The 57,671-nt window shown below is 55.4% G+C and carries 55 protein-coding genes and 1 pseudogene (2 of these 56 only partly in view); 44 read left to right on the top strand and 12 right to left on the bottom strand.

Going from position 1 to position 57,671, the window contains the following annotated elements; all coding sequences use genetic code 11:
- Nucleotides 1-98 carry the 5' end (the start) of a lipoprotein gene (locus tag ACR8BN_RS11945; protein WP_434747587.1) on the bottom strand. Its footprint begins 469 nt before the window's first position, so the window shows 98 of its 567 coding nt (coding positions 1-98); its start codon is at nt 96-98; its stop codon lies off the left edge, out of view.
- Nucleotides 99-207: 109 nt separating this feature from the next.
- Entirely contained in the window at nt 208-855 is a 648-nt protein-coding gene (gene grxB / locus ACR8BN_RS11940; protein ID WP_137230601.1) for a glutaredoxin 2, read from the bottom strand.
- Nucleotides 856-1,154: 299 nt separating this feature from the next.
- Here grxB and rimJ point away from each other — a divergent pair, with 299 nt between their 5' ends.
- The 4 genes from rimJ (at nt 1,155) to murJ (ending at nt 4,983) form a co-directional block, all read left to right on the top strand.
- Entirely contained in the window at nt 1,155-1,745 is a 591-nt protein-coding gene (gene rimJ, locus ACR8BN_RS11935) for a ribosomal protein S5-alanine N-acetyltransferase (protein WP_031593649.1), read from the top strand.
- A gap of 16 nt (nt 1,746-1,761) precedes the next feature.
- Nucleotides 1,762-2,400, top strand: coding sequence for a YceH family protein (locus tag ACR8BN_RS11930; RefSeq protein ID WP_031593648.1), 639 nt, complete (start codon nt 1,762-1,764; stop codon nt 2,398-2,400).
- A gap of 1 nt (nt 2,401) precedes the next feature.
- On the top strand, nt 2,402-3,322 hold the full coding sequence (locus ACR8BN_RS11925; protein WP_434746967.1) for a Gfo/Idh/MocA family protein: 921 nt from the start codon (nt 2,402-2,404) through the stop codon (nt 3,320-3,322).
- Between the two features lie 122 nt (nt 3,323-3,444).
- Entirely contained in the window at nt 3,445-4,983 is a 1,539-nt protein-coding gene (murJ, locus tag ACR8BN_RS11920) for a murein biosynthesis integral membrane protein MurJ (protein ID WP_010246379.1), read from the top strand.
- A 228-nt stretch (nt 4,984-5,211) separates the two neighbouring features.
- Here the strand turns inward: murJ and flgN are convergent, their stop codons facing one another.
- The 3 genes from flgN to flgA all read right to left on the bottom strand — a co-directional run bounded on the left by flgN (nt 5,212) and on the right by flgA (nt 6,721).
- Complete coding sequence (gene flgN, locus ACR8BN_RS11915) at nt 5,212-5,643, bottom strand: flagellar export chaperone FlgN (RefSeq protein ID WP_010246377.1); 432 nt, start codon at nt 5,641-5,643, stop codon at nt 5,212-5,214.
- A gap of 5 nt (nt 5,644-5,648) precedes the next feature.
- On the bottom strand, nt 5,649-5,957 hold the full coding sequence (gene flgM / locus ACR8BN_RS11910; RefSeq protein ID WP_434746966.1) for a flagellar biosynthesis anti-sigma factor FlgM: 309 nt from the start codon (nt 5,955-5,957) through the stop codon (nt 5,649-5,651).
- 104 nt (nt 5,958-6,061) lie between these two features.
- Nucleotides 6,062-6,721, bottom strand: coding sequence for a flagellar basal body P-ring formation chaperone FlgA (gene flgA, locus ACR8BN_RS11905; RefSeq protein WP_010246373.1), 660 nt, complete (start codon nt 6,719-6,721; stop codon nt 6,062-6,064).
- A gap of 155 nt (nt 6,722-6,876) precedes the next feature.
- Between flgA and flgB the strand changes: the two genes are divergently transcribed.
- From flgB to flgL, 11 genes are all read left to right on the top strand, one after another.
- Nucleotides 6,877-7,290 carry a flagellar basal body rod protein FlgB gene (gene flgB / locus ACR8BN_RS11900; RefSeq protein WP_009090882.1) on the top strand — a complete coding sequence of 138 codons (414 nt, stop codon included), beginning with the start codon at nt 6,877-6,879 and terminating at the stop codon, nt 7,288-7,290.
- A 2-nt stretch (nt 7,291-7,292) separates the two neighbouring features.
- Nucleotides 7,293-7,697, top strand: a complete 405-nt coding sequence (flgC, locus tag ACR8BN_RS11895; RefSeq protein ID WP_013357440.1) for a flagellar basal body rod protein FlgC — start codon at nt 7,293-7,295, stop codon at nt 7,695-7,697.
- A 12-nt stretch (nt 7,698-7,709) separates the two neighbouring features.
- Nucleotides 7,710-8,384 carry a flagellar hook assembly protein FlgD gene (gene flgD, locus ACR8BN_RS11890; protein ID WP_031592458.1) on the top strand — a complete coding sequence of 225 codons (675 nt, stop codon included), beginning with the start codon at nt 7,710-7,712 and terminating at the stop codon, nt 8,382-8,384.
- Nucleotides 8,385-8,410: 26 nt separating this feature from the next.
- Entirely contained in the window at nt 8,411-9,667 is a 1,257-nt protein-coding gene (gene flgE / locus ACR8BN_RS11885; RefSeq protein ID WP_031592459.1) for a flagellar hook protein FlgE, read from the top strand.
- 20 nt (nt 9,668-9,687) lie between these two features.
- Nucleotides 9,688-10,443: a flagellar basal body rod protein FlgF gene (locus ACR8BN_RS11880; protein ID WP_010669843.1), complete on the top strand. Its 756-nt coding sequence runs from the start codon at nt 9,688-9,690 to the stop codon at nt 10,441-10,443.
- Between the two features lie 17 nt (nt 10,444-10,460).
- Complete coding sequence (gene flgG, locus ACR8BN_RS11875) at nt 10,461-11,243, top strand: flagellar basal-body rod protein FlgG (protein ID WP_003849881.1); 783 nt, start codon at nt 10,461-10,463, stop codon at nt 11,241-11,243.
- Nucleotides 11,244-11,303: 60 nt separating this feature from the next.
- On the top strand, nt 11,304-12,014 hold the full coding sequence (locus ACR8BN_RS11870; protein WP_029518984.1) for a flagellar basal body L-ring protein FlgH: 711 nt from the start codon (nt 11,304-11,306) through the stop codon (nt 12,012-12,014).
- Nucleotides 12,015-12,023: 9 nt separating this feature from the next.
- Nucleotides 12,024-13,133, top strand: coding sequence for a flagellar basal body P-ring protein FlgI (locus tag ACR8BN_RS11865; protein WP_031592460.1), 1,110 nt, complete (start codon nt 12,024-12,026; stop codon nt 13,131-13,133).
- Entirely contained in the window at nt 13,133-14,095 is a 963-nt protein-coding gene (gene flgJ / locus ACR8BN_RS11860) for a flagellar assembly peptidoglycan hydrolase FlgJ (RefSeq protein WP_010246357.1), read from the top strand. The genes ACR8BN_RS11865 and flgJ overlap by 1 nt, the downstream gene beginning before the upstream one ends.
- A gap of 123 nt (nt 14,096-14,218) precedes the next feature.
- Entirely contained in the window at nt 14,219-15,868 is a 1,650-nt protein-coding gene (gene flgK, locus ACR8BN_RS11855; RefSeq protein WP_010669846.1) for a flagellar hook-associated protein FlgK, read from the top strand.
- A gap of 14 nt (nt 15,869-15,882) precedes the next feature.
- Entirely contained in the window at nt 15,883-16,848 is a 966-nt protein-coding gene (gene flgL, locus ACR8BN_RS11850; protein ID WP_031592461.1) for a flagellar hook-associated protein FlgL, read from the top strand.
- 325 nt (nt 16,849-17,173) lie between these two features.
- On the opposite strand, the gene rne is transcribed toward flgL, so the two are convergent.
- Nucleotides 17,174-20,614: a ribonuclease E gene (rne, locus tag ACR8BN_RS11845; protein ID WP_434746965.1), complete on the bottom strand. Its 3,441-nt coding sequence runs from the start codon at nt 20,612-20,614 to the stop codon at nt 17,174-17,176.
- A gap of 573 nt (nt 20,615-21,187) precedes the next feature.
- Between rne and rluC the strand changes: the two genes are divergently transcribed.
- Nucleotides 21,188-22,144 (top strand): 23S rRNA pseudouridine(955/2504/2580) synthase RluC, encoded by a 957-nt coding sequence (rluC, locus tag ACR8BN_RS11840; protein WP_010246350.1) that lies wholly within the window; start codon nt 21,188-21,190, stop codon nt 22,142-22,144.
- 11 nt (nt 22,145-22,155) lie between these two features.
- On the opposite strand, the gene ACR8BN_RS11835 is transcribed toward rluC, so the two are convergent.
- Nucleotides 22,156-22,743, bottom strand: coding sequence for a Maf family protein (locus tag ACR8BN_RS11835; protein ID WP_434746964.1), 588 nt, complete (start codon nt 22,741-22,743; stop codon nt 22,156-22,158).
- 140 nt (nt 22,744-22,883) lie between these two features.
- Here ACR8BN_RS11835 and yceD point away from each other — a divergent pair, with 140 nt between their 5' ends.
- The 14 genes from yceD to ptsG all read left to right on the top strand — a co-directional run bounded on the left by yceD (nt 22,884) and on the right by ptsG (nt 35,092).
- Nucleotides 22,884-23,405 carry a 23S rRNA accumulation protein YceD gene (gene yceD, locus ACR8BN_RS11830; protein WP_010246346.1) on the top strand — a complete coding sequence of 174 codons (522 nt, stop codon included), beginning with the start codon at nt 22,884-22,886 and terminating at the stop codon, nt 23,403-23,405.
- A 14-nt stretch (nt 23,406-23,419) separates the two neighbouring features.
- Nucleotides 23,420-23,590: a 50S ribosomal protein L32 gene (rpmF, locus tag ACR8BN_RS11825; protein WP_003849870.1), complete on the top strand. Its 171-nt coding sequence runs from the start codon at nt 23,420-23,422 to the stop codon at nt 23,588-23,590.
- Between the two features lie 25 nt (nt 23,591-23,615).
- A complete protein-coding gene (plsX, locus tag ACR8BN_RS11820) occupies nt 23,616-24,656 on the top strand; it encodes a phosphate acyltransferase PlsX (protein ID WP_434746963.1) in 1,041 nt (346 codons plus the stop codon).
- On the top strand, nt 24,657-25,610 hold the full coding sequence (locus ACR8BN_RS11815; protein ID WP_031592468.1) for a beta-ketoacyl-ACP synthase III: 954 nt from the start codon (nt 24,657-24,659) through the stop codon (nt 25,608-25,610).
- A 16-nt stretch (nt 25,611-25,626) separates the two neighbouring features.
- Nucleotides 25,627-26,559 carry an ACP S-malonyltransferase gene (gene fabD, locus ACR8BN_RS11810; RefSeq protein WP_010669852.1) on the top strand — a complete coding sequence of 311 codons (933 nt, stop codon included), beginning with the start codon at nt 25,627-25,629 and terminating at the stop codon, nt 26,557-26,559.
- 10 nt (nt 26,560-26,569) lie between these two features.
- The gene (fabG, locus tag ACR8BN_RS11805) at nt 26,570-27,304 is read left to right on the top strand and encodes a 3-oxoacyl-ACP reductase FabG (protein ID WP_010246337.1); all 735 of its coding nucleotides are present in this window, start codon (nt 26,570-26,572) and stop codon (nt 27,302-27,304) included.
- A 154-nt stretch (nt 27,305-27,458) separates the two neighbouring features.
- A complete protein-coding gene (gene acpP / locus ACR8BN_RS11800; protein WP_003849865.1) occupies nt 27,459-27,695 on the top strand; it encodes an acyl carrier protein in 237 nt (78 codons plus the stop codon).
- Between the two features lie 85 nt (nt 27,696-27,780).
- Nucleotides 27,781-29,022 (top strand): beta-ketoacyl-ACP synthase II, encoded by a 1,242-nt coding sequence (fabF, locus tag ACR8BN_RS11795; protein WP_022625869.1) that lies wholly within the window; start codon nt 27,781-27,783, stop codon nt 29,020-29,022.
- A 91-nt stretch (nt 29,023-29,113) separates the two neighbouring features.
- Nucleotides 29,114-29,929 carry an aminodeoxychorismate lyase gene (gene pabC, locus ACR8BN_RS11790; protein WP_434746962.1) on the top strand — a complete coding sequence of 272 codons (816 nt, stop codon included), beginning with the start codon at nt 29,114-29,116 and terminating at the stop codon, nt 29,927-29,929.
- Nucleotides 29,926-30,945, top strand: a complete 1,020-nt coding sequence (gene yceG / locus ACR8BN_RS11785; RefSeq protein ID WP_031592470.1) for a cell division protein YceG — start codon at nt 29,926-29,928, stop codon at nt 30,943-30,945. The genes pabC and yceG overlap by 4 nt, the downstream gene beginning before the upstream one ends.
- Nucleotides 30,935-31,567 (top strand): dTMP kinase, encoded by a 633-nt coding sequence (gene tmk, locus ACR8BN_RS11780; protein ID WP_434746961.1) that lies wholly within the window; start codon nt 30,935-30,937, stop codon nt 31,565-31,567. Before yceG ends, tmk begins: the two co-directional genes overlap by 11 nt.
- Nucleotides 31,567-32,556: a DNA polymerase III subunit delta' gene (gene holB, locus ACR8BN_RS11775; protein ID WP_064704525.1), complete on the top strand. Its 990-nt coding sequence runs from the start codon at nt 31,567-31,569 to the stop codon at nt 32,554-32,556. The genes tmk and holB overlap by 1 nt, the downstream gene beginning before the upstream one ends.
- Nucleotides 32,557-32,574: 18 nt before the next feature.
- Nucleotides 32,575-33,366 carry a metal-dependent hydrolase gene (locus ACR8BN_RS11770; RefSeq protein ID WP_033757273.1) on the top strand — a complete coding sequence of 264 codons (792 nt, stop codon included), beginning with the start codon at nt 32,575-32,577 and terminating at the stop codon, nt 33,364-33,366.
- 289 nt (nt 33,367-33,655) lie between these two features.
- Complete coding sequence (ptsG, locus tag ACR8BN_RS11765) at nt 33,656-35,092, top strand: PTS glucose transporter subunit IIBC (RefSeq protein WP_010669858.1); 1,437 nt, start codon at nt 33,656-33,658, stop codon at nt 35,090-35,092.
- A gap of 54 nt (nt 35,093-35,146) precedes the next feature.
- Here the strand turns inward: ptsG and ACR8BN_RS11760 are convergent, their stop codons facing one another.
- Nucleotides 35,147-36,286: a glycoside hydrolase family 88/105 protein gene (locus ACR8BN_RS11760; RefSeq protein ID WP_434746960.1), complete on the bottom strand. Its 1,140-nt coding sequence runs from the start codon at nt 36,284-36,286 to the stop codon at nt 35,147-35,149.
- Nucleotides 36,287-36,289: 3 nt separating this feature from the next.
- Nucleotides 36,290-37,888: an MFS transporter gene (locus ACR8BN_RS11755; RefSeq protein ID WP_031592476.1), complete on the bottom strand. Its 1,599-nt coding sequence runs from the start codon at nt 37,886-37,888 to the stop codon at nt 36,290-36,292.
- A 365-nt stretch (nt 37,889-38,253) separates the two neighbouring features.
- On the opposite strand from ACR8BN_RS11755, the gene hinT reads away from it, so the two are divergent.
- From hinT to ACR8BN_RS11710, 9 genes and pseudogenes are all read left to right on the top strand, one after another.
- A complete protein-coding gene (gene hinT, locus ACR8BN_RS11750) occupies nt 38,254-38,604 on the top strand; it encodes a purine nucleoside phosphoramidase (RefSeq protein ID WP_009090851.1) in 351 nt (116 codons plus the stop codon).
- Nucleotides 38,605-38,624: 20 nt separating this feature from the next.
- A complete protein-coding gene (locus ACR8BN_RS11745) occupies nt 38,625-38,993 on the top strand; it encodes a YcfL family protein (RefSeq protein WP_010669861.1) in 369 nt (122 codons plus the stop codon).
- An 11-nt stretch (nt 38,994-39,004) separates the two neighbouring features.
- Nucleotides 39,005-39,598: a penicillin-binding protein activator LpoB gene (lpoB, locus tag ACR8BN_RS11740; protein WP_022625861.1), complete on the top strand. Its 594-nt coding sequence runs from the start codon at nt 39,005-39,007 to the stop codon at nt 39,596-39,598.
- 16 nt (nt 39,599-39,614) lie between these two features.
- The gene (gene thiK, locus ACR8BN_RS11735) at nt 39,615-40,397 is read left to right on the top strand and encodes a thiamine kinase (protein ID WP_434747586.1); all 783 of its coding nucleotides are present in this window, start codon (nt 39,615-39,617) and stop codon (nt 40,395-40,397) included.
- 39 nt (nt 40,398-40,436) lie between these two features.
- Complete coding sequence (nagZ, locus tag ACR8BN_RS11730) at nt 40,437-41,477, top strand: beta-N-acetylhexosaminidase (RefSeq protein ID WP_434746959.1); 1,041 nt, start codon at nt 40,437-40,439, stop codon at nt 41,475-41,477.
- A gap of 40 nt (nt 41,478-41,517) precedes the next feature.
- Entirely contained in the window at nt 41,518-42,060 is a 543-nt protein-coding gene (ycfP, locus tag ACR8BN_RS11725; RefSeq protein WP_010246299.1) for an alpha/beta hydrolase YcfP, read from the top strand.
- Between the two features lie 212 nt (nt 42,061-42,272).
- Nucleotides 42,273-43,577 carry an NAD(P)/FAD-dependent oxidoreductase gene (locus ACR8BN_RS11720; RefSeq protein ID WP_031592482.1) on the top strand — a complete coding sequence of 435 codons (1,305 nt, stop codon included), beginning with the start codon at nt 42,273-42,275 and terminating at the stop codon, nt 43,575-43,577.
- Nucleotides 43,578-45,568: 1,991 nt separating this feature from the next.
- Nucleotides 45,569-46,250: pseudogene (locus ACR8BN_RS11715) on the top strand (ATP-dependent Clp protease proteolytic subunit).
- Between the two features lie 474 nt (nt 46,251-46,724).
- Nucleotides 46,725-47,267 (top strand): glycine zipper 2TM domain-containing protein, encoded by a 543-nt coding sequence (locus ACR8BN_RS11710; protein WP_003849847.1) that lies wholly within the window; start codon nt 46,725-46,727, stop codon nt 47,265-47,267.
- A gap of 144 nt (nt 47,268-47,411) precedes the next feature.
- On the opposite strand, the gene mfd is transcribed toward ACR8BN_RS11710, so the two are convergent.
- Together mfd and ACR8BN_RS11700 are read right to left on the bottom strand one after the other, a co-directional pair.
- Complete coding sequence (gene mfd, locus ACR8BN_RS11705) at nt 47,412-50,855, bottom strand: transcription-repair coupling factor (protein WP_010669864.1); 3,444 nt, start codon at nt 50,853-50,855, stop codon at nt 47,412-47,414.
- Between the two features lie 228 nt (nt 50,856-51,083).
- On the bottom strand, nt 51,084-51,293 hold the full coding sequence (locus ACR8BN_RS11700) for a hypothetical protein (protein ID WP_003849845.1): 210 nt from the start codon (nt 51,291-51,293) through the stop codon (nt 51,084-51,086).
- A gap of 248 nt (nt 51,294-51,541) precedes the next feature.
- Between ACR8BN_RS11700 and lolC the strand changes: the two genes are divergently transcribed.
- The 5 genes from lolC to pepT all read left to right on the top strand — a co-directional run bounded on the left by lolC (nt 51,542) and on the right by pepT (nt 57,128).
- Complete coding sequence (lolC, locus tag ACR8BN_RS11695; protein WP_039392496.1) at nt 51,542-52,741, top strand: lipoprotein-releasing ABC transporter permease subunit LolC; 1,200 nt, start codon at nt 51,542-51,544, stop codon at nt 52,739-52,741.
- Nucleotides 52,734-53,438, top strand: coding sequence for a lipoprotein-releasing ABC transporter ATP-binding protein LolD (gene lolD, locus ACR8BN_RS11690; protein WP_064704508.1), 705 nt, complete (start codon nt 52,734-52,736; stop codon nt 53,436-53,438). The genes lolC and lolD overlap by 8 nt, the downstream gene beginning before the upstream one ends.
- Nucleotides 53,438-54,682 (top strand): lipoprotein-releasing ABC transporter permease subunit LolE, encoded by a 1,245-nt coding sequence (gene lolE, locus ACR8BN_RS11685; protein ID WP_010669866.1) that lies wholly within the window; start codon nt 53,438-53,440, stop codon nt 54,680-54,682. Before lolD ends, lolE begins: the two co-directional genes overlap by 1 nt.
- A gap of 145 nt (nt 54,683-54,827) precedes the next feature.
- The gene (gene cobB, locus ACR8BN_RS11680) at nt 54,828-55,661 is read left to right on the top strand and encodes a Sir2 family NAD+-dependent deacetylase (RefSeq protein ID WP_039392500.1); all 834 of its coding nucleotides are present in this window, start codon (nt 54,828-54,830) and stop codon (nt 55,659-55,661) included.
- A gap of 237 nt (nt 55,662-55,898) precedes the next feature.
- Nucleotides 55,899-57,128, top strand: coding sequence for a peptidase T (gene pepT, locus ACR8BN_RS11675; RefSeq protein WP_083068363.1), 1,230 nt, complete (start codon nt 55,899-55,901; stop codon nt 57,126-57,128).
- Between the two features lie 66 nt (nt 57,129-57,194).
- On the opposite strand, the gene ACR8BN_RS11670 is transcribed toward pepT, so the two are convergent.
- Nucleotides 57,195-57,671, bottom strand: partial view of a cupin domain-containing protein gene (locus ACR8BN_RS11670; protein WP_039392501.1) — the end only. Its footprint extends 648 nt past the window's final position; 477 of the gene's 1,125 nt are visible here — the last part of the coding sequence; its start codon lies off the right edge, out of view; the stop codon is at nt 57,195-57,197.

The following is a 57,671-nucleotide window of genomic DNA, read 5'->3' as shown; positions in this document are numbered from 1 at the left end:
TCCTGTTCGCTGATGGTGTATTGCGTCAGTTGATTACAGCCGCTCACCAGCAGCGCGATCAACAGGGCAGTCAGCCCGAAAAAGCCTTTTTCATCGATCTTATCCTGAATATCAGAGCCAATAAACAGGCCATAGCCTGCCTGAATGCGTAGCGGGTGTCATCAGGAAAGAGATGAGAAACGCCGCAGCGTCTCTCATCGGGAGGGGTTAGTGAGCTATCGAGGAGAGCAGATTCACCTGGGTCTGTTTAGCCATGTTATCGCGGTAGTCAGCGACCCGGCTCGGCCAGTCGATACCGGCCACCAGCGTCAGAGAGCGCAGCAGCGGGAAGAGATTAAAATCATCTTCGGACAGCTCGCCATTCACCGCATTGGGCTGGGCGATTAATTTGTCCAGCTTGCGCAGATCGTCGCTGACGTTTTTGATCAGGCCAGCAGAGTGACTTTTCAGCGTGTCGAAATCACCGATGCTCGCCTGCTTTTTGTTGCGGAAATAGTCACGCGCCTCAGGCGTCGCAAATTCGGCAAACGCCGCTTCTGCAATGCGCGGCAGCAGCAGTTTATTAACATAGCTGTTCATGTGACGCAGCCAGTCGCCGATCGCCGGATTGAGCGCGCCGACGATCATCGGTTCGCCATCCTGCTGATCGACATAGTGTACGATCTCCATACTTTCAGGCATCGCGCTGCCATCCTGCTTCTGCAGAATGGGCGCCATTTTCTGTCCGATCAGTCGTTTCGGCGTCTCTTCATCGTCGTTGAGCATTACCACCAGCTCAACCGGTTTGTTTTTCAGGCCAAAAATCATTCGCGCTTTAACGCAGAAAGGGCAGTGGTCGTAGATATAGAGCTTCATCCTGATCTCCCGGGTTTTACAGGTTTAATGTTTAACAGAGTGAATCAATTCATCCTGCTTTCGGGCTCGTAAAAAGTATGGAAGAGATTACTCCACAGGGCAAACCTGCCTGTCAGGCGCGCTGCAGGATCCGCTGGTGATGCTGCCTGCAGTAGTGGTTATCCGCGGTGCAACCCGAGCAAAATCAGCCTCTTTATCACTAAACCGCTGTAACGTTTTACCGCAGCCCATGCGGCGGTTATAGTGAAAGCCGGGTAATGACGGCTCATCTCTATCAGCCATTGATTTCAGGAGTCAGGATGTTTGGCTATCGTTCTGCCGCGCCCAGGGTGCGATTAACCACCGATCGGCTGGTGGTCCGTCTGGTTCACGAGCGTGATGCCTGGCGAATGGCAGATTACTACGCGGAAAACCGCCTGTTTTTAAAGCCGTGGGAGCCGGTGCGCGATGACAGCCACTGCTATCCCTCGGGCTGGCAGGCGCGGCTCGGGCTGATTTCCGACATGCATAAGCAGGGTTCGGCCTTCTATTTCATTTTAATGGACAGCAATGAAACCGAAGTGAGAGGGGTGGCGAACTTCAGCAACGTGTTACGCGGATCCTTTCATGCCTGTTACCTCGGCTATTCACTGGGTGAAAAGTGGCAGGGGCAGGGGTTCATGTTCGAAGCGTTGCAGGTGGCTATCCGCTATATGCAGCGCCAGCAGCATATTCACCGCATCATGGCTAACTACATGCCGCACAACCAGCGCAGCGGCGATCTGCTGGCGCGACTCGGTTTTGAGAAAGAGGGTTACGCGAAAGATTATCTGCTGATCGACGGACGCTGGCAGGATCACGTGCTGACAGCCTTAACCCTGCGGGAATGGACGCCTGACCGGCGTGGATAATAATGAGGATGCGAGCATGAAGATGATTTTATCGGCGCAGGCGATGCGCGTGCTGGGCTGCCTGCTTGAGAAGCAGGTCACCACGCCGGAACAGTATCCGCTGTCACTGAATGGCGTGGTGGTTGCCTGTAACCAGAAATCGAACCGCGAGCCGGTGATGGAGCTGAGCGAAAGTGAGGTACAGGATCAGCTCGATCAGCTGGAAAAACGGCATCTGATTACAGCCAGCAGCGCCGCCGGGCAGCGGGTCGTGAAATATGAGCAGCGTTTCTGCAACTCCGCATTTGGCACGCTAAAGCTTAACAGTGCAGAAGTCGCTCTCCTGACGCTGCTGTTACTGCGCGGGCCCCAGACGCCAGGCGAACTGCGTACCCGCAGCGGTCGTCTGCACGAGTTCAGTGATGTCAGCGAAGTTGAGCAAACGCTGGAAGGATTGATGCAGCGCGACGACAGTGCTCAGGTGATCCGTCTGTCGCGTGAACCTGGCAAGCGCGAAAGCCGCTTTATGCATCTGCTGGGCGATGAGCCTGACCAGCCGCAGGCAGCAGACGCGTCGGAAGAGCAGGGCGATCTGGCGGCGCGGGTCGCAACGCTGGAACAGCAGGTTGCAGCGCTTCAGACACAACTCACCCAACTGCTGCAACCGGAGAGCTGAGATGACCTTACGTATTGGCGTAGTGGGATTAGGCGGTATCGCGCAGAAAGCCTGGCTGCCGGTGCTGTCGGCGGCGACGGACTGGACCCTGGCAGGGGCGTTTTCCCCGAACCAGGCCAAAGCCCGGCCGGTCTGTGACAGCTATCGCATGCCATGTTTTGGTTCGCTGAATGAATTAGCCGCTGCCTGCGACGCGGTCTTTGTCCACAGCAGCACCGCCACGCACTATGAAGTGGTCAGGGCGCTGCTGCTGGCAGGAAAGGATGTCTGCGTCGATAAGCCGCTGGCTGAAACCCTGGAGCAGGCTGAGGCGCTGGTGGCGCTGGCGGAAAAACGGCAGCGTAAGCTGATGGTGGCGTTTAACCGGCGGTTCGCCCCGCGCTATCAGCAGTTGCGGGCAGAGATGGCGGACGCCGCTTCTCTGCGGATTGAAAAGCACCGTAGCGACAGCGTCGGGCCACAGGATCTCCGCTTTACCCTGCTCGATGACTATCTGCATGTGGTGGATACCGCCCTCTGGCTGGGCGGGAAACCCTTTCGCCAGGTTCAGGGACGCATCGACACCAACGAACAGGGGCAGATGCTCTATGCCGAGCACCATTTCGCTGTTGAGGGCTTGTCGATTACCACCAGCATGCACCGGCGCGCAGGCAGTCAGCGCGAGCGGGTCAGCGCAGTGTGTGACGGTAAGTGCATCGACATCAGTGAGATGCGCGACTGGCAGGAAGAACGGCGTGACGGGCTGCTGATTACGCCACCGCCCGCCTGGCAGAGTCATCTGACCCAGCGCGGTTTCAGCGGTGCGGCTCGCCATTTCATCGACTGCGTACAAAATCAGACGAAGCCTGAAACCAGCGGTGAGCAGGCACTGATGGCGCAGCGTGTGGTGGAAAAATTGTGGCGTGAGGCGACGCGGGAATAACGCCTTGTAACACTCCGTGCTGGTCATTTCCCTCCGTGGCAGTAGACTGTCGCCGGGCATCTTCTGGGTGCCCGCGCTAATTCTCCTTTTTTGCCGATTCTTTTCAGGATGCGCCGTCAATTATGAATTTGTTGAAATCGCTGGCAGCGGTCAGTTCTATGACCCTGTTTTCCCGCGTACTGGGCTTTGCCCGTGATGCCATCGTGGCGCGGGTGTTTGGCGCCGGAATGGCGACCGATGCGTTCTTTGTTGCGTTTAAACTTCCCAATCTGCTGCGGCGTATTTTTGCTGAAGGCGCCTTTTCTCAGGCCTTCGTGCCCATTCTGGCTGAATATAAAAGCAAGCAGGGCGAAGAGGCGACGAAACTGTTCCTGGCTTACGTCTCGGGCCTGCTGACGCTGGCGCTGGCGCTGGTCACGGTGGCGGGCATGATTGCTGCGCCCTGGGTCATCATGGTGACGGCACCCGGCTTTGCCGACAGTCCCGATAAGTTTGCGCTCACCAGCTCGCTGCTGCGGGTGACCTTTCCCTATATTATGCTGATTTCGCTGGCGTCACTGGCGGGTGCGGTGCTGAATACCTGGAACCGCTTCTCGGTACCGGCCTTTGCACCGACCCTGCTGAACGTCAGCATGATTGGCTTTGCGCTGTTTGCCGCGCCGCACTTCCACCCACCGGTAATGGCGCTGGCCTGGGCCGTGGTGGCTGGCGGCGTGCTGCAACTCGGCTATCAGCTGCCACACCTGAAGAAACTCGGGATGCTGGTGCTGCCACGCCTGAATCTGCGTGATGCGGGCGTCTGGCGGGTCATGCGTCAGATGGGACCTGCCATTCTGGGCGTTTCTGTCAGTCAGATCTCACTGATCATCAACACCATCTTCGCCTCGTTTCTGGTCTCAGGTTCGGTCTCCTGGATGTACTACGCGGACCGCCTGATGGAGTTCCCCTCGGGTGTGCTGGGCGTGGCGCTGGGCACTATTCTGCTGCCGTCGCTGGCCAAAAGTTTTGCCAGCGGCAACCATGATGAATATTCCCGGCTGATGGACTGGGGTCTGCGCCTCTGTTTCCTGCTGGCGCTTCCCAGCGCGGTGGCGCTGGGCATGCTCTCCGGCCCGCTGACCGTGGCGCTGTTCCAGTACGGCAAATTCACTGCCTTTGATGCACTGATGACGCAGCGCGCCCTGATCGCCTACTCCGTCGGACTGATGGGGCTGATCGTGGTCAAGGTGCTGGCTCCGGGCTTCTATTCCCGTCAGGACATCAAAACGCCGGTTAAAATTGCGATTATCACGCTGATCATGACGCAGGTAATGAACCTGGCGTTTATTGGTCCGCTGAAACACGCCGGTCTGTCACTGTCGATTGGGCTGGCAGCCTGTCTGAATGCGTCGCTGCTCTACTGGCAGCTGCGTAAGAAGAATATCTTTATGCCGCAGCCGGGCTGGAGCAGCTTCCTGATCCGCCTGCTGATAGCTGTAGTGGTGATGGCAGGCGCGCTGTTTGCCATGCTGCAGTGGATGCCAGCCTGGGAGCAGGGATCGATGCTGTGGCGGCTGCTGCGACTGGCCGCGGTCTGTGGTGTGGGCGGCGGGGCCTACTTCCTGGCGCTGGGGCTGCTGGGCTTCCGGCTGCGCGACTACGCGCGTCGCACCGCTGTGTAAAGCTTGCCGCAATAAATAAATTCAACGCGCAGGGAACAGGGGCAGAGGAGGAAAGCGTCCCGCGCCATGGACAGCGCGGGCCGAGCGGCGAGGGATTGGCTTTAGCGTCTTTCCGATCTGCCCCTGTTCCCTGTGCAGGCTCAATTTTAAAGCTCATCATGGTGAAGGAAAAAACGCACCAATAAAAAATCCCGCACCAGGCGGGATTTTTTTTCGCTACTTTCCGGTTCAGGCTTTGCGACTTAACGTCGCCTGGCCTTTACCCATCCCATCCGGGCCGTAAAAGGCCTGGGTCTGATGCGGCTTCAGCACGTCAAGCGCATCCTGGGTGTAGCGGATCTGGTGTTGCAGCAGCAGGCCGTTATGAACATTGGCATCCTGCAGACGACGGCTATGCTGCTGGATAGTGTCCCAGCGGCGCGCCATGTCGTTCTGACCACGATAAGGTGCCGATGTCGCCTGACTCTGCTCAGCGGTGCGGCGCATCTCATCCAGATAGTTCAGCGTACTGAGCAGCGCGCTTTTATCTTCGGTAATACGCTGCAACAGATTACTGTTAATGTTTCCGGCTGCCAGCTGCTGCTGCTCTTCTTCCAGCACGGCTGAGAGCGACGCCAGCACGTCCTGCATCTTATCTAAGGTGGTCTGCAAATTACTCATGGGAACTAATTACCCTCTAAATACGCCTTGGTGTCGGCAATCAGCGCATCGGCGATTTTGCCGGTATCCATCTTCAGTTCGCCATTACGAATGGCGGTTTTCAGTTGTTCAACGCGCTCGACGTTAATATCTTTGCTGCTCGGCTGCATCAGCTGCGACTGCGCGCTGCTCAGGCTGACCTGGGCTGCTGCAGGGGTCGTGGCTGCTGCCACCGGGCTGGCGTTCTGGCGCACTTTGCTGCTGCCGGACTCACTGCTATCGCGGCTCTGTACGGTGCTGGCGGGTTTCAGAGGTTGCGTTCTGTCAATGCTCATGTTCGGGCTCCTGTACGGTCAGGGGAAGTCTGCCACCTGAATCAGAATAGCGTTATCGCTTCGTTGATTCTTCTATCGGCAGCACTACTGGCTTCTTTAACACTTTACAGCGTTATAAGAATATTCCCATCCTCGCGTACCTTGCCGCTGACAATCTGGCCATTTCCCATCCTGACCCGGACCGACTGCGATCGGGCGGCGTTATTCAGCGCCTTGCCCTCACCGCTGGCGTCAAAGCCGTCACCGCTGGCAATCACCATCACATTCTGACCTGCCTTGACACGCCACGGCTGACGCAGCGTAGAGGGATTAATCGGCTGTCCTGGCTGGATATCACGCAGCACCACGGCGTCTGCGACCGAGTCCGCATTCAGCAGGGCGCGGGCGGGCAGAGTATCGAGGCGGCCGGTCTGCAGAGTGAAATCACTCTCGCTCACGCTACTGCCCTGGCTCAGCAGCCGGTTCGCCACCAGATAGGAACCGGTGACCTGCACCTGAACCTGAATATAACGGCGGTTCTCGCCACAGTTTGCCGCCACGCTCATATTGCCCCACAACCGGCTGTTGCCGGGCAGGGTGAACTGTGGCGCCTCACAGGCTGGCCACTGTTCCTGCGGCGTGCGTACCACCACGACCATGCCATCAGCATGCTGGGCGTCACGCGCTTTAAAAAATTGATTCAGTTGTGCATTGAGATCCCCGGCGGAAACCGGCAGGGCGATCGCGACCAGCAGACTGGTCAGCAGGGTCAGATATCGACGCATTGTGCATTTCCTCACTGATGATGGCGACGAGTGTACTCCCTTAAGAAAAATCCTTAATTGTCAAAATAGCGGTCATTTGAGGCCTTATTCAGACGATGACCCCTTGCGTTTTCAAATTAAGCTGCGAGCTCGAAATTCTCATACGCGGAGGAAACATGCTCGACAAACTGGATGCGGCGCTGAAATTTGGTACGGAGGCCCTCAACCTGCGTGCTCAACGTCAGGAGATCCTGGCGTCAAATATTGCCAACGCCGATACCCCTGGTTATCAGGCCCGGGATATCGACTTTGCCAGCGAGCTGAGTCGGGTGATGTCCAATGGTCGTGCGGAAGGCAGCAGCATGGCGTTAAAAGTCACGTCAGCTCGCCACATTGAAGCACAGACAAACGGCGTGCCATCGATGGATATGCTTTATCGCATTCCTGACCAGCCTTCTGCCGACGGCAACACCGTAGATATGGACCGTGAGCGTACGCAGTTCGCGGATAACAGCCTGAAATATCAAACCGACCTCACCCTCATCAGCAGCCAGATCAAAGGCATGATGAGCGTGTTACAAGGACAATAATTATGGCCTTGCTGAATATTTTTGACATTGCCGGTTCAGCGATGACCGCGCAATCACAGCGATTAAACGTCAGTGCCAGTAACCTGGCGAACGCCGATAGCGTCACCGGCCCCGATGGCAAGCCTTACGTGGCAAAGCAGGTGGTTTTCCAGACCGATGCGGCACCAGGCTCAGCCACCGGCGGCGTGAAAGTGGCAAGAGTCGTGGATGACCCTACACCGGCCAAGCTGGTCTATGACCCGGGCAATCCGATGGCAGATGCCAAAGGCTACGTGAAGATGCCGAACGTGGATGTGGTCTCTGAAAGCGTCAACACCATGTCGGCGTCACGCAGCTACCAGGCCAACGTCGAAGTGCTCAACACCGTGAAGTCGATGATGATGAAAACCCTGACGATCGGGCAATAACGGAGAAAAATTATGGCTATCGCGGTAGGCGTTAACGAAAGACTGGACCCCACGGTCCTTAGCTCTTCTAACACCAGTGGCACCGGCAACAATGCGCAGGATCTGCAGAATCAGTTCCTGACCATGCTGGTGACGCAGTTAAAGAACCAGGATCCAACCAATCCAATGGATAACAGCCAGCTCACCACGCAGCTGGCACAGATCAATACCCTGAGCGGCATTGAAAAACTGAATACCACACTGGGATCGATCTCCGGCCAGATCAGCACCAGCCAGTCGCTGCAGAGCTCCACGCTGATTGGGCATGGCGTAATGGTCAATGGCGGACAGATTCTGGTAGGCAACGGTACCACAACGCCATTTGGCGTTGAGCTGGCCTCCGCCTCAACCGGCACATCGGCAACCATTAAAGATGCCAGTGGCACGGTGATCGACACCGTCGATCTGGGCGCGCTGAGCGCTGGCGTGCACACCTTCTCGTGGGACGGCAAGCTGACAGATGGCTCTGTCGCCCCGGATGGTAAATACAGCGTTGCGATTGCCGCAAGCAATGGCAACGCACAACTGGTGGCACAACCGCTTAACTACGCCTACGTCAATGGGGTGAGTACTGCGAACAACACCACAAAACTGGATCTCGGCACCATGGGCTCCGCCACCCTTGACGACGTACGTCAGATTCTCTGATTAACCTGTAGACAGGAAACAAACACATGTCATTTTCCCAAGCGGTCAGCGGCCTTGGTGCTGCTTCAAGTAACCTTGATGTCATCGGTAACAACATTGCCAACTCCGCCACTGCGGGCTTTAAATCGAGCACCATCGCGTTTGCCGATATGTTTGCCGGTTCTAACGTCGGCCTCGGCACCAAAGTCGCTGCGGTAATCCAGAACTTTAACGACGGCGCCACCACCACAACCAGTCGTGGCCTGGACGTTGCGCTGAGCGGCAACGGTTTCTTCCGTATGACCGACAGCAGCGGCGGCGTCTTCTATTCACGCAATGGTCAGTTAACGCTGGATGCCAACCGTAACCTGGTCAATACCCAGGGTCTGAACGTGACCGGCTATCCGGCCAGCGGTTCACCGGCCACTATCCAGGCAGGTGCTAACCCGGTGGCGCTGCGTATTCCTACCGAGCAGATGTCAGCCCGCGCGACCACCACTGCCGGTCTGGTTGCCAACCTGAACTCAACGGATACAACGCCATCTGTGGCCACCTTCTCGACGGCGAACGCAGACAGCTACAACAAGAAAACCACGGCAACCGTGTTCGACTCGCAGGGTAATGATCACGCGCTCGACATGTATTTCGTGAAAGACACCACCAGCAACAGCTGGACCGTGCGCACCATTGATGGCAACACCGGCAGTTCAGCGGGTGACTTCAGAATGGCGTTTGACACCAGCGGTAAGCTGACCAGCGTCTCTAAGCTGGATGCCACCGGCGCTGTCGTCAGCACGACTACCGATGGCACCGTCGGCCTGACGCTGAACGTGGGCGGAGCGAATGGCGCAGTCGCCAATCAGCCGATCAACCTGAGCATGCTGGGCAGCCTGCAGCAGAACACCGGCAGCACCACCTTTGGCAGCCCGACGCAGGATGGTTATGCGCCTGGCGATCTGACCAGCTACGCGATCAATGATGACGGCACCATCACCGGCAGCTACTCAAACCAGAAAACCCAGCTGCTGGGTCAGATTGTCCTGGCGAGCTTCTCTAACCCGGAAGGTCTGCAGTCTCAGGGCGACAACGTCTGGTCTGCGTCAAGTGCATCCGGTCAGGCAGCAATCGGTCTGGCGAATACCGGCACCTTTGGTTCACTGACGGCTGGCGCACTGGAATCTTCCAACGTCGACATGAGTAAAGAGCTGGTGAACATGATCGTCGCGCAGCGTAACTATCAGGCGAATGCGCAGACTATTAAAACTCAGGACCAGATTCTCAACACGCTGGTTAACTTACGTTAATTCGCTAACAGGATTGCCATATGGATCACGCGATATATACCGCGATGGGCGCGGCCAGCCAGACGCTGGATCAGCAGGCGGTTACCGCCAGCAACCTCGCCAACGCCTCTACACCGGGTTTTCGTGCGCAGCTGAATGCGCTGCGTGCTGTGCCGGTGAGTGGCTGGTCGCTGCCAACCCGTACGCTGGTCGCCGCCTCGACACCGGGCGCCGACATGAGTCAGGGCGCGATGGATTACACCGAGCGTCCGCTCGATGTAGCGGTGCAGCAGGATGGCTGGCTGGCGGTGCGTACCGCTGACGGCAGCGAAGCCTATACCCGCAACGGCAATATGCAAATCAGTCCGACCGGTACGCTGACGGTTCAGGGCAATCCTGTGATGGGCGATGGCGGTCCGATTGTGATCCCGCAGGGCACTGAAATCACCATTGCAGCCGACGGCTCGATCACCGGGCTGAATGCCGGTGATTCGCCGAACGCCACGGTTCAGTTGGGCAAGCTGAAGCTGGTCAGGGCAACCGGACAGGAGCTGCAGCGCAGTGATGACGGCATGTTCCGGCCTACTGCGTCGACGCAGGCGACCCGCGGTGCCGCACTGCAGGCTGATGCCACTATGCAGGTGATGCCTGGCGTGCTGGAAGGCAGCAACGTCAAACCGGTAGAAACCATGGTCGATATGATCGCCAACGCCCGACGTTTTGAGATGCAGATGAAAGTCATCACCAACGTCGACGAAAATGAACAAAAAGCCAACCAGCTCCTGAGCATGGGCTAAGGCACGAGGATAACAACATGATTCGTTCTTTATGGATCGCTAAGACCGGTCTTGATGCGCAGCAGATGAACATGGACGTTATTGCCAACAACCTGGCAAACGTCAGCACCAACGGTTTTAAGCGTTCGCGTGCCGTGTTCGAAGATCTGATGTACCAGACTATGCGCCAGCCGGGCACCCAGTCATCTGAACAGACAACGCTGCCATCTGGTTTGCAGATCGGTACTGGTGTACGTCCGGTGACCACTGAACGTCTGCATACGCAGGGCAACCTGTCGCAGACCAGCAACTCAAAAGATATCGCCATTAACGGCCAGGGTTATTTTCAGATTCAGATGCCGGATGGCACCTCTGCTTATACCCGTGACGGCGCGTTTCAGGTTGATCAGAACGGCCAGCTGGTGACCAACTCCGGTTTCCCGGTACAGCCAGGCATTACCATTCCGGCTAACGCCACCAGCATCACGGTGTCGCGTGACGGTGTGGTCAGCGTGACGCAGCAGGGCCAGGCTCAGGCCGCGCAGGTCGGTCAGTTAACCCTGAGCACCTTTATGAATGACGCCGGTCTCGATAGCGTGGGTGAAAACCTCTACAAGGAAACGCAGGCATCGGGCGCTCCGACAGACAGCACGCCAGGCCAGAACGGCGCGGGCCTGCTCTATCAGGGCTATACCGAAACCTCGAACGTTAACGTAGCGGAAGAACTGGTCACCATGATTCAGACGCAGCGCGCCTACGAAATCAACAGCAAGGCGATCAGTACCTCTGATCAGATGCTGGCGAAATTAACTCAGCTTTAATCCCGAACAGGGCCAGCGCGTGCTGGCCTGAATGACAGACATTAATAAGGTCGTGACGCCGTGGCGAAGCAACAGATTCTCAAGCCTGGACATTGGTTAGTCGCCTCGTTGCTGCTAACTCTCAACGGATGTGCCCTGGTCCCGCGTACCCCGCTGGTCGAAGGTGCAACTACAGCGCAACCAATGCCGTCCGCGCCACCGGTGGTCAACGGCTCTATATTCCAGGGCGTCGCACCGCTTAACTACGGCTATCAGCCGCTGTTTGAAGATCGCCGTCCACGCAACATTGGCGATACTCTGACCATTACGCTGCAGGAAAACGTCAGCGCCAGCAAGAGCTCCTCAGCCAATGCCAGTCGCGATGGCAGCAATAGCTTTGGTGTGAGCGCGGTGCCGACTGGTCTGGCAGGCCTGGTGGGTGCAGGTGGTGAAAAAGCCAACCTCAGCGCCGAAGGCAAAAACGATTTCGCAGGTAAAGGCGGCGCATCCGCCAATAACACCTTTACCGGCACCATTACCGTCACCGTGGATCAGGTGTTGTCAAACGGCAACCTGCACGTGGTCGGTGAAAAACAGATCGCCATTAATCAGGGCACGGAGTTCATTCGCTTCTCGGGCGTGGTCAACCCACGCACCATCAGCGCCAGTAACGCCGTGTTATCTACCGCTGTCGCCGATGCACGTATTGAGTACGTCGGAAATGGTTACATCAATGAGGCGCAGACCATGGGTTGGTTCCAGCGTTTCTTCCTGAACATCTCGCCGATGTAAGAGGTTTCAATGAAAAAGTTAACGCTGTTACGCGCCGGGCTGGCGCTGCTGCTGGGCTTCAGCCTGCTGGCAAAAGCCGATTTGATTCGTGATTTAACCACGGTACAGGGCGTTCGTGATAACCAGCTGCTGGGCTACGGCCTGGTTGTGGGGCTGGATGGCACCGGTGACCAGACTACCCAGACGCCATTTACTACCCAGACAGTGAGCAACATGCTGTCGCAGCTTGGTATTACCGTTCCCACCGGGACCAACATGCAGCTGAAGAACGTGGCGGCCGTCATGGTCACCGCAAAACTGCCCTCGTTTGCCCGTCAGGGACAGAACCTGGATGTGGTGGTCTCGTCACTGGGTAACGCCAAAAGCCTGCGCGGCGGCACGCTGTTAATGACGCCGATGAAAGGGGTCGATAACCAGGTTTATGCGCTGGCGCAGGGTAATATCCTTGTCGGTGGCGCGGGTGCGTCAGCGGGCGGCAGCAGTGTTCAGGTTAACCAGCTGAACGGTGGCCGTATCACCGGCGGTGCAACCGTTGAGCGTGAACTGCAGAGCAACTTTGGTACGCAGAACACCATTAACCTGCAGCTTAACAGCGAAGATTTCTCGATGGCGCAGCGAATTGCTGATGCCATTAACGCCCGTGGCGGTTACGGCGCAGCGCAGCCGCTGGATGCCCGTACCGTGCAGATCCGCGTATCGCCTAATAATGGTGCGCAGGTGCGTCTGCTGGCTGAGATCCAGAACATTAATGTGTCGATCCCGGTTGAAGATGCCAAAGTCATCATCAACTCCCGTACCGGTTCGGTGGTAATGAACCGTGAAGTGACGCTGAATCAGTGTGCGGTGGCGCAGGGCAACCTGTCGGTGACGGTTAACCAGCAGCAGAACGTCAGTCAGCCTGATACCCCACTGGCCGGTGGTCAGACGGTGGCGACGACGCAGACTCAGATCGATCTGCGCCAGACCGGCGGTGCGCTGCAACGCGTCAACGCCAGCGCCAACCTGAACAACGTGGTGCGTGCGCTGAATGCGCTGGGTGCGTCACCTATCGAACTGATGTCAATTCTGCAGTCGATGCAGAGTGCCGGCTGTCTGCGTGCCAAACTGGAAATTATCTGATGGCTGATATGCAATCTCTGACGAGTTCGGCTTTCGACAGCCGTTCCCTGAATGAACTGAAACGCCAGGCCAGCAACGATCCGAAAGGACAAGCGTTGCAGGTGGCACGTCAGGTCGAAGGGATGTTTGTACAGATGATGCTGAAGAGTATGCGCGAGGCGTTGCCGCAGGACGGCATTATGGGCAACGAGCAGACCAAACTCTTTACCTCTATGTATGACCAGCAGATTGCACAGGAGATGGGGAAGCGCGGCCTCGGCCTGGCGGAAACCATCGTCAAACAGATGCAGCCCGCCACCGCGCCGGATGAAAAAGCCGGTACGGTGCCGATGAAGCTGGATAACAGCTTTATTCTCAGCACCAGCGGGGCAACACCACTGCCCGCGCAGCAGCTGGAGCAGATTGTGCGTAAGGCAATGCCGCGTCTGCCGCCGGTCGCTTCACCGACGGGTCTGCCCAGTGACAGCCGCGAGTTTATCGCCCAGCTGACGCAACCGGCCCAGGCTGCCAGCCAGCAGAGTGGCATTCCTCATCACCTGATTCTGGCGCAGGCTGCGCTTGAGTCGGGCTGGGGCCAGCGTCAGATCCTGACCCGCGACGGCAAACCGAGCTACAACGTGTTCGGGATTAAAGCCAGCGGCGACTGGAAAGGTGACACCACCGATATCATGACCACCGAATATGAGCAGGGCGAAGCGAAGAAAGTGCGTGCCAGCTTCCGCGTCTATAACTCCTATTTCGAGGCGCTGACCGACTACGTCAAACTCCTGACCAAAAACCCACGCTATGCGGCGGTGACGAACGCCTCAAGCGCAGAGCAGGGTGCGCAGGCCTTACAGGCGGCCGGTTATGCCACCGATCCAAAATATGCGCAAAAGCTGGTGGGAATGATTCAGCAATTCAAAAGTATGGGCGACAAAGTCGTCAAAGCTTACAGTCAGGATATGGGCGACCTGTTCTGATCATTGCGCCTCAAGTTTCACTTTAGCAAGCCGATAACATCCCTATAGCCAGAAGCGTTTTCGCCTGCTGGCGCCCACTTTGATGTCTGCCAGCCCGGTTGACGGGGAACGTAAGGAACCGAGATGTCCAGCATAATTAACTCCGCGATGAGCGGATTGAGTGCCGCGCAGGCCGCTCTGAGCACCACGAGTAACAACATTTCCAATTACACCGTGGCGGGCTATTCACGTCAGACCACGGTACTGGCGCAGGCGAACAGTACCCTGCAGGGCAATAGCTATTATGGTAACGGCGTGAATATCACCGGTGTACAACGTGAATATGATGCGTTTATTGCTACGCAGCTGCGCGGTTCCAGCGCGAACTACAGCGCGGTAAGCACCCAGCACAGCCAGATTTCTAACATTGACGATCTGCTGTCGACCTCGACTACCAGCCTGTCGACCTCGCTGCAGGGCTTCTTTACCAACCTGCAGAACGTGGTCAGCAACGCCAACGATCCGTCGGCGCGTCAGTCGATGCTCAGCAATGCGCAGGGGCTGGTCAGCCAGTTCCAGACGTCAGCGCAATACCTGAATAATATGCAGAACAGCGTCAACGCCGATGTCGATTCCAGCATCAAGCAGGTCAATACCATTACCAGCCAGATTGCCGATCTGAACAAACAGATTGGCAAACTGAGCACGGCAAACGGTGCCGCACCTAACGATCTGCTCGATAAGCGCGATCAGTTGGTGAATACCCTGAATAACGTGGTTGGTGTGACGGTATCGCAGCAGGATGGCGGTTACACGGTCGCGATGGCCAATGGCCTGACGCTGGTGAACGGCGACAAATCTCACGATCTGGTGGCGATGCCCTCCAGCAGCGATCCGACACGCACTACCATCGGCTATGTCGATAAACAGGCGGGCAACGTCGAGATCCCGGAAAAGCTGATCACCACCGGTTCGCTGGGCGGTCTGCTGGCGTTCCGTACTCAGGATCTGGATCTGGCACAGAACCAGCTGGGTCAGTTAGCGGCGGCGTTTACCACCAGCTTTAACGATGTTCACAAGCAGGGCTTTGATAGCAAAGGCAATCAGGGCGTCGATTTCTTTAATATCGGCAGCCCGATCGTGGTGGGCAACAGTAAAAACAGCACCGCCGCGTCCGTCACCGCTGAGTGGACCGATACCAGTGCACTGAAAGCGTCCAACTACACCGTGAGTTATGACGGCAATAACTGGACCGCGACCCGCGCCTCAGACAGTACGGCCGTTACCATCACGCCAGGTACCGATGCCAGTGGCAACACCACGCTGAGCTTTGACGGTCTGAAACTGACCGTCGCCGGCACGCCTGCACCTGCTGCCAAAGACAGTTTCCTGGTGAAGCCGGTCCAGAACGCCATCAACGATATGTCAGTCGCGATCACCAGTGAATCGCAGGTGGCCGCCGCGGGTGCAGTAGGCGGTGAGAGTGATAACCGTAATGCGCAAAAACTGCTGAATCTGCAGGATGTGAAACTGGTCGGCGGCAACGCCACGCTGTCTCAGGCCTACGCCACCATCGTCAGTAGTGTGGGTAACAAAACCAGTTCACTGGAAACTACCAGCACCACTCAGAAAAGCGTGGTCAGCCAGCTGACCCAGCGCCAGCAATCGGTCTCTGGGGTAAACCTCGATGAGGAGTACGCCAACCTGACCAAATATCAGCAATATTACATGGCTAATGCGCAGGTGCTGCAGACTGCCAGCACCGTGTTTAATGCATTGATCAATATTCGCTAAGGGCAGGAGATAACATGCGAATCAGTACCAATATGATTTTTGAGCAGCAGGTGCGCGGCATCACTGACTCACAGGCCTCCTGGCTGAAATCAGGCCAGGAGCTTTCCAGCGGCCGCCGTGTGAATAATCCTTCGGACGATCCGATTGCCGCCTCTCGTGCTGTCGTGTTGTCTCAAACCCAGCAGCAGGGCAAGCAGTATGAGCTGGCGCGTACCTTTGCCGAGCAGGGTCTGTCACTGGAAGAGAATACGCTGAAAGGCGTCACCGATGGGATCATTGCTGCGCAAGGGCTGATCGTCAACGGTTCAACCGGTACGCTGAGCGACGATGACCGTGGTTCGATTGCTACCCAGCTGGAGGGTATCCGCGCCCAGTTGCTGAACCAGGCAAACAGCCAGGATGCCAATGGCCGCTATATTTTTGCCGGTTATAAAACTGACAGCGCGCCATTTGTGGATGCGGCTGGCACCGGCGTCGGTTACGCAGGCGGCACCGATGCGATCACTCAGAAGGTCGATACCAGCCGTACGATGACCGTGGGCCATACCGGTGACAATATCTTTATGGCGATCTCCGGCAATGCCACCAAAGAGCCGGATGGCAGCGCCAGCGAAACGAATGTGTTTACGATGCTGGATAGCGCCATTGCTGCACTGAAAGTGCCGCAGGATGATGCTGACGCCGCAACCAAACAGACCTTCCAGGCGGCGATGGATAAAACCAACCGTGGCCTGGGTAACTCGCTGAATAATGTCTTAACCGTGCGTTCTGAGATTGGTACCCAGCTTTCAGAGATCGATACGCTGAATGCCCAGGGCGATGACCGTAGCGTGATTTACAGCTCGCAGATGAGTGACCTGGTTAATGTCGATTTAACCGAAGCGGCTTCTAACTACACCATGCAGCAGACGGCATTACAGGCGTCCTATAAGACCTTTACCGACATGTCTAAGATGTCCCTGTTCCAGATGAACTCGTAGTCTGACCTGAAATTTTGAGCGTACTTTAACCGGATACGCTTACTTTTTCCCACCCTCCCGCTAAAGGAGGGTGGGATTTTTTTGCCTGCGATTCAGCCGGTGGCGGGAGTGATAGAAATTAAACCGGGTTGATTTATATCGCAGGCTGCTCGCATGGCAGTCCTGCTTTTACGCTTTCACGCACACACTTTCCTGATTCCTGATTCCTGATTCCTGATAAACGAGGAGGGGTGGTTAATTATCCTCTGTCCGCTGGCGGGCAGAATCGCAGGCATAAAAAAAACCCGGCTTGCAGGCCGGGGTTCAGTTCACAACAGCCTATGCGTTAAGGCTTGGTCGCCGGGGCAGTGGCATGATGTGTGGCGCTATGACCACCTGCAGAACCGCGACCGTCGAACTCATAAGGTGCACGCACCCAGTCACTATGTGGTGCCGGTTCTGACTGCCAGACTGGCGCAGGTGCTTTAGTCATCGGCGCAGAGGCAAAATGTTTCCAGCGCGTACCGTCATTCGGCACTGAGGCAGTTGCAGGTACTGATACAACAGGTTCGGCCGCAGTCACCGGTGCTTCAGGGGCGACATCGCGTGCGGCTACCGGAGCATGAGGTTCACGAACAGGCGCTGTTTCAGCTTCAGCAGCGACCGGCGCATTCAGAACTTCTTCAACTTCTGCTGCGATCGCTTCGCTGACGTCGGTAGCCGATTGCTCAGCAACCTCCACAGGCTGTGCTTCTTCTGCAACCGCTGCAGGCTGTGCAGTCTCAACCGCTGGTGTCACAACCGGCGCTTCAGTGACAGGCTCAGCAGGCACGGCTTCGGCTGCTACCGCTTCCGCTTTTGCTTCATCTGCCGCCGGAACAACGGAAGGCTGCTCGTCAACCGGCGCGTCGATAGCACGGGTATCGTCAGTATTCACGACCGGCACTGGCGTTTCTGCCTGCGGCTCGGCCTGTTGCACTGGCGCTTCCTGAGCAACAGATTCAACAGCGGCAGCAACAGGCAGCGCACTCGCGGCGTCTGCTGTCTCTTCGCGGTTGTACGCTGGCGTCTCGTGAGTCACATTCTGAACCTGCTCTTCGCTGGCCTGGCTCACCGGGTAACGGATCCAGACTTTACCGGATGCCATCTCTGGTGATGCAGCTGCAGCGGCCAGCGGCATTGCTGACTGAGTCGGATAACGCTCATCACGGTAACGACGACGACGCTGTCCGCTGACGCGCAGATGACGAGGCGAACGACGTGAACGACGCGGCATATTGGCGTTATCACGGTTGTCGTTGTCATCCTGCTCTTCACCCTGGGGTGCCTGGAACTGAGGCTGCGGCTGAGCCACCTCTGTCTGCTGAGGCTGACGCACTTCAACCGGCTGGGCAAAGTCGCTGGCTTCGGCTGGCATAGGTGGACGGTTATCATCAACACGCACCTTCTGGTTCAGCTGACGCGGCTTACGACGCGGCATAACCTGTACGCGCTCATCATCCTGCGGCTCGGTCACGTCCGGAACGTCGGCTACCACTACTGGCTGCTCAGCCACTTTGGCAGCTTCTTCACCGGCACGTTTCTCTTCCTGACGACGACGCTGACGCTCAGCACGCTGTTCACGGCGCTGTTGCTGCTGCTCATCACGCTGCTGGCGCGCTTCTTCGCTCAGTGCCGGACGCTCTTCACGCACTTCACCAGCCTGGGACTGACGCTTGTTACGGCGATTATCGTTACCCTCGCGCGGCTCGCGATTTTCACGTGGCTCGCGACTTTCGCGCGGTTCACGGCTTTCACGAGGTTCGCGGTTTTCACGAGGCTCACGGTTTTCGCGTGGTTCACGGCCTTCACGCGACTGCGCGTTATCTCCGTTACGCGGCGTACGCTCACGACGATTATTGTTACGGCGGTTGTTATTATTGCTGCGGCGCTCGCCACGGCCATTGCCGTTTTCCTGCTCGCTTTCAGGCGCTTTCTGGGGTTCTGCAACCTCAGTGGCCACTGGTGCGGCAGCAGGGGCTTCTTCGCCTGCGAACATTTTTTTCAGGCCACCAAGCAGACGGCCAAAGAAGCCGGTGCTGACGGTAGCAGGCGCAGCCACAGCAGGTGCTGCTTTTGCGGCCGGCTGGGCTTCAGCGCGCTGCGCTTCTGGCTCAACTTCTACCGGTGCCGGAGGCGCATCAGGCATCACAAACGCGGCCAGAGCAGGCTGCTCAGGACGACGACGTTCAGCATGTTCCTCTTCCGACGGCATCGCCATTTCGGCTTCATGCAGCTTCGGCAGATGATAGCTCAGGGTCTGCGTCTCTTCGCCTTTGCGCACGCGCAGCACGGAGTAGTGTGGGGTCTGCATCTTGTCGTCAGGAACGATGATAGCCCGCACGCCACCCTGGCGTGTTTCAATAGCGTTAACCGCTTCACGTTTTTCATTCAGCAGGTAAGAGGCCACCTGAACCGGAACAATGGCGTGAACTTCTTTGGTGTTGTCTTTCAGCGCTTCTTCTTCAATCAGACGCAGGATCGACAGCGCCAGTGACTCGTTATCACGGATGGTGCCGGTGCCGCTACAGCGTGGGCAGACGTGATGACTGGATTCACCTAATGACGGGCTCAGACGCTGACGGGACATCTCCAGCAGGCCGAAACGTGAAATGTGGCTGATCTGAATGCGGGCGCGGTCCTGACGGACAGCTTCACGCAGACGATTCTCAACCGCGCGCTGATGGCGTACCGGCGTCATATCGATGTAATCGATAACGATCAGGCCGCCCAGGTCACGCAGACGCAGCTGACGAGCAATCTCATCGGCCGCTTCAAGGTTGGTGTTGAACGCCGTCTCTTCGATATCACCGCCGCGCGTCGCACGTGCTGAGTTGATATCGATAGCGGTCAGCGCTTCGGTACTGTCGATCACAATCGAGCCACCGGAAGGCAGGCGGACTTCACGCTGGAAAGCGGATTCGATTTGCGATTCGATCTGATAGTGGCTGAACAGCGGGATTTCACCGGTGTAGAGCTTAATTTTGCTGCTGAAGTCCGGACGGCCCAGCGCAGCGATATGCTGACGCGCCAGTTCCAGTACTTTCGGGTTATCGATAAGGATTTCACCGATGTCCTGACGCAGATAGTCGCGGAAGGCACGCACAATTACGTTACTTTCCTGATGGATCAGGAACGGAGCAGGGCGGTTTTCAGCGGCTTTCTTGATCGCTTCCCAGTGTTTGAGACGGAAGCTTAAATCCCACTGCAGCGATTCGGCTGATTTACCGACGCCCGCAGTACGGACAATCAGGCCCATACCTTCCGGCAGTTCCAGCGCCGACAGGGCTTCTTTCAGTTCGGTACGATCGTCACCTTCGATGCGGCGAGAGATACCGCCTGCACGTGGGTTATTCGGCATCAGTACCAGATAGCTGCCCGCCAGAGAGATAAAGGTAGTCAGCGCAGCGCCTTTATTGCCACGCTCTTCTTTATCGATCTGAACAATGACTTCCTGACCTTCACGCAGCACGTCTTTAATATTCGGACGACCATGCGCGTTGTAGCTGGAGGGGAAGTATTCGCGGGAGATTTCTTTTAACGGGAGGAAACCGTGACGCTCTGCGCCGTAATCGACAAACGCAGCTTCAAGGCTGGGTTCAATGCGAGTGATTTTACCTTTGTAAATGTTGGCTTTTTTCTGCTCGTGTCCAGGACTTTCAATATCCAGATCGTACAGACGCTGACCGTCAACCAGGGCAACGCGCAACTCCTCCTGCTGAGTTGCGTTTATTAACATTCTTTTCATCGTGACTTACTCGTTATTCTTTCATGAGTGATTACAGCTGCGGGCATAGTTACCCTGGACGAGTATCAACCGATGGCCCCGTGACTTAGTGCAATGTCGTCAACCTCACGGCTGTCGACCGCGCGAGGGGCGCAAATAACGTCGGTGGCCTGTTTTTCATAAGGGAAAACAGCACCAGATAGTGGAAATGCCTGAGAGAATAAAGAAAACCCGTGCATCCCATACTGTTGTCCAGGCCGCAACCCGCAGCCCGCTAAGTGCCTGATTTCGCATTACGTCTTACGCCATTGCTGCGTGTCTGCTCAATCCGGCAAAATGACAATTTCGCTCTTTTTCTGCCCTGAAATGCAACAGGCAAGAAACTCAAGCATTATTCCATTGCTAACCTTCATATAGCAAGGCGACTTTAGCCAGCTTGTGAAGTTTCTTTACATTTAAATTGCTAATGTGTCGGACAAAACAGCGCTTTGCTGAAAAAGCCAGCAGAGAGGCGACCTGCCGTCACATCAACTCCAGAGTTAAGCACAGAAAAAGGGGTGGCGCTATCAGGGGACACTATTTAGAATCGCCGCCATGAAAACAGAGAATCCCGGCGTACATTTTGTCGCCATCACGGCTGAAAATGCCGGACAACGCATTGACAACTTTTTGCGCACCCAGCTCAAGGGTGTGCCCAAAAGCATGATTTATCGCATCGTTCGCAAAGGCGAGGTGCGGGTGAATAAAAAGCGCGTCAAGCCAGAATATAAGCTGGAGGAGGGCGATGAGGTGCGCATTCCGCCGGTTCGTGTAGCGGAACGCGATGAAGATGCCGTTTCCCCTAAACTGGCGAAAGTGGCTTCACTGGCCGATGCCATCCTGTTTGAGGATGAGTCGCTGCTGGTGATGAACAAGCCTTCCGGCACAGCCGTGCATGGCGGTAGCGGACTCAGCTTCGGGGTCATTGAAGGGTTACGTGCCCTGCGACCGGAAGCACGCTTTCTGGAGCTGGTGCATCGCCTGGATCGTGACACCTCCGGCATTCTGCTGGTCGCTAAAAAGCGTTCGGCGCTGCGTTCCCTCCATGAGCAACTGCGTGAAAAGGGGATGCAGAAAGATTATCTGGCCCTGGTGCGCGGCAACTGGCCGTCACACCTGAAGGTGGTTCAGGCGCCGCTGCTGAAAAACATCCTGCAGAGCGGTGAGCGCGTGGTGCGCGTCAGCAGCGAAGGCAAAGCCTCAGAAACCCGCTTTAAAGTAGAAGAGCGGTTCGAATTTGCCACGCTGGTGAAAGCGAGCCCGGTCACCGGTCGTACCCATCAGATTCGCGTCCATACGTTGCATGCCGGGCATCCCATTGCCTTCGACGATCGCTATGGAGAACGTGAGTTTGACAGTCAGCTGGCGGCAACCGGTTTAAAACGCCTGTTCCTGCATGCTGCGGCGCTGACCTTTACGCATCCCGGCACTGGCGAAGTGATGCGGGTCGAAGCGCCACTGGATGATGGCCTGAAGCAATGCCTGCTTAAGCTGCGTCAGCTGAAAGCGTAATCTCTCCGGCATCAGTTCGTTAAAGGATTGATGCCGGCCTGCTGCAACATCTCATTGAGCGCGATCAACGGCAGCCCGACCAGCGTATTGGGATCGCGTCCCTCCAGCCGATCAAACAGACAAATCCCCAGACCTTCACTTTTAAAACTGCCCGCACACTGAAGCGGCTGCTCCTTTTCCACATAGCCGTTGATTTCAGCGTCAGTTAACGTGCGGAAATGAACCACAAAGGGCTCACAGCAGTGCAGCAGCGTGCCACTGACCGGATGAAATAGCGCCAGACCGGTGTAAAAGGTAATGGCTTTTCCGCTGGCGGCACGCAGTTGCGCCCGCGCATTCTCAGCGGTATGAGGCTTACCGGCGATTGCGCCATCCAGCACGCAAACCTGGTCGGAGCCGATTATCCAGTGGCTGGGATACGTTTTTGCCAGTGCCTGCGCTTTAGCCACGGCAAGACGGGCCACCAGTGCTTCAGCGGTCTCATCGGGCTGGGGTGACTCATCAACCTCAGGCGCGGCGGTAATAAAAGGCAGGCCCAGTTTATGCAGTAATGCCTGCCGAAAGGGCGAGGTTGAAGCTAAAAGAATCGATGGCGTCATTTTTTTTCAATAGTGATAGCGAATTGGTGACAGTCATTTTAAACTGTGCGCCGCACTGGATGCGAATAGTGGTTGAAAGATGCTGTTTAACGGCCTTTTTCTTTGACTCTATGACATTACAAAGTTAATATGCGCGCCCTATGCAAAAGGTAAAATTACCCCTAACGCTGGACCCTGTCCGCACTGCTCAGAAGCGCCTTGATTATCAGGGTGTCTACACATCTGTACAGGTGGAGCGTGTGGCCGAGTCGGTCGTTAGTGTGGACAGTGATGTGGATTGTGCCATGTCGTTTGCGGTTGATAACCAACGTCTGGCAGTACTGACGGGTACTGCTGAAGTACAAGTGACGTTGCGTTGCCAGCGCTGCAACCAGACCTTTCCTCATCACGTAAAAGTGAGTTACTGCTTCAGCCCTGTCTCTTCTGAAGAGCAGGCCGAGGCATTGCCGGAAGCGTACGAGCCGGTCGATGTCAACGAGTTTGGTGAGATCGATCTGCTGGCGGTTGTCGAGGATGAAATTATTCTCGCGCTGCCGGTCGTTCCGGTGCACGATTCTGAACACTGTGAAGTGTCCGAGGCGGACATGGTCTTTGGTAAACTGCCTGCAGAGGTGGAGAAACCAAATCCATTTGCCGTATTAGCCAGTTTAAAGCGTAAGTAATAGGAGTAAGGTCCATGGCCGTACAACAGAATAAACCCACCCGTTCTAAGCGTGGTATGCGTCGTTCACACGATGCGCTGACCACTGCTGCTCTGTCAGTAGATAAAGTTTCTGGCGAAACTCATCTGCGTCACCACATCACTGCGGACGGTTACTACCGCGGTCGCAAGGTTATCGTTAAGTAAGTTTCTTGCTTAGCAAGGCGATACCTTGACACGTTTGACCCTGGCGATTGATGCCATGGGCGGGGACTTCGGTCCCTGCGTGACAGTGCCTGCAGCATTGCAGGCACTGGCCTCTCATTCGGAACTATTCCTTCTTCTGGTCGGACACCCCGACACTCTCATGCCATTGCTTGCCAAAGCGGATTCCTCCCTGATGGGGCGTTTGCAGGTCATCCCTGCCGAATCGGTTATTGCAAGTGATGCGCGGCCCGCTCAGGCCATCCGCAACAGTCGCGGCAGCTCAATGCGTGTGGCACTGGAGATGGTTAAAGAGGGACGTGCGCAGGCCTGCATCAGCGCCGGGAATACCGGTGCGCTGATGGGGCTGTCGACACTCTTATTAAGACCGCTGGATGGCATTAAACGCCCGGCGCTGATGTCCGTTTTACCGCACCAGCAACAGGGTAAAACCGTGGTGCTGGATCTGGGCGCAAATGTGGGCTCAGACAGTGCGATGCTGGTGCAGTTTGCTGTAATGGGGTCGGTAATGGCTGAGCATGTGCTTGGTATTGCACGGCCCCGTGTCGCGTTGCTCAATATTGGTCATGAAGAGACCAAAGGGCTGGAAACCATCCGCGACGCCGCGGCAGTGCTGCGAGAATCACCGCAAATCAACTATATTGGTTACCTTGAAGGTAACGAACTGCTCACCGGTAAAACGGATGTGATGGTCTGTGACGGTTTTGTCGGAAACGTCACGCTGAAGACTATGGAAGGCGTGGTAAGAATGTTTCTTTCTCTGCTGAAGTCATCAGGGAAAGGTAAAAAACGGTCATGGTGGCTTCAGTTGCTGGGGCGCTGGATTCAGAAACGTCTGACGAAGCGCTTCGGGCATCTCCACCCTGACCAGTACAATGGCGCTTGTCTGTTAGGATTGCGCGGAACAGTGATCAAGAGTCACGGTGCGGCAAATCAACACGCCTTCGCTGTGGCGATAGAACAGGCAGAGCAGGCGGTGAGGCAGCAAATTCCCGAGCGAATTGCTGCGCGCCTTGATGCTGTATTAGCCAGGAGTGACAAAGCCTAGATGTATACCAAAATTATCGGTACGGGCAGTTATCTGCCAAGCCAGATCCGCACCAATGCCGATCTGGAAAAAATGGTGGAGACGTCGGACGAGTGGATTGTTACCCGTACCGGCATCCGCGAGCGCCGTATTGCTGCGCCTGACGAAACCGTCGCCACCATGGGATTCAGTGCGGCGCAACGCGCCCTTGAAATGGCAGGCATTGAAGCGAACGATGTTGGGCTGATTATTGTCGCCACAACCTCTTCCAGCCATGCCTTCCCCAGCTCTGCCTGCATGATCCAGCAAATGCTGGAGATCAAAGACTGTGCGGCGTTTGACCTCGCTGCCGCCTGTGCAGGTTTCACCTATGCACTGAGCGTGGCCGATCAATACATCAAAAATGGCGCAGTGAAACATGCTCTGGTGATTGGTGCTGATGTCCTGGCTCGCGCACTTGATCCGGAAGATCGCGGCACTATCATCCTGTTTGGTGATGGTGCAGGCGCGGTCGTGCTGGGTCAGAGCGAAGAGCAGGGTATCATCTCTACCCATCTTCATGCTGATGGTCGCTATGCACAGCTGCTGACGCTGCCTTATCAGGATCGTGCGCATCAGGATCAGCCTGCTTATGTCACCATGTCAGGCAACGAAGTCTTCAAGGTTGCCGTCACCGAGCTGGCTCACATCGTTGATGAAACGCTGCAGGCCAATAATCTCGATCGTGAAATGCTGGACTGGCTGGTGCCGCATCAGGCGAACCTGCGTATTATCAGCGCCACCGCGAAAAAACTCGGCATGACCATGGATAAAGTGGTTGTCACACTGGATCGTCATGGCAATACCTCTGCCGCATCGGTGCCAAGCGCACTGGATGAAGCGGTCCGTGATGGCCGCATCAAACCCGGACACCTTATTCTGCTGGAAGCCTTTGGTGGTGGATTCACCTGGGGTTCTGCGCTGGTTCGCTTTTGATTGACAGGAACGAAAAATGACGCAATTTGCATTTGTTTTCCCCGGTCAGGGTTCACAGACCGTGGGCATGCTGACTGAATTAGCGGCAACGTATCCGCTGGTAGAAGAGACCTTCCGTGAAGCCTCTGACGCGCTGGGATATGATCTGTGGCAATTAGTGAGTCAGGGTCCGGCTGAAGAGCTGAACAAAACCTGGCAGACTCAGCCTGCACTGTTAGCCGCCTCCGTAGCAATCTATCGTGTCTGGCAGCAGCAGGGCGGTGAACAGCCAGCCCTGATGGCCGGCCACAGCCTGGGTGAATATTCAGCGCTGGTTTGCGCGGGTGTGCTTAACTTTGCTGATGCAGTGAAGCTGGTTGAACTGCGCGGCAAACTGATGCAGGAAGCGGTGCCTGAAGGCACTGGCGCGATGCAGGCGATTATTGGCCTGGATGACGCGGCTATCCGTAAAGCCTGTGAAGAGAGCGCGCAGGGCCAGGTTGTCTCACCGGTTAACTTTAACTCGCCGGGCCAGGTGGTCATTGCGGGTAACAAAGAAGCCGTTGAACGTGCGGGTGCCGCCTGTAAAGCAGCGGGCGCTAAGCGTGCCTTACCACTGCCGGTCAGCGTTCCTTCTCACTGCGCACTGATGAAGCCTGCGGCCGATAAACTGGCGGTGGCGCTGGAGAGCATCACCTTTAACGCGCCTGCGGTACCGGTGATCAACAACGTCGATGTGAAAGCTGAAACCGACGCTGCAGCCATCCGCCATGCGCTGGTCCGTCAGCTCTACAGCCCGGTTCGCTGGACCGAGAGCGTGGAAGCGATGGCAGCACAGGGCGTGACGCAGCTCCTGGAGATGGGGCCAGGTAAAGTCCTGACCGGACTGACGAAACGTATTGTCGATAGCCTGACAGCGGCTGCCGTTAACGATACTGCATCCCTGACGGCTGCACTCGGTAAGGAATAAGAGGAAAATCATGAGCTTTGAAGGTAAAGTTGCGCTGGTTACCGGCGCGAGTCGCGGCATTGGTCGTGCGATTGCAGAAACACTGGCGGCACGCGGTGCTAAAGTGGTAGGAACTGCAACCAGCCAGAGTGGCGCCGACGCCATCAGTGCTTACCTTGGCGACAAGGGCAAAGGCCTGTTACTTAATGTGACTGACGCTGACTCAATCAGCACTGTTTTAGAGAATATTCGTGCTGAATTTGGCGAAGTGGATATTTTAGTCAATAATGCAGGCATTACGCGTGATAATCTTCTCATGCGCATGAAGGACGATGAGTGGGAGGATATCCTGGATACCAACCTCACATCGGTATTCCGCCTTTCCAAGGCGGTCCTGCGTGCCATGATGAAAAAGCGCGTGGGCCGTATCATCACCATTGGTTCCGTTGTTGGAACCATGGGTAATGCGGGCCAGGCAAACTATGCGGCAGCAAAAGCGGGTTTGATTGGCTTTAGCAAATCACTGGCGCGCGAAATCGCGTCACGTGGCATTACCGTCAACGTCGTGGCTCCAGGCTTTATTGAGACTGACATGACGCGGGCACTGAACGAAGATCAACGTTCCGGTATTTTGGCGGAAGTTCCTGCGGGTCGCTTAGGCGATGCTCAGGAAATCGCCAATGCTGTGGCATTTTTAGCCTCTGACGAAGCAGCCTACATCACAGGTGAAACGCTGCACGTCAATGGCGGAATGTACATGGTCTGATAAATCACGAAATGATTTGCTTTATTTGCGGTTAGAACCGCAAAATAACGCAAAATCGTGGTTCGACCAGCCGGGATTTTGTTGCATCTTTTTCACCATTTTATACACTACGAAAACCATCGCGAAAGCGAGTTTTGATAGGAAATTAAATAGTATGAGCGATATCGAACAACGCGTTAAGAAAATCATCAGTGAGCAGCTGGGTGTGAAAGAGGAAGAAGTCACCAACTCTGCATCTTTCGTAGAAGACCTGGGTGCCGATTCTCTTGATACCGTTGAGCTGGTGATGGCTCTGGAAGAAGAGTTTGATACTGAGATTCCAGACGAAGAAGCTGAGAAAATCACTACCGTTCAGGCAGCGATCGACTATATCAATAGCCATAAAGGCTAATGAATATCTTCAGGCGGTCGCTCGACCGCCTGATTTTTTTGTTTGTCCCACATAGTTCCCTATTTCCCCTCCCTGGAGGACGAACGTGTCTAAGCGTCGTGTAGTTGTGACTGGTCTTGGCATGTTGTCTCCTGTCGGCAATACCGTAGAGTCTACCTGGAGTGCTCTCCTTGCCGGTCAGAGCGGCATTACCCTGATCGACCATTTTGATACCAGTGCTTATGCAACACGTTTTGCAGGTCTGGTAAGAGATTTTAATTGTGATGACTACATCTCGCGCAAAGATCAGCGCAAGATGGATGCCTTCATCCAGTACGGCATTGTGGCCGGTATGCAGGCTATGCAGGACAGTGGTCTGGTTGTTACCGACGAAAATGCAAGCCGTATGGGCGCAGCAATTGGCTCCGGCATCGGTGGTTTAGGTCTGATTGAAGAGAATCATACTTCACTGGTCAACGGCGGCCCGCGCAAAATCAGCCCATTCTTTGTGCCTTCAACCATCGTTAACATGGTGGCGGGTCATCTCAGCATCATGTATGGCCTGAAAGGTCCAAGCATCTCTATCGCGACAGCCTGTACCTCTGGTGTTCATAACATCGGTCATGCCGCACGTATCATCGCCTATAACGATGCTGATGTGATGCTGGCGGGTGGCACAGAGAAAGCCAGTACGCCATTAGGCGTTGGTGGCTTTGGTGCAGCACGTGCTCTCTCAACCCGTAATGAAAACCCGCAAGCGGCCAGCCGCCCGTGGGATAAAGATCGTGACGGTTTTGTGCTGGGTGACGGCGCTGGCATTGTGGTACTCGAAGAGTATGAACATGCGAAGAAACGTGGTGCGAAAATCTACGCGGAAATCGTAGGTTTTGGTATGAGCAGCGATGCCTACCACATGACTTCACCACCAGAAGATGGCTCAGGCGCCGCGGCGGCAATGATCAACGCATTGCGCGATGCTCAGCTTACGCCAGAGCAGATCGGCTATGTCAACGCGCATGGCACCTCCACGCCAGCGGGTGATAAAGCGGAAGCGCGGGCGGTGAAATCGGTCTTTGGGGCAGCAGCCAGCAGCGTGATGGTGAGCTCGACCAAATCAATGACCGGGCACTTACTGGGTGCGGCAGGCGCGGTTGAATCGATCTATTCGATTCTGGCGCTGCGCGACCAGGCCGTTCCACCGACCATTAACCTCGACAATCCGGATGAGGGCTGCGATCTCGACTTCGTGCCTCACACCGCGCGTCAGGTTCCCGGTCTGGAGTACACCCTGTGTAACTCCTTCGGTTTCGGCGGAACCAACGGTTCGTTGATCTTCCGTAAAGTGTAATCGTTGTTGATTGCTAAAAAGGCCCGCGATGCGGGCCTTTTTTTATCCTGCAGAATGCGCTGAAATCACGAGTCACGCTCAGGAGAGAACCATGTGGATTAACGGGTTAAAACAATCGACGCTGGCCGCCAGCGACCGCGGCCTGCAGTTTGGGGATGGCTGTTTTACCACCGCCGCCGTGCGTCAGGGAAAAATCGTGCTGCTGGAGAGCCACATTCAGCGCCTCAAAGAGGGCTGTGAGCGATTATGGATTGATGGCGTCGACTGGCTTCAGCTTGAGACAGAAATGCGACAGGCCGCGCAGCAACAAACCCAGGCGGTGCTGAAAGTGATTATCAGTGCCGGCAGCGGCGGACGGGGCTACAGCCGGCGCGGCTGTGGTGAACCCACGCGGATCGTCTCGCTGGCGCCCTGGCCGCAACACTACGCCGATTTACAGCAGCGTGGCGCGTCACTCCGACTCAGCCCGATCCGTCTGGCACGTAATACACAGTTTGCCGGAATCAAGCACCTTAATCGTCTGGAGCAGGTGATGATCAGAGCTCATCTTGACCAGACAGACGCCGACGAGGCGCTGGTGCTTGACACTGAAGGTTGGGTGGTGGAATGCTGTGCGGCCAATTTATTCTGGCGTCAGGGCTCGCAAATTTTCACGCCTGATCTGTCAGCGTCGGGCGTGGATGGCATTATGCGGCGGAGTCTGATGGCGCAACTTGCTGCCGCAGGCCAGGCTTGCCAGGTAATAAAAAGCGAACCGGCGCAGTTGCTGGCCGCCGATGAAGTGGTGATATGTAACGCGCTGATGCCGGTCCTGCCGGTCCGACAGATAGAAGCGGTAGAGTTTAATGAGCGCTCGCTGTTTAATCAGTTGCGCGCAAGCTGTGAAAAGATAATGGATGCATCATGATTCGAAGCAAAAAAATCGTCGTCAGCCTGCTGGCGATCGTGGGTCTCGCGGCTGTGCTGAGTTACTGGCAGGTTAAGCGGTTTGCGGCCACCCCGTTAACTCTGCAACAGGAAACGATCTACACGCTGCCTGCCGGCACGGGCCGGGTCGCACTTGAAGCGCAGCTGGAAGAGCAGAAGATTATTCCGCACAGTATCTGGTTTGGCGCGCTGCTGCGTCTGGAACCTGAACTGGCGACCTTCAAGGCGGGTACCTATCGCCTTGAGCCGACCATGACGGTGCGCTCACTGCTACAACTGCTGGCCAGCGGTAAAGAGGCGCAGTTCCCGGTGCGGTTCGTGGAAGGCCAGCGGCTGAAAGAGTGGCTGAGTGAGCTGCGCAAAGCGCCTTATATCCGGCATACCCTGAAAGATGATCAGTTCGCCACCCTTGCCAGCGCACTAAAAGTTGAGCCTGAGCAGCTGGAGGGCAACTTCTTCCCGGATACCTGGCTCTACACGGCTAATACCACCGATATGGCGCTGCTGCAGCGCGCTCATGAGCGGATGAAAAAAACCATTGATGAGGTGTGGCAGGGACGGGCGGATAATCTGCCCTATAAAACCCCACAGGAGCTGGTGACCATGGCCTCAATCATTGAGAAAGAGACTGGCGTCAGCGAAGAGCGCGCGCGCGTAGCCTCGGTGTTTATCAACCGCCTGCGCACCGGTATGCGGTTACAGACCGATCCCACCGTCATCTATGGCATGGGCGACAGCTATAACGGGACGCTGACCCGCAAAGATCTTGAGACGGCCAGCGCTTACAATACCTATATCATTAACGGTCTGCCGCCGGGTCCGATCGCCATGCCGGGTAAAGCCTCCCTGCAGGCCGCGGCCCATCCCGAGAAAACCAACTATCTCTACTTTGTTGCGGACGGCAAGGGCGGCCATACCTTTACGACTAATCTTGCCAGCCATAACAAGGCGGTGCAGGTTTACCGGCAGACGCTAAAGGAAAAAAATGAACAGTAAGTTTATCGTCATTGAAGGCCTGGAAGGCGCCGGTAAAACCACCGCGCGTGACGCCATCGTCGCCACGCTGCGTGCACGTGGCATTCACGATCTGGTCTTTACCCGTGAGCCTGGCGGAACACCGCTGGCAGAACAGCTGCGGATGCTGGTTAAGCAGGGTATTGAGGGCGAGAAGGTTACAGATAAAGCGGAACTGCTGATGCTCTATGCGGCGCGGGTTCAACTGGTGGAAACGGTCATTAAACCAGCGCTGGCTCGCGGTGCCTGGGTGATCGGCGACCGTCATGATCTCTCCTCTCAGGCTTATCAGGGGGGCGGACGTGGACTTGATGCCGGTCTGATGCAGACGCTGCGCGATACCGTCTTAGGCGATTTCCGCCCCGATCTCACGCTCTATCTTGATGTGACACCCGACATCGGTCTCCAGCGCGCCCGTGCGCGCGGTGAGCTGGATCGCATTGAGCAGGAGTCATTGCGTTTCTTTGAACGCACCCGCGCGCGCTATCTGGCGCTGGCAGCGGAGGACCCCACCATCATCACCATCGATGCCACACAATCACTGGCCGATGTGACAGCGTCACTTCAGTCGGCGCTGGATGGCTGGCTGGCGGAGCAGGCGTGATGAACTGGTATCCGTGGCTGAATCAGCCTTATCGCCAGGTGATTGGCCAGCATCAGGAGAATCGCGCTCACCATGCGTTGTTGATCCAGGCGATGGCAGGTATGGGCGATGAGGCGCTGGTCTGGGGGATGAGCCGCTGGCTGATGTGCCAGCAGCGGGATGGCCTGAAAAGTTGCGGGCAGTGTCACGGTTGCCAGCTGATGCAGGCCAATACCCATCCTGACTGGTATCGGCTTGAAGCGGAGAAGGGCAAAAGTACCCTGGGCATCGATGCGGTGCGGCAGGTTACGGAAAAAATGTACCACTTTGGTCAGCAGGGCGGCGCGAAAGTGGTCTGGCTGCCGGATGCCGCGCAGCTTTCGGAAGCGGCGGCCAACGCCCTGCTGAAAACGCTGGAAGAGCCGCCAGCCAACAGCTGGTTCTTCCTCAGCAGCCGCGATCCCTCGCGCCTGCTGGCCACGCTGCGCAGCCGCTGCATGGCGCTGCATCTGACGCCGCCGGACGAAGGACAAAGCCTGCTCTGGCTGAAGAAGCACGCTGCGCACGACGAACAGATGCTGCTGGCGGCTCTGCGTCTGAGCGCAGGTGCACCCGGTGCGGCGCTGAGCCTGCTGGAAAACGGGCCCTGGCAGGCCCGGCAGAAGCTCTGCGATGCGCTGTCCGCTGCGTTGCAGCAGGACATCCTGCAACTGCTGCCTGCGCTGAACGCCGACGACGCGGCAGCACGTATCGGCTGGCTGCTCTCTTTGCTGCTGGATGCAATGAAGTGGCAGCAACATGCAGGTCAGTGGCTGAGTAATATCGATCGTCAGGATGTGGTGCAGTTGCTGGCCGGATACTTTTCTGCCAGCGCGCTCAACAGCAGCATCCAGGACTGGATGCGCTGTCGCGAGCAGCTACTGCATGTGGCATCGGTAAATCGCGAATTATTGCTGACCGATCAGCTTCTGAGCTGGGCGGACAAACAGAAGCCCGCGCAGGTGTGCTAAACCTATCTGAGAGTAATTATGTTTATTGTGGATTCCCATTGCCATCTTGATGGCCTGGACTATGAAAAGAACCATCGTGACCTGGATGATGTGATCGCCAAAGCGGCGGCGCGTGATGTGAAATTTATGCTGGCAATCGCCACCACGCTGCCGGGTTTTCATACCCTTAAAAGTCTGGTCGGCGAACGGAAAAATATAGCGCTCTCCTGCGGTGTGCATCCGCTGAATCAGGAAGAGGCTTATGATGTTGAGGAGTTTCGTCGGCTCTCTGCCGATCCTCAGGTAGTAGCTCTGGGTGAAACCGGGCTGGATTATCACTATCAGCCAGAAACGAAAGATCAGCAGCAGCGCTCGTTCCGGGAACATATCCGTACCGGTATTGCGCTGAACAAACCGATCATTGTTCACACCCGTGATGCCCGCGAAGATACGCTGGCGATTCTGCGTGAAGAGCAGGTTGAACGTTGCGGCGGCGTGCTGCACTGCTTCACTGAGGATCAGCCCACCGCAGCAAAACTGCTGGATATGGGCTTCTATATCTCTTTTTCGGGCATTGTTACGTTCCGCAATGCTGAGCAGTTACGTGAAGCCGCACGCTATGTGCCGCTGGATCGGATGCTGGTGGAAACGGATTCGCCTTATCTGGCCCCGGTGCCTTTCCGTGGTAAAGAGAATCAGCCCGCTTATACGCGCGATGTTGCCGAATATCTGGCTGTACTAAAAGGGGTTGATTTAGAAACGCTGGCAGCCACCACCACCCAAAACTTCTCCACGCTGTTTCATATCCCGATGAGCCAGCTGGGCGCCTGATCAGCTATTATTTCAGCCTCTGTAATTAATCTGTAACCTGCGTATATGACCCTGTTTTTTCAGACAGGGTCAGCTTTTTATCGCCGATTACTGGTGCGGATCAGTAAGAAATTTCGTAAAGTGCGCCCTTGTGATTGTCGAAACGTGATACCCGTCAAAGTAACAAATCGGGAATTATTTTACCCTTCGTAATAAATCAAAAGGCGGTCACCGCCAGCCCGGCAAAGAATCCTCCCTCTTTGCCACGCGCACTGCGCAAATATGCACTCATACTCAGGAGCTTCACGCTATGTTCAAAAATGCTTTTGCCAACCTTCAAAAGGTCGGTAAATCGCTGATGCTGCCGGTATCGGTTCTGCCGATTGCCGGTATTTTATTAGGAGTCGGTTCAGCCAATTTCAGCTGGTTACCTGCAGTGGTTTCGCATGTGATGGCAGAAGCGGGTGGATCGGTGTTCGCCAACATGCCGCTGATTTTCGCTATTGGTGTGGCGCTGGGCTTTACCAATAATGACGGCGTTTCGGCGCTGGCAGCGGTTGTTGCCTATGGCATCATGGTGAAAACCATGGCGGTAGTTGCCCCGCTGGTGCTGCATCTGCCTGCGGCGGAGATCGAGGCTAAACACCTCGCCGACACCGGGGTACTGGGCGGTATTATCGCCGGCTCCATTGCCGCATACATGTTTAATCGCTTCTACCGCATCAAGCTGCCAGAATATCTGGGCTTCTTTGCCGGTAAACGTTTTGTGCCGATTATTTCCGGTCTGGCAGCTATCATTCTCGGCGTGCTGCTCTCCTTTATCTGGCCACCGATAGGTTCCGCGATTCAGGAGTTCTCACAGTGGGCTGCCTATCAAAACCCGGTTGTCGCCTTTGGTATTTATGGCGTAATTGAACGTGCGTTGGTGCCATTTGGTCTGCATCACATCTGGAACGTTCCTTTCCAGATGCAGATCGGTGAATACACCAATGCGGCAGGTCAGGTGTTCCACGGTGATATCCCGCGCTATATGGCGGGTGACCCGACCGCAGGTAAACTCTCTGGCGGCTTCCTGTTCAAAATGTACGGTCTGCCAGCGGCAGCGATTGCTATCTGGCACTCAGCGAAGCCTGAAAATCGCGCCAAAGTGGGCGGTATCATGATCTCCGCCGCGCTGACCGCATTCCTGACTGGTATCACCGAACCGATTGAATTCTCATTCATGTTCGTGGCACCGATCCTGTATGTGATCCATGCGCTGCTGGCGGGTCTGGCATTCCCAATCTGTATCCTGCTTGGGATGCGTGACGGCACCAGCTTCTCACACGGTCTGATCGACTTTATCGTACTGAGCGGCAACAGCAGTAAAATCTGGCTGTTCCCGATTGTTGGTATCATCTATGGTCTGGTTTACTACACTATATTCCGTGTACTGATCGCGAAGCTGGATCTGAAAACGCCTGGCCGTGAAGAGAGCAGCAGCAGCGAGCAATCTACCGCGACCGGTACAGAGATGGCGGGCAAACTGGTGGCAGCGTTTGGTGGTAAAGAGAACATCACCAACCTGGATGCCTGTATCACCCGGTTACGTGTCAGCGTCGCCGATGTGGCGAAAGTGGATCAGACTGAACTGAAAAACCTCGGCGCCCGTGGCGTGGTGGTTGCCGGTTCCGGTGTGCAGGCGATTTTCGGGACTAAATCCGATAACCTGAAAACCGATATGGATGATTACATCCGCAGCATGTAATGATTTATAGCGATGAAAAAGCCCCGCTTAGCGGGGCTTTTTTTTGGCCGGGATTCAGAGGTAAGCGCGCAGGTACTCTGTCAGGCAGAGCAGGGCCATCGCCTGGCCGTAGGGCATAGAGGTCAGGGGAACCGTGCGGTAGTAATCCAGATCCTTGCCCATTGCGGTTCCAAAGGAGACCTGTTTTAACTCGCCATCATCATCAATATTGGCAATCACGCCGCGCAACGCTTTTTCTGCCACCTCACGATACTCCGCGGGCAGATAACGCTTGCGAACCCCTTTCAGAATGCCATAGGCAAACCCGGCGGTGGCAGAGGCTTCCGGGTAGCTGTGCGGATCATCAAGCAGGGTGTGCCACAATCCGCTGCTGTGCTGACACTCCCTGAGCGCTTTAACCTGGGTCTCCAGCACCTGCTGCAGGAAACGGCGGGTAGCGTGATGCTCAGGCCAGTTCATCATCTCCAGGAAGTCGGGAATGACAATCGTCACCCAGCTGTTACCACGCGCCCAGCGTGCATCAGCAAAGTTATGGCGGCCGTCAAAGTTCCAGCCGTGGAACCATAAGCCGGTTTTGCGATCCATCAGATACTGGGTGTGCAGCAGGAACTGATAACTCGCTTCTTCAATCCACTCATCGCGCTTCAGCAACTGGCCAATTTTAGCCAGCGCCATTACGCTCATCATCAGCGTATCGTCCCAGAGTTGCTGTGGGTTTTCATTGTTATAGACAATGTGCTGCAGGCCGCCCTGTTCGGTACGCGGCATCTCATACATGACCCATTCTGCCCAGCGCTCCAGCACCGGCACCCAGGCAGGGTTCCTGGTCTCTTCGTAACGGTAGGCCAGCGTCAGAAAAGGACAAACGGTGTTCACATTTTTGGTCGGCGTGCCTTCCGCCAGACGCTGCGTAAACCACTCATCAATGATCGCCAGCGTCTGCTGGTCACCGGTCTGCTGATAGTAGTGCAGCATGCCATACAGACCGATGCCGTGTGTCCATTCCCAACCCGCCCAGCCTTTGGTATCAATCACCCGGCCATCGTCCAGCCGTAATAAAAATTCGCCTGTCTCATCGGTGATGTTAACCAGATTCTGTGTCAGCTTTTGAATCAGCTGTACCAGTTCGCTGCGTGGCAACAGATGCTCGGGCTGGCACAATAATTTGCTGTGTTTAACGGGAAATACAGTCATGGTTTATTCCTGTCGTTTTAAGGTCGGGTTTAAAGAAGGGTTTAAAGTGGGATGTGCGGACAATTTTTCCGGCGCTGGCTTATTACGATTAAGGAAGCCAATGTTGTTGTTGCCCCAGAGATTTTCGTAAGGCATGCCAGCCAGCGTTTCTACAATTGCGCGTGCTTCCGGCGTGATGCTTTCCGGCACGATGCGGCCCGCGTCGCGCATCTTCAGCGTCTCCTGGCGCAGCACAGTGTGGGTCTGCAGATTAAGCTTAAAGCGCAGTGACACGATAAAGCCGCAGGCCAGCACGGCCACGGTACCGACGCTGAGAATCGCCAGGATAGTGTGGCTGACGCCGGGTACCTGGGTCGCCTGGCCAGAGACAAAGCCGGAGAGCTGCAGCACGATACCGACCAGCATGACTGCGCCAGCCTGCGATGCTTTACGCGTCAGGGTCATGATGCCGGCAAAAATCCCTTCACGGCGCTGTCCGGTGATCACCTCATCCACATCGGCGATATAGGTATAAGTGTTCCACGGCACATAGTTGATGCCGCCACGTCCCAGGCCTGCCAGGGCGGAGATCACCAACAGCAGTGACATGTTGTCGTTCATTCCGGCATACCACAATCCTGCGTAGGAGAGCGCCGCAAGGCCAAACAGCACAGCCACCAGACGGTAGGCGGGCGCAGGTCCCATACGGATGCAGAGCGGAATCATCGCCATCACCGCAATAAACTGCAGCACCGCCATGGTGCCCATCAGGCTGGAGGCGACCTGGGCGCTCTGCATCAGCACAAATACCACATACCAGGTAAAGACGGCGTTAAACACATCCTGGGCGATATAGCCACCGAGGTACATGCCAAGGTGCTGGCGGAAGATGCGGATGCGTAAGGTTGAAGCCAGCTCGACATAGAGCCGTTTGAGATTCTGCATCAGCGTCAGCTGCTGCTTTTCCTGCTCTGCACGGCGTGACTCGGCGGAAAAGTCATCCGGGTGACGCTCCCAGGTAAAGCACCACACCAGCGTCAGCACCAGCGCGCAGATTACCGAGAACACCAGGCTGGCGTAGAAGAAGGAGAGAGGATTATCTTTGCCCAGCATACCCAGCAAAATACCGGGTAAAAAGGCGGCCAGAATGGCCGACAGCTGTGCCAGGCCGATGCGGGCACCAGAGAAGCGGGTTTTCTGTTTGAAATCGTCGGTCATTTCCGGCACCAGCGTTTCATACGGCACCAGGATCATGGTGTAGACGATATCAAACAGCAGATACGTGCAGAGATACCACCAGAAACTCATGTCGCTGACCCACATCAGGCTATAACTGAATACACAGGGTATGCCGAGCAGGATAAAGAATTTGCGGCGGCCAAAGCGTTTGCCCAGCCAGGTCGAACCGAAGTTATCGGTCAGAAAGCCCATCAGCGGGCTGACTATCGCATCCAGCACGCGGGCAGCGGCGAAGATCAGCGTGGCCTGAATCGGGGTTAACCCACAAAAGGTGGTGTAAAAATAGAGCAACCAGGCGGCGGTCAGCGCCGTGGTGCCTGCTCCAAGAAAATCTCCGGAACCGTAAGCCAGATAGTGGCCAAGACCAATTTTACGTGAGCGCATGTCTGATGCTCCTTGATGTTTATGGCGGTTTATCCCTGGTGATGCCGGTCATCTCACCCGGACTGGTTAGCAAAGTAGAACTGACGGGGCGGCTAAACCTTCGCAATTTGGCAAGCGCTGGCGCTGAAGTGGCAAACAGACAAAGAAAAGGGTGGCGAAATTCTAATTTATAAAACAGCGTTTCATTTTTATGGTGTGGCAGGTGTGTTGACAGCATTCAGGACGGCGTTCTGGTCACAGAGAGAGGGTGCTGCTGCAAAGGCAGGCGAACAATGCAAGAAAAGTAGTACTGAGGTTGAAAGAAAACAAATTTCTCCCGCATACTGATTGATTAAGACTCAGGCTAAAGCTAAAGGAATTGCACCATGGCAGAAGAAACCATTTTTAGTAAAATTATTCGCCGCGAAATCCCCGCTGATGTGGTTTATCAGGATGAGCTGGTCACTGCCTTCCGCGACATTTCGCCCAAAGCCCCGACCCATATTTTAATCGTGCCGAATGTGCTGATCCCAACGGTTAACGAGGCGGAAGCGGCGCACGAGCATGCGCTGGGACGTATGTTTACCACCGCGGCGAAAATCGCCCGTCAGGAAGGTATCGATCAAAATGGTTATCGTCTGATTGTGAACTGCAATCAACATGGTGGTCAGGAGGTTTATCACATTCATATGCATCTGCTGGGCGGTGAACCGCTGGGACCGATGCTCTCTAACTGACCTGATAACGGAAGCGTGCTATGCGATCCTGGCTGACTGGCCTGCCGATCCTGCTCTGCCTGACGGCCTGCAGCAGTGATAAACCGATGATTAATACGTCACAGTCGCTGGTGATGGAGTCCTCTGTGCTGTCGGCAGGGATCATTACCGATGAACCGACGCTGGATGAAAACGATGGACTGAAGCGTGCCACCAGCGTGCTCTATAATCAGCGCGAAACACCGGTTGTTGTGCACTATCGTTACTACTGGTATGACGACAAAGGGCTGGAAATCACCCCGCAGGAACCGGCGCAGACCGTTACCGTTCCGGCGCAGGGCAGCATTATCGCCACTTCGCAACTGGGTAACCTGACGGCCAGCAAGGTTCGTCTTTATCTCTATCTTTAAGGATTTTCTACGTGATACGCAGTGTTAATCGTACCGGAGCGCTCCTGATGGCGCTCATTCTGACCGGCTGTGTGGTGAAACAGCAGCAGCCTGCACCGGTTGAACCGACTCAGCCTGTGGAGCCGGTGCAGCCCGTTCCACAACCTGAACCGGTGCCGCAACCGCAGCCTGTGCCGCAGCCACCGAAACTGGTCACTATCAACTGGGATGCCAGCGTTCAGCCGCTGGTGGCACAGATGTTACAGGCTGCCAGCGCCGAGCCGGGCAGCGTGTTGCTGGTGGATCGCGTTAAAAACAGCACCAACGGTGCGCTGCAAAGCGAGAAAGCGACGGCAGCTATCCAGAATGCGCTGAATAACAACGGCAAATTCACCCTGGTTTCTGCTGACCAACTGGCGCAGGCCAAGCAGACGCTGGGATTATCGCCGGATGACAGCCTGAACTCGCGCAGTAAAGCGATTGGCCTGGCGCGTAACGTTAACGCTCAGTATGTGCTTTACAGCAACGCGCGTGGCGATGTCAAAGCGCCGACGCTGCAAATGCAACTGATGCTGGTTCAGACAGGCGAGATCATCTGGTCCGGCAACGGCATTGCACAGAATTAATCCCGCTTTCCAGCGGATGATTCAGCAGGTCACCAGCGAACCAGAAAAGATATCCTTTATCCCGCTAGCCGGTCTGACCGGGCACAGCCAGAAGATTGTCAGCCCGCGCGGAACCTTTATCGCGCGGGCGGCACCGCAACCGGCTATTCCGTTTGTGGATCGGCAGCGCGAATTCCGTCTGTTACGCAAATTGCAAGCCAGCGGAGTAACACCGCAGCCCGTGGCGGGCCATCGTCAGGGGATTATCCTGACCTGGTGCGCAGGCGATGCGCTGGATGAACACCGCTTCAGCCAGCAGCGTCCACAGATCGTGGCACTGCTACAGCAGCTGCATCAGCAGCCGCTGACCGGCTATCGTCTGCAGTTGTTGCCGCTGTTATGGCGCTACTGGCAGCTTACTCCACAGCGGCATCACCGCTGGTTGCGGACGCTCAGGCGTCTGACGCAGCAGGGTGAACCCCAGCCGCTGAGGCTGGCTCCGCTGCACATGGATCTGCATGCCGGAAATGTCATACAAGGTCCCGAAGGTCTGCGTCTGATCGACTGGGAGTATGCCGCCGATGGCGACGTGGCGCTGGAGCTGGCGGCTGTCTGTGCCAGCGATCCGCAGCACCAGGCCGAGTGGCTGGCTGAGTATGCCGCGGCGATGCAGCTGCCGCTTACCGCGCTGGTGCAGCAGGTCAGACGCTGGCAGCCCTGGCTGCAATTGCTGATGGCCAGCTGGTATCAGCTCCGTTCTGGTCAGCGTGACGACGACACATTACAACAGCTGGCTCGACAGAGCTGGGAACAGATTTAATCGCGTTACGCAGGTGCGTTTCGCTACAGGATTCATGATATGAGATCAGATTTACCCGGCCCCCTGATGCTTGACGTCGAGGGTTATGAACTGGATGGCGAAGAGCGCGACATCCTGCAGCATCCGCTGGTGGGCGGTTTAATTTTATTTGCGCGAAATTATCATGATCCCGCTCAGCTGGCAGAGCTGGTGCGGCAGATCCGCGCCGCCTCTCACACCCGGCTGGTAGTGGCGGTGGATCAGGAGGGTGGTCGCGTGCAGCGTTTCCGTGACGGCTTCACCCAACTGCCTGCCATGCAATCTTTTGCTGCGCTGCATGACCTGGATACCGCCGGTGAACTTGCACAACAGGCGGGATGGCAAATGGCGGCCGAGATGATCGCCATGGATATCGATATCAGCTTTGCGCCGGTACTCGATATTGGTCATATCAGCGCCGCGATTGGCGACCGTTCTTTCCATGCCGATCCGGCCATCGCCCTTGACGTCGCCCGCCGCTTTATTGCGGGGATGCACGAGGCCGGCATGAAGACCACCGGCAAACATTTTCCGGGTCACGGTGCGGTGAGTGCGGATTCGCATAAAGAGACTCCACGCGATCTGCGGGATGAAAAGACGCTGCGTGAACATGACATGGCAATCTTCAGCAAGCTGATTACCGAACAGGCACTGGACGCCATCATGCCGGCACACGTCATCTACTCCGAAGTTGATCCGCTGCCCGCCAGTGGTTCGCCATACTGGCTTAAAACCGTGCTGCGTGAGCAACTGGGCTTTGACGGTATTATTTTCTCCGACGATCTGTCGATGGAGGGCGCAGCGGTGATGGGCAGCTATCCTGAGCGGGCGCAGCAGTCCCTTTCCGCGGGCTGTGACATGATTCTGGTCTGCAATCAGCGTCAGGGTGCCATCAGTGTACTGGATAACCTGATCCCGATCGGGTCAGAGCAGGTTACACAGCTGTATCATCAGGGCAGGTTTACCCGCGATGAACTGCGGGGAACGCATCGCTGGAAAAATAATGCTCAGCAACTGAGTGCGCTTCAGGAACGCTGGCTGGCTCATAAGGCGTCGTGGTAAGCAGTGACTGCCCGGCGCTATCACTACCTTGAGGATTATCATGATCATCTATCTGCACGGTTTTGATTCCAACAGTCCGGGCAATCACGAAAAAGTGCTGCAACTGCAATTTATCGATCCTGACGTCAGGTTGATCAGTTACAGCACCCGCCATCCCAAACATGACATGCAGTTTCTGCTAAAAGAGACCGATAAGATGCTGACGCTTTCTGACGACGACCGGCCGCTGATTTGCGGCGTCGGACTGGGCGGCTTCTGGTCAGAGCGCATTGGCTTTCTGTGCGGAATCCGGCAGGTGATTTTTAATCCCAACCTCTCGCCGCAGGCGAACATGGAAGGGAAGATCGACCGGCCGGAGGAGTATCAGGATATCGCAACGAAGTGCGTCAGCGATTTTCGCGAGCGTAATCGTGACCGCTGTCTGGCCATTCTCTCCCGTCACGATGAGGCGCTCGACAGCCAGCACATTGCTGACCAGCTGCATCCGTTTTATGAAATTGTCTGGGATGAGACGGAAGGGCACAAATTCAAAAATATATCCCCACACCTTAAGCGGATAAAAGCTTTTAAAACATTAGGTTAAGCAGCAAAGGCACCGTAAGGTGCCTGTTTTTATTACGTAATTATCTGAGTTTTATTTTCCCGCTTTGATGTATATCAATATTCTTATGTTCTCCTCTTCCCGCCATGCTATTCTCCCAGCAGATTGCGATTTTAACTTCGCCAACCCTATGTTTCTTAAGGTTTAATTTAACCTTTGGTTAACTTTTGGTTCACAATTTGAGGGGGTCTTTGTTGACTACGTCTGTTAAGAAAATTGTTATTGTCGGAGGGGGAGCGGGCGGCCTGGAAATGGCCACGCAACTGGGCCATAAACTGGGTCGTAAAAAGAAGGCCGAGATTATCCTGGTTGATCGTAACCACAGTCATTTGTGGAAGCCGCTGCTGCACGAAGTGGCGACCGGCTCAATGGACGAAGGCATTGATGCATTGAGCTATCTGGCTCATGCCCGCAATCACGGTTTTGAGTTCCAGCTGGGTTCGCTTACCGATATCGATCGCACCCGAAAAGTGATCCGCCTGGCCGAAGTGCTGAATACACAGGGCGAAGTGCTGGTGCCACAGCGTGAAGTGGCCTACGACCAGCTGGTGATGGCGCTGGGCAGCACCTCGAATGATTTCGGTACGCCGGGCGTCAAAGATCACTGCATCTTCCTTGATAATCCGCATCAGGCGCGTCGTTTCCATAACGAAATGCTCAACCTGTTCCTGAAATTCTCCGCCAGCGAAGGCCGGGTCGAGAAAGTTAACATCGCCATCGTGGGCGGCGGGGCAACAGGCGTTGAGCTGTCAGCTGAATTGCACAACGCGGTGAAACAGCTGCACAGCTACGGCTTCAAAGGCCTGGGCCGCGAAGCGCTGAATGTGACGCTGGTGGAAGCGGGTGAACGTATCCTGCCTGCACTGCCACCACGCATCTCTGCTGCGGCACATCAGGAGCTGACCAAGCTGGGCGTGCGCGTGCTGACGCAGACCATGGTCACCAGCGCCGAGCGTAATGGCCTGAATACTAAAGGCGGTGAGTTTATCGAAGCCGATCTGATGGTCTGGGCGGCTGGGATTAAAGCACCCGACTTCCTGAAAGAGATTGGCGGACTGGAAACCAACCGCATCAATCAGCTGGTGGTCAAAGAGACGCTGCAAACCACGCTGGACGATGACATCTACGCGATTGGCGACTGCGCCTCCTGCGCCTTGCCGGGCGGCGGTTTTGTACCACCGCGCGCCCAGTCAGCGCATCAGATGGCTTCACGCGCCATGGACAACATTCTGGCGCAGCGTGACGGTAAACCGCTGAAAGCCTATGTCTATAAAGATCATGGCTCGCTGGTATCGCTCTCCCGCTTCAGTACGGTCGGCAGCCTGATGGGCAATCTGATGCGCGGCTCAATGATGGTGGAAGGGCGCATCGCGCGCTTTGTCTACATCTCGCTTTACCGTATGCACCAGATCGCCCTGCACGGCTACTTCAAAACCGGTCTGATGATGCTGGTCGGCAGTATTAACCGGGTTATTCGTCCCCGGCTGAAGCTGCACTAATTCGTCACTGGCGATCAAGGTAGATTGATAACAGCCCCCTCTGATGCAGGGGGCTTTTTTTTGCGGACCAGCACTGAAACCGGTTCTTGTGCCATGCTGGGTCTTATCGGTCAGAGCATGAATTAATTTAAATATTATGAAGGTGCCACAGTAACTTTATAATGATCTCCTCATGCGATGCCATAAAGAACAAGAGTCTGCCTGGAGGCGTAAGCTCCAGTAACGGCAATCTATTTCAGTCACGCTTAGCCACTTCAGTTTCATCAACCCCGGCTGTTTGGTCTCACTGAGCACGCGACTCATCCCTTGTTAAGACACGGCTAAACCGAGACCGGTATTAAAGTTGTCGATACGCAGGAACGGGCACTGACCGCGGGTCGCGTTCTCAGCATCACGGCTGCCATAGAAATGCGTGATCGAGCCATACATCAGCGCGCGGAAACGTTTGGGTCTGGTGTCTGTGATATTGATCAGCCAGATAGACCCACACCCCTCAATTTCGGCACAGAATCACACAATGACTGCCCATCTATTAAAGTTTAACTCTGCTGATTTATCGACGCCCGACCCCCCGACAATCTGTCCCCGTCCTGATACAAATTACACGTGCTTCTTTAATACGTCTGAAGCGATTATAAAAGACAAAATTCGGTGCAATATTAGATTCATTGTTATATTTGTGTTTATTTTTTACAAAAGAAAGGTTTTGAAGGTAAATATAAACTAAACCGCAGGTCGCTTTCTGAACGTCAAAATGACCATAATAGATGTCACTATTATGAAGAGGGCTTTTTGTTTTTAATATTGAAAGTTCTTTTAAGACATGGTGTTACATAAATCGCTATTTAATTAATAATCGTTAGGAACGATCATTAGGCTGATTGTGATAGGCTCAGGCTATTGTAATCCTATTATCGATCGATATTGACAATTGTTTTTTGCGCTGTAAGCTTATTATTCAACCGGTCTTACCGTTATTTAAATTTCAATCTTTGAAAGATTTTTTAGGATAAAATGCGGTCAGAAAAGTAAAGTTAAATTCAAAAAAAGAGGGTGTTTTTAAAAGGAAAGGAGTTTTCAATTTGAATTTTTTTATTCAAAAATATCTCATGCTAACCTGTTTGAATAGTCATATGAACAGTCTGAGCTTGGATGACATGAATTACAGTAAGGACATTTTCTGAATTATCAGAGAAAATACAGGAGCGCGGTATGGTCAGATGTCTAGCTTCAATAATATTTGCTATCGGTTTATCCTCATGCAGTCGTGATGTCAGCATTGCCACAACATCATCAGATCACCCTATTCAGAAAGCAATGCCCGATATCTTTCAATCGGTTACCCCATCGCAGCAAAGGGCCATTATGTCAGGTGAACGCCCAGACTGGTCTGAACTCTCCCCATTGCCCCGCACGTTAAAAAGGTGAGGCGCGGGAAATGAATACTGAAACGCCGATCAACTTGTACCATTAGTGTTGCCGGTCTTTTAATTAAGGATAAAACCAAAACTGTTTTACTGTCAGTAGCGGAATTACGTTATCTATTATTTCTGGATGTGTAAAACATACGGGGACGAAAGTAATCTGGACAATTACATGTCTATCTAAGCCTGATCGTGACTTCCCTGTAATGACACGCTTAATAAACGGTAATCGGGTGCTTATTATAAAGATTTTTCATCGGCTAATGGTGTGGAAGTCAGATGGTTTGACAAGAGTAACTACGCTGACATTATTCTATTTTTTAGCGTGGTTGATGATCTGTTTTGTTTGCTGCTTTGCACGTCGTTACTGGAAGAGCAGCAGTCAACGAAGAGGCTGCGTCCTTGTTGCTATGCTGGTGATGATATTTCTGACTGTTTATAGTATGACACTCTATTATGGGCTGGATTTAATCAGAAGAGTCAGCTGGCATCGGTGTATCCCGTGGCTTCCTCCGGTTTATGATTGGTTAATGTCAATTTAATATTTTTAAATTAAAGGTCCTCTAAATGAAACGCAGACTTATTATAGTGGCTTTTCTGGCATTGTCTTTTTCATCTTTTGCTGAGATGCGCTGGACGAAGAGTGAAAGCAACAGCCCTGAAAATTTACATGAAGCCAAAATCGTCTACATTGGCGAAGTCAACTCACGTCTGGCATCAGAAATTATAACGGCAATAAACGATATTAACAATAACTACCCGGCGGTTAAAGTAATAAAATTGTATATCAGCAGCTTCGGTGGAAGCATGGAGAGCGGCTATCTTGCCTATGCAGAGTGTTAAAGGCTCTGTGATACCCATTGAAACGATTAACGACGGGGTAGCCGCTTCTGCTGCAACGCTTATCTATTGTGGCGCGAAAAAGAGATATACGTTTCCGCTGGCATCATTCATTCTTCACCCTTCGGCCGCGCCGAATATTAAAAGCGAATGGGTTCGGCCTAATGAACTTGCACTATTAAAAAAAGATGTTGAAGACGGCAATAAATATTTCAGAGAGGTCTATAAAACCTGCACCTCGTTAAGCAGCGAAGCGTTAGATAAGGTACTGTACAGCAATGATAGCGCGATGTACCTTCAGTCAGATGAAGCAAAAAAGACAAAGCTTTCTCAGGGCAATGCATTCGGTATTCTCCCTGCGCCTCTTTCATATTATATTATTGATGAAAAAATTAACCCTCATTGGTAATGTGAAGCGGGCTGCGCCTGAGGAAAATATCATTGTCGCTTTGCTACACATCGCAGGGCTGCATTGCGTATTGCCCGAACGCATGCCGCTATCGACATTATTTTCTGATCTTACAGGATTATCAGGTGATGTTTTCCCTGCGTCACCAGGCCTAAGGTAGATAGGCCTCAACGTTTCATGAAAAATACTCTGTAACCTCCTGCCAGCGTCTGTTTAGCGCCAGCTATCCGCCCTGTTGAGGAGCTATATCATGAGTGTCAGTCCGGTAAAACGTTAACCTCAGAACTCTCCTAAAAACTGGTCCTGATAGCAAAGTGACCAATTTCCTCCATTTATCTGATGTTGCATTTTCGGTCCATCTGTAAAACTTCATCTCAACAAACACGGCGCGTCGCGCACGCCGGTTATACCTCAGTTAACGAGGATGCTTTAGCAGCAGGATTGCGCGGTAACACTTTTCAGGAGGAACTTCCTGTGAATAAATCAATGTTAGCGGGTATCGGTATTGGTGTGGCAGCAGCTCTGGGTGTTGCAGCCGTAGCAGGCATGAACGTGTTTGATCGCGGTCCTCAATATGCTCAGGTACTGTCTGCAACGCCAATCAAAGAGAGCATTAAACAGCCTCGTCAGGAGTGCCGTAATGTCACTCTGACTCACCGTCGGGCCGTGCAGGATGAAAACCGTCTTGCCGGGTCTGTATTAGGTGCAGTGGCAGGTGGAGTGCTGGGTCACCAGTTTGGTGGCGGTCGCGGCAGAGATGTGGCGACAGTAGCAGGTGCGGTAGCGGGGGGTTATGCCGGTAATCAGGTCCAGGGCGGACTGCAGGATCGGGATACCTACACCACAACCGAACAGCGCTGCAAAACTGTTTATGATAAACAAGAGAAAAAACTGGGATATGACGTGACCTATAAAATAGGCGATCAGCAGGGTAAAATCCGTATGGAAAATGACCCCGGCACGCGTATTCCACTGGATCGCAATGGTCAGCTGGTTCTCAACGGCGATCAGGCGTAATTGGGCAAAGCTTTGCCGCTCACGCGGCCACACAGCACAACGTAATACAGCAGTAATGAAAAAGGCGCATCTCAGGATGCGCCTTTTTTTGCGGCAAACTAACCGGCGCTTAACCGGTTAGCTCATCAACGCACGGGCAGGGTGTTACGCCTGCCGTTGAGCCAGTTGCGAAACGAATCCCTGCACCCACTCAAGCCGCACTTTTCTTTCCGATAGCTCACGGGTAAACCGCAGTCGCGTCGGCCCATCCAGCTTCCACTGCTGAGGCTCTTTCTGCAGCAGGCCTATCAGCCATGCCGGATCCACGTTGTTCTTCGGCGCAAAATCGAAATAACCGCCTTTGTCGCTGGCTTCGATCTTACGCAGACCGACAGCGCGGGCTTTCAGCCGGATAATCGCCACATCCAGCAGGTTACGCGCCGGATCGGGCAGCAGGCCAAAGCGGTCGATCATCTCAACCTTCAGCTCCTGCAGCTCCTCTTCAGCCTCCGCGCTGGCGATGCGTTTATAGAGTGAAAGACGGGTACTGACATCCGGGATAAAGGTCTCGGGCAGCAGGGCGGGCATCCGCAGCTCCACCTCGGTCTGGTTGCTGGTGAGATCTTCCAGTGACGGCTCGCGACCCGCTTTCAGCGCCTCGACCGCATTCTCCAGCAGCTCCATATAAAGCGTGAAGCCCAGCGTCTCCATCTGTCCGCTCTGCTCATCACCCAGCAGTTCGCCGGCACCGCGAATCTCCAGGTCGTGCGTTGCCAGGGCAAAACCGGCTCCCAGATCTTCCAGTGAAGCGATCGCCTCCAGCCGCTTATGCGCATCGGCGGTCATCGACTTCGGATGCGGCGTTAACAGCCAGGCATAAGCCTGATGATGCGAGCGCCCGACGCGACCACGCAGCTGATGCAACTGCGCCAGGCCAAAGTGATCGGCCCGCTCGATTATGATGGTATTAGCGGTCGGAATGTCGATCCCGGTTTCGATAATGGTGGTACAGACCAGCACGTTGAAACGCTGATGGTGGAAATCGTTCATCACACGTTCCAGATCACGCTCACGCATCTGACCATGACCAATAGCGACACGCGCTTCCGGCACCAGTTCGCTGAGACGCTGCGCCGCTTTCTCGATATTTTCAACGTCATTGTAGAGATAGTAGACCTGTCCGCCACGCAGAACCTCACGCAGGATTGCTTCGCGGATCACCAGATCGTCAAATTCACGGACAAAGGTTTTCACCGCTAAACGGCGGGCAGGCGGCGTGGCGATGATCGAGAGATCGCGCATGCCGCTCATGGCCATATTCAGGGTGCGAGGGATTGGCGTTGCGGTCAGCGTCAGAATGTCCACATCGGCGCGCATCGCCTTGATGCGCTCTTTGTGACGCACCCCGAAACGGTGCTCTTCATCGACAATCAGCAGACCGAGATCGTGCCATTTAAGATCGCTCATCAGCAGCTTATGGGTGCCGATTAAGATGTCGATCTTGCCATCGCTGGCCTGTTCCAGCACCTGCGCCTGCTCTTTGGCAGTACGGAAACGGGAAAGCATCTCAATGCGAACCGGCCAGTTGGCGAAGCGATCGCGGAAGTTATCGTAATGCTGCTGTGCCAGCAGGGTGGTCGGCACCAGCACGGCCACCTGTTTATGGTTCTCAATCGCCAGAAACGCCGCGCGCATGGCCACTTCAGTTTTACCGAAACCAACGTCGCCGCACACCAGACGGTCCATCGCCAGCGGCTCGCACATATCACTCAGCACCGCGTTGATCGCCTGCGCCTGGTCCGGGGTGGTTTCAAACGGGAAGCTTTCGCAGAACAGCTGATACTGCTCGCGATTATGCTTAAAGGCAAAGCCGGTTTTGGCGGCGCGCTGAGCATAGATATCCAGCAGTTCAGCCGCCACATCACGCACTTTCTCAGCCGCTTTCTGCCGTGCGCGTGACCAGGCATCGCTGCCCAGTTTGTGCAGTGGTGCATTATCGTCGGCACCGCCCGCGTAGCGGCTGATCAGGTGCAGCGATGAAACCGGCACATAAAGTTTGGCGTCGTTGGCGTAAGAGAGCATCAGATATTCCGCCTCAATGCCGCCGGCTTCCAGCGTGGTGAGGCCGATATAACGGCCCACACCGTGTTCCAGATGCACCACCGGCTGGCCAGGATGCAGCTCCGCCAGGTTACGGATCAGAATGTCCGGATTGATAGTGCGACGGGTATCCTGACGGCGACGGCTGACGCGTTCGCCCAGCAAATCGCTTTCGCAAATCAGCGCCCGGTTGCCCTGGGTATCGATAAAACCGCGCTCGCTGGCGCCGATCATCAGTCGGAAACGCTCTTCGCCGGTTTCATCGAAGCGGTGCACCGGCTGAGGACGCAGTTTAATCCGTGCCAGCAGATCCTGCAGGCTCTCACGGCGGCCTTCACTTTCCACCGAGAAGACCACGGTGCCGCTGAAGGTCTCAATAAACTGACGCAGATGGTCGAGCGGCGCTTTAGCCTGCGCCTGAACGGTCAGATCAGGCAGCGGGGTATAGCCGAGGTTGGTATTCGCGGCTTTGGCGGGCAGCACCTCATTGGTCATCTGGATGCGCGGCCAGGCTTTCAGCTCTCCCATCAATGCATCCGGACGCAGCCACAGGGTGACCGGCTCCAGCAGTGGACGCATCGGATCAACGCGGCGATTTTCATAACGCGCCTCGGCATCCTGCCAGAAGCGGCTGGCGCTGCCTTCAAGATCGCCGCAGTTCACAATCAGGGTATTGTCGGGCAGATAGCTGAACAGGCTGGGTAACGGCTGCTCAAAAAACAACGGCTGCCAGTATTCGATGCCCGCTGGCAGCGTGCCTTTGCTGACCTGCTGATAGACATGCTCCGACTCACGGCGCACATCAAACGTTTCACGCCAGCGGCTGCGGAACAGCTCAATGGCGGCTTTGTCGCTGGGAAACTCATGCGCAGGCAGCAGGTTAATTTCGGGGACCGCTTCCAGCGTGCGCTGACTGTCGACATCGAACAGGCGCAGGCTGTCGATCTCATCATCGAAAAAGTCGATGCGGTAGGGCTGATCGCTGCCCATCGGGAACAGGTCGAGCAGGGCGCCGCGCGTAGCGTATTCACCGTGCTCCATCACCTGATCGACATGGCGATAGCCGGCCTGCTCAAGCTGGTCGCGCAGCCGGTCGCGTGACAGTTTTTGTCCCTGCTTCATCACCAGCGCATGGCCGTGCAGGAAACTGTGCGGGCAGACGCGCTGCATCAGGGTGTTGACCGGCATGATCAGCATACCGCGCTGCATCACCGGCAACTGGTAGAGGGTCGACAGGCGGGCGGAGATAATATCCTGATGCGGCGAAAAGCTGTCGTAGGGCAGCGTTTCCCAGTCGGCAAGGTGCGCCACCGGCAGATCGGTAAACTGGCGGATTTCATCCAGCAGACGCAGAGCGGTTTGGGTATCGGGTGTAATCATTAACACCGGACCAGCATGTCGTTCGGTAATGCTGGCACACTCCACCGCGTGCGCCGCGCCTATGAGCTGGCCGAGCTGACGGTGATCGCCGGATTTAACGGGCAGGGTATAACGAGTCTGTTCGGGCATGGGATCTCGGGGTTGCTCCATTTTTCCAGGACGTAATCATTCCATATTATGTCAGGGGGATCACCTCTGCGGCACAATTTTCCTGCCGCGCCGCGCTGAATCTGGGGATCGGTCAGCTATTACCGGGCGTCAGCGGTAATAGTGCGGATAAAGAGAGGATAGACGGAGTCTGGCAAGGGATCAGAAAAAACCGCCGTCGCCATGCAGCGACGGGGTTAAACGGGCATTTTATTTTATGGATTGCTGTGTGTAATGCATGCGTGGGCGGTCGATATTCGCCCAGGATAACTCCTGCTCAGGATGATAGCTGAGGTTACCGTCGTCCCACTTTACGTAGTAGCCGGCTGGTGCGTTTCCCTGCTCAAAGACGTTGATGATTTCGCCTCTGATCTCCCCGGATTTATGTTTAACGATGCTGCCTTTGGGAAATTTCAACATGGTCGCTACCTCATACTGCCCGGCGATAAATCACCCGTGATCGTGGTACTGATTGTAGTCTACCCCCCTGGGCGCTGAATAATCAGCCAATAAGCGGCGGCTTTATCGGCTATTCCGCTGCTTTGGCGCGCAAAGTGACGCATCCGGATGCAACTTTGCTGCCGACTCAGAGGGTTAGAGGTTTCATAAAGCCAGCCGCTCCTTTATCATCCCACTACCTATTTTCAGGCAACGGCTTACTGGATTCCATGTATCAACCTGTCGCGCTATTTATCGGTCTGCGTTATATGCGTGGACGAGCATCGGATCGCTTCGGTCGCTTTGTCTCCTGGCTCTCAACGATTGGCATTACGCTCGGCGTGCTGGCGATGGTCACCGTGTTATCGGTGATGAACGGTTTTGAGCGTGAACTCGAAGGCAATATTCTTGGCCTGATGCCTCAGGCGCTGATCACCAGTGACAAAGGCAGTCTCAATCCACAACAGCAACCCGCCACTTCGCTGAATCTGCAGGGTGTCAGCCGTATTGCGCCGCTGACCACCGCCAATGTGGTGCTGCAAAGCCCGCACAGCGTCTCCGTTGGCGTGATGCTGGGCATTGAGCCGGATGAAAAAGATCCGCTGACTCCTTTCCTGGTCAATACCCGGCAGAGCGTGCTGCAGGCCGGGCAGTATAATGTCATCCTCGGCGAACAGCTGGCATCCCAGCTTGGCGTAAAACGTGGCGATCAGCTGCGTCTGATGGTGCCGTCGGTCAGCCAGTTTACCCCGATGGGACGTGTGCCAAGTCAGCGTCTGTTTACCGTAGCGGGCACCTATGCCGCTAACAGCGAAGTCGATGGTTATCAGATTCTGGTCAATCTTCAGGATGCGTCGCGCGTGATGCGCTATCCGGCCGGTAACATTACCGGCTGGCGACTGTGGCTGGATAAACCGCTGTCGGTCGACAGTCTGAGTCAGCAGACACTGCCTGCGGGTCTGGTCTGGAAAGACTGGCGTGAGCGTAAAGGCGATCTCTTCCAGGCAGTGCGTATGGAGAAGAACATGATGGGCCTGCTGCTGAGCCTGATCATCGCCGTGGCTGCCTTTAACATCATCACCTCGTTAGGCCTGCTGATCATGGAGAAGCAGGGCGAAGTGGCGATCCTGCAAACCCAGGGCCTGACGCGCCGGCAAATAGTGGCGGTGTTTATGGTGCAGGGTGCCAGCGCCGGCATTATCGGCACGCTGCTCGGCACGCTGCTCGGTGTCTTGCTGGCCAGCCAGCTCAACAACTTAATGCCGGTGATTGGCCTGTTCCTTGATGGTGCCGCATTGCCGGTTGATATTAATGTGTGGCAGGTGGTCACCATCGCCCTCAGCGCCATGATTGTGGCGCTGTTGTCTACGCTCTATCCTTCGTGGCGCGCTGCCGCCGTTCAACCTGCTGAGGCTTTACGTTATGAGTAACACTCCTTTGTTGCAGTGCCGCGACCTGTGCAAACGCTATCAGGAAGGCAGCGTGCAGACCGATGTGCTGCGCAATGTGGCTTTCAGCCTCCAGCCCGGTGAACTGACAGCGATTGTCGGCAGCTCCGGTTCCGGTAAAAGTACGCTGCTGCATCTGCTCGGCGGCCTTGATGCACCGACATCGGGCGACGTGGTGTTTGATGGCCAGTCACTGAATGCCATGTCCTCGTCGGCCAAAGCGGAACTGCGTAATCGCGAGCTGGGCTTTATCTATCAATTCCACCATCTGCTGCCGGACTTCAGCGCGCTGGAGAACGTGGCGATGCCGCTGCTGATTGGCAAAACGGCTAAAACGGAAGCGCAGGATCGCGCCCGCGAGATGCTGGCCGCGGTCGGGCTGGACCATCGCGCTGCGCACCGGCCTTCTGAACTATCAGGCGGCGAACGCCAGCGCGTGGCGATTGCCCGGGCGCTGGTTAACCGCCCACGGCTGGTGATGGCGGATGAGCCAACCGGTAACCTCGATGCGCGCAACGCCGACGCCATTTTTGAATTACTTGGCGAACTGAACGTGCGTCAGGGCACCGCGTTTCTGGTGGTAACCCACGATCTGATGCTGGCAAAACGAATGACGCGTCAGATGGAGATGCGTGATGGTCAGTTAAGCGAGCAGCTCACCATGGCAGGAGCGGTGTAATGGGTTCGTCGTTATCCCTGTTGCTGGGCCTGCGCTTTAGCCGTGGCCGCCGTCGTGGCGGCATGGTGTCGCTGATTTCGGTGATCTCCACCATCGGTATTGCGCTGGGCGTGGCTGTGCTGATTATCGGTCTGAGCGCCATGAATGGTTTTGAGCGTGAGCTGAACAACCGCATTCTGGCGGTGGTGCCGCATGGCGAGATCGAGGCGGTCAATCAGCCATTCCAGCACTGGCAGTCGATGATTGCCCCGATTGAAAAGGTGCCCGGCATTGCGGCGGCGGCGCCTTATGTTAACTTCACCGGCCTGATTGAGAGCGGCGCCCGGCTGGAAGCGCTGCAGGTAAAGGGCGTTGATCCGGCACAGGAGCCGCGCCTCAGTGCCCTGCCACAGTTTGTGGCAGATAACGGCTGGTCCTCTTTTGCCGCCGGTAAGCAGCAGATCATTCTGGGCGGCGGCATTGCTAAATCGCTGAATGTGAAGCAGGGCGACTGGATCACCATCATGATCCCCAATAACGATGGTGATAACAAACTGCTTCAGCCTAAACGTATCCGGCTTCAGGTCAGCGGTATTCTGCAACTGAGCGGCATGCTCGATCACAGCCTGGCGCTGGTGCCACTCGCCGATGCGCAGCACTATCTGGAGATGGGTGACAGCGTGTCCGGCATTGCCCTGAAGATGACCGACCCGTTCCAGGCGGTCAAACTGGTGCGGGATGCCGGTGAAGCGACCCGTTCCTACGTCTACATCAAGAGCTGGATTGGCACCTACGGCTATATGTACCGCGACATTCAGATGATCCGCGCCATCATGTATCTGGCGATGGTGCTGGTGATTGGCGTCGCCTGCTTTAACATCGTCTCAACGCTGGTGATGGCGGTGAAGGATAAGAGCAGTGACATTGCGGTGCTCCGTACCCTCGGTGCTAAAGACCGGCTTATCCGCGCCATCTTCATCTGGTACGGTTTGCTGGCAGGCTTGCTGGGCAGCGTCAGCGGCGTGGTCGCGGGCGTGCTGGTGGCGCTGAATCTGACCTCACTGGTGCGCGGACTGGAGTCGGTTACCGGTCATCATCTGCTGGCGGGTGATATCTACTTCATTGATTTCCTGCCGTCGGAACTGCACTGGATTGATGTGTTCTCAGTATTGATTACCGCGATTCTGTTGAGCCTGCTGGCGAGCTGGTATCCCGCCAGACGCGCCAGCCGCATTGACCCGGCTCGGGTATTAAGCGGTCAGTGAAAAAATGCGGCGCGAATCCTTTCGCGCCGCATCTGTTTAAGACCTTTGCTGTTGGGCGCGGCCCTCAGCAACCGTTACTATCGGGTGATGTTAACCCGGAATCTGTTTAGAGCGGCTCGCCGCAGCTGCTACGCCAGGAGATTTTATGCGTACACCACGTCGCCGCATACGACTTGCCCGCCTGAAGAAAACCCGGAGAAAAGTGCATCAGCGCTTTCGCCAGCGCATATTTGAGCGCGATCGTCAGGCCGAACTGGCCGCCCATCCTCAGCCGCATATTGTCGTGCTGACCGGCGCAGGCATCTCAGCGGAGTCCGGCATCCGGACCTTCCGCGCGGCTGACGGCCTGTGGGAAGAGCACCACGTTGAAGATGTTGCGACGCCCGAAGGATTTCAGCGCGATCCTGCGCTGGTGCAGCGCTTTTACAATGCGCGCCGTCAGCAATTGCAGGAGGCAGAGATTCAGCCTAACGCGGCCCATCTGGCGCTGGCGGAGCTGGAACAGGTATTAGGCGATAACTTTTTGCTGGTCACGCAAAACATCGACAATCTGCATGAACGTGCCGGAAACAGCCGGGTGCTGCATATGCATGGTGAGCTTTTAAAAGTGCGCTGTGTCACCAGCGGTCAGGTCATTGAGTGGACCGGTGATATCACGCCCGACGATCGCTGCACCTGCTGCCAGTTCCCCTCGGCGCTGCGGCCGCACGTGGTGTGGTTTGGTGAGATGCCGCTGGGCATGGAGCAGATTTATCAGGCGCTGGAACAGGCCGATTACTTTATCGCTATCGGCACCTCAGGCCATGTCTATCCGGCCGCGGGTTTTGTCCATGAAGCCAAACTGCAGGGCGCGCATACTGTTGAGCTGAACCTGGAGCCAAGCCAGGTGGGCAACGAATTTGCCGAGCGACATTACGGCCTGGCGAGCGAAGTGGTGCCGGAGTTTGTGCATAAGCTGCTGCGCGCGCTTTATAAGTAAGCAGGGGCGGCTATGGCCGCCTCGCTGTTTTTTTGCCCGTCATGCTGATTCCAGCCGCCCGGTGCTTATCAACATTGCGAGGCTTGCCGCAACAATCTCGTAATCAGCCGTTTTTTTCGGGCTTATTGCTTTCCCAAAGGTCATCGACAGCGCTAACCTGTCTGCGAATGATTTTACGCAACGTTGTAACCGGCTGGTCTGTTAATAATACCGGATGGCACTTTTAAAGGATGGGATATGGAACAGTTACTTGAGCGCTTTTTAAGTTATGTGGCCGTTGAGACACAGGCTAAGCCGCAGGCGCGCCAGGTGCCCAGCAGTGAAGGGCAGTGGACGCTGGCGCGTCAGCTGCAGGAGGAGTTGCTGGCACTGGGTTTTGTCGATGTCTCCTTAAGCGATCACTGTTGCGTCATGGGCACGCTGCCCGCCAATGTTGACTGGCCGACACCAGTCATCGGTTTCATCTCTCACATGGATACCTCGCCAGACTTTACGGCGAAACATGTTAATCCGCAGATTATTGAAAATTATCGCGGCGGAGACATTGCGCTGGGTAACGGCAACGAAATTCTCTCGCCGGTGATGTTCCCGGTGCTGCACAAGCTGATTGGGCATACGCTGATTACCACCGATGGAAAAACCCTGCTGGGCGCGGATGATAAAGCAGGTATTGCCGAGATTATGACGGCAATGGCGCAACTGGCTGCGAGCGATACGCCGCACGGTGCGATCCGTGTTGCCTTTACGCCTGATGAAGAGATTGGCCGCGGCACTTCTCACTTTGATGTGGAAGGCTTTGCCGCTGACTGGGCCTACACCATTGATGGCAGTGATTTAGGGGAGTTCGAATATGAGAACTTCAATGCTGCTTCTGCCACCGTCAAAATCGTCGGTAACAACGTGCACCCTGGCTCCGCCAAAGGGGTGATGGTCAATGCGCTGGATCTGGCAAACCAGTTTCATGCCGCCGTCCCGTCCAGCGAAAAACCGCAATATACTGACGGCTACCAGGGCTTCTATCACCTGCATCAGATCAAAGGCAGCGTTGAACACGCCGAGATGCTCTATATCATTCGTGACTTCGAAACGGAGAGTTTTGAACAGCGTAAACAGACGCTGCTGCAGATTGCCGCAGAGATCAACAAAACCCTGCACCCGGACTGTTCAGTCATCGTCGAAATCACCAACAGCTATCGCAACATGCGTGAAAAAGTGGAGCCGTTCCCGCACATCATCGAACTGGCTTTACAGGCGATGCGTGACTGCGGCATTGAGCCGGTAGTGAAACCGATTCGCGGCGGTACGGATGGATCGGCGTTGTCGTGGAAAGGGTTGCCTTGCCCGAACATCTTTACCGGTGGCTATAACTATCACGGTAAGCATGAGTTTGCTTCGCTGAATATCATGGCGAAATCGGTGGAAGTGATTGTGCGGCTGTCAGAGCTGGCGGCGCAGAAGAAGAATTAAACCCGCAGACACAAAAAAGGCTCTCTGCCACGGCGGCAAGAGAGCCTGTTTCAGTATCAGCTCAGATTATTCGTCGCCGAAGTACCAGTATCCGGCATTGACCAGATCAGCGATCTGCGCCAGTACCGACGGGTCATCCAGCGCATCGCCCAGATCGTCCAGTGTGATGCGATAGTGGCGCGCCAGGACCGCCATCACATCGGGATGTGAACACTCAACCCGCTCACCGTTGACATAGACCGCATCACCAATCGTCAGAACACGCAGGCCACCTAACCGGCTCAGGGTATCGCCCTGTTGCAGCGCATCATAAATTTCATCGGGCTGGTAAGGCGGTTCCGGCGGCGCGACATCGAGTTCGTGACGTGACTGGGAAATGAATTCGCCGAACCATTGAGCGAACTGCTCCGGCTGATTGACCACATCCAGCATCAACTGACGTACGCCTTCGATCTCCTGCGGCAGAATCTGCGACGGGCAATCACGTGCAGGCACATCCGGATCGCTGAAGCGCAAGCTGCCCAGCTCATTGGCCAGCGCGTA

It is taken from the genome of Pantoea sp. Lu_F5_004, from assembly GCF_051136245.1.
Taxonomy (GTDB): domain Bacteria; phylum Pseudomonadota; class Gammaproteobacteria; order Enterobacterales; family Enterobacteriaceae; genus Pantoea; species Pantoea agglomerans.
Note: the sequence above shows the minus strand (reverse complement) of the source record. Positions and strands in the feature narration are given on the sequence as shown.

Bases quoted from the DNA above. Each gene is read 5' to 3' on its own strand.
- grxB (WP_137230601.1), bottom strand. From the start codon at position 855: ATGAAGCTCTATATCTACGACCACTGCCCTTTCTGCGTTAAAGCGCGA.
- rimJ (WP_031593649.1), top strand. From the start codon at position 1,155: ATGTTTGGCTATCGTTCTGCCGCGCCCAGGGTGCGATTAACCACCGAT.
- ACR8BN_RS11930 (WP_031593648.1), top strand. From the start codon at position 1,762: ATGAAGATGATTTTATCGGCGCAGGCGATGCGCGTGCTGGGCTGCCTG.
- ACR8BN_RS11925 (WP_434746967.1), top strand. From the start codon at position 2,402: ATGACCTTACGTATTGGCGTAGTGGGATTAGGCGGTATCGCGCAGAAA.
- murJ (WP_010246379.1), top strand. From the start codon at position 3,445: ATGAATTTGTTGAAATCGCTGGCAGCGGTCAGTTCTATGACCCTGTTT.
- flgN (WP_010246377.1), bottom strand. From the start codon at position 5,643: ATGAGTAATTTGCAGACCACCTTAGATAAGATGCAGGACGTGCTGGCG.
- flgM (WP_434746966.1), bottom strand. From the start codon at position 5,957: ATGAGCATTGACAGAACGCAACCTCTGAAACCCGCCAGCACCGTACAG.
- flgA (WP_010246373.1), bottom strand. From the start codon at position 6,721: ATGCGTCGATATCTGACCCTGCTGACCAGTCTGCTGGTCGCGATCGCC.
- flgB (WP_009090882.1), top strand. From the start codon at position 6,877: ATGCTCGACAAACTGGATGCGGCGCTGAAATTTGGTACGGAGGCCCTC.
- flgC (WP_013357440.1), top strand. From the start codon at position 7,293: ATGGCCTTGCTGAATATTTTTGACATTGCCGGTTCAGCGATGACCGCG.
- flgD (WP_031592458.1), top strand. From the start codon at position 7,710: ATGGCTATCGCGGTAGGCGTTAACGAAAGACTGGACCCCACGGTCCTT.
- flgE (WP_031592459.1), top strand. From the start codon at position 8,411: ATGTCATTTTCCCAAGCGGTCAGCGGCCTTGGTGCTGCTTCAAGTAAC.
- ACR8BN_RS11880 (WP_010669843.1), top strand. From the start codon at position 9,688: ATGGATCACGCGATATATACCGCGATGGGCGCGGCCAGCCAGACGCTG.
- flgG (WP_003849881.1), top strand. From the start codon at position 10,461: ATGATTCGTTCTTTATGGATCGCTAAGACCGGTCTTGATGCGCAGCAG.
- ACR8BN_RS11865 (WP_031592460.1), top strand. From the start codon at position 12,024: ATGAAAAAGTTAACGCTGTTACGCGCCGGGCTGGCGCTGCTGCTGGGC.
- flgJ (WP_010246357.1), top strand. From the start codon at position 13,133: ATGGCTGATATGCAATCTCTGACGAGTTCGGCTTTCGACAGCCGTTCC.
- flgK (WP_010669846.1), top strand. From the start codon at position 14,219: ATGTCCAGCATAATTAACTCCGCGATGAGCGGATTGAGTGCCGCGCAG.
- flgL (WP_031592461.1), top strand. From the start codon at position 15,883: ATGCGAATCAGTACCAATATGATTTTTGAGCAGCAGGTGCGCGGCATC.
- rne (WP_434746965.1), bottom strand. From the start codon at position 20,614: ATGAAAAGAATGTTAATAAACGCAACTCAGCAGGAGGAGTTGCGCGTT.
- rluC (WP_010246350.1), top strand. From the start codon at position 21,188: ATGAAAACAGAGAATCCCGGCGTACATTTTGTCGCCATCACGGCTGAA.
- ACR8BN_RS11835 (WP_434746964.1), bottom strand. From the start codon at position 22,743: ATGACGCCATCGATTCTTTTAGCTTCAACCTCGCCCTTTCGGCAGGCA.
- yceD (WP_010246346.1), top strand. From the start codon at position 22,884: ATGCAAAAGGTAAAATTACCCCTAACGCTGGACCCTGTCCGCACTGCT.
- rpmF (WP_003849870.1), top strand. From the start codon at position 23,420: ATGGCCGTACAACAGAATAAACCCACCCGTTCTAAGCGTGGTATGCGT.
- ACR8BN_RS11815 (WP_031592468.1), top strand. From the start codon at position 24,657: ATGTATACCAAAATTATCGGTACGGGCAGTTATCTGCCAAGCCAGATC.
- fabD (WP_010669852.1), top strand. From the start codon at position 25,627: ATGACGCAATTTGCATTTGTTTTCCCCGGTCAGGGTTCACAGACCGTG.
- fabG (WP_010246337.1), top strand. From the start codon at position 26,570: ATGAGCTTTGAAGGTAAAGTTGCGCTGGTTACCGGCGCGAGTCGCGGC.
- acpP (WP_003849865.1), top strand. From the start codon at position 27,459: ATGAGCGATATCGAACAACGCGTTAAGAAAATCATCAGTGAGCAGCTG.
- pabC (WP_434746962.1), top strand. From the start codon at position 29,114: ATGTGGATTAACGGGTTAAAACAATCGACGCTGGCCGCCAGCGACCGC.
- yceG (WP_031592470.1), top strand. From the start codon at position 29,926: ATGATTCGAAGCAAAAAAATCGTCGTCAGCCTGCTGGCGATCGTGGGT.
- tmk (WP_434746961.1), top strand. From the start codon at position 30,935: ATGAACAGTAAGTTTATCGTCATTGAAGGCCTGGAAGGCGCCGGTAAA.
- holB (WP_064704525.1), top strand. From the start codon at position 31,567: ATGAACTGGTATCCGTGGCTGAATCAGCCTTATCGCCAGGTGATTGGC.
- ACR8BN_RS11770 (WP_033757273.1), top strand. From the start codon at position 32,575: ATGTTTATTGTGGATTCCCATTGCCATCTTGATGGCCTGGACTATGAA.
- ptsG (WP_010669858.1), top strand. From the start codon at position 33,656: ATGTTCAAAAATGCTTTTGCCAACCTTCAAAAGGTCGGTAAATCGCTG.
- ACR8BN_RS11760 (WP_434746960.1), bottom strand. From the start codon at position 36,286: ATGACTGTATTTCCCGTTAAACACAGCAAATTATTGTGCCAGCCCGAG.
- ACR8BN_RS11755 (WP_031592476.1), bottom strand. From the start codon at position 37,888: ATGCGCTCACGTAAAATTGGTCTTGGCCACTATCTGGCTTACGGTTCC.
- hinT (WP_009090851.1), top strand. From the start codon at position 38,254: ATGGCAGAAGAAACCATTTTTAGTAAAATTATTCGCCGCGAAATCCCC.
- ACR8BN_RS11745 (WP_010669861.1), top strand. From the start codon at position 38,625: ATGCGATCCTGGCTGACTGGCCTGCCGATCCTGCTCTGCCTGACGGCC.
- thiK (WP_434747586.1), top strand. From the start codon at position 39,615: ATGATTCAGCAGGTCACCAGCGAACCAGAAAAGATATCCTTTATCCCG.
- nagZ (WP_434746959.1), top strand. From the start codon at position 40,437: ATGAGATCAGATTTACCCGGCCCCCTGATGCTTGACGTCGAGGGTTAT.
- ycfP (WP_010246299.1), top strand. From the start codon at position 41,518: ATGATCATCTATCTGCACGGTTTTGATTCCAACAGTCCGGGCAATCAC.
- mfd (WP_010669864.1), bottom strand. From the start codon at position 50,855: ATGCCCGAACAGACTCGTTATACCCTGCCCGTTAAATCCGGCGATCAC.
- ACR8BN_RS11700 (WP_003849845.1), bottom strand. From the start codon at position 51,293: ATGTTGAAATTTCCCAAAGGCAGCATCGTTAAACATAAATCCGGGGAG.
- lolC (WP_039392496.1), top strand. From the start codon at position 51,542: ATGTATCAACCTGTCGCGCTATTTATCGGTCTGCGTTATATGCGTGGA.
- lolD (WP_064704508.1), top strand. From the start codon at position 52,734: ATGAGTAACACTCCTTTGTTGCAGTGCCGCGACCTGTGCAAACGCTAT.
- lolE (WP_010669866.1), top strand. From the start codon at position 53,438: ATGGGTTCGTCGTTATCCCTGTTGCTGGGCCTGCGCTTTAGCCGTGGC.
- cobB (WP_039392500.1), top strand. From the start codon at position 54,828: ATGCGTACACCACGTCGCCGCATACGACTTGCCCGCCTGAAGAAAACC.
- pepT (WP_083068363.1), top strand. From the start codon at position 55,899: ATGGAACAGTTACTTGAGCGCTTTTTAAGTTATGTGGCCGTTGAGACA.